50 protein-coding genes, 2 tRNA genes and 1 pseudogene (2 of these 53 only partly in view) are annotated in these 55,477 nt (G+C 70.8%); 43 read left to right on the top strand and 10 right to left on the bottom strand.

The features are described 5' to 3' along the window. Positions 1-222: the 5' portion of a type I pantothenate kinase gene (gene coaA / locus HNQ70_RS13225; protein WP_183968351.1), read on the bottom strand. It extends 732 nt beyond the left edge of the window; 222 of the gene's 954 nt are visible here — the first part of the coding sequence; the start codon lies at positions 220-222; its stop codon lies off the left edge, out of view. 152 nt (positions 223-374) lie between these two features. On the opposite strand from coaA, the gene HNQ70_RS13220 reads away from it, so the two are divergent. From HNQ70_RS13220 to HNQ70_RS13140, 17 genes are all read left to right on the top strand, one after another. Continuing rightward, positions 375-1,970, top strand: coding sequence for an acetolactate synthase large subunit (locus HNQ70_RS13220; RefSeq protein ID WP_183968349.1), 1,596 nt, complete (start codon positions 375-377; stop codon positions 1,968-1,970). After that, positions 1,967-2,713, top strand: coding sequence for a Rossmann-fold NAD(P)-binding domain-containing protein (locus HNQ70_RS13215; protein WP_183968347.1), 747 nt, complete (start codon positions 1,967-1,969; stop codon positions 2,711-2,713). The genes HNQ70_RS13220 and HNQ70_RS13215 overlap by 4 nt, the downstream gene beginning before the upstream one ends. Continuing rightward, positions 2,701-3,849 carry a uroporphyrinogen decarboxylase gene (hemE, locus tag HNQ70_RS13210; RefSeq protein WP_183968345.1) on the top strand — a complete coding sequence of 383 codons (1,149 nt, stop codon included), beginning with the start codon at positions 2,701-2,703 and terminating at the stop codon, positions 3,847-3,849. The genes HNQ70_RS13215 and hemE overlap by 13 nt, the downstream gene beginning before the upstream one ends. 325 nt (positions 3,850-4,174) lie before the next feature. After that, on the top strand, positions 4,175-6,355 hold the full coding sequence (locus HNQ70_RS13205) for a primosomal protein N' (protein WP_183968343.1): 2,181 nt from the start codon (positions 4,175-4,177) through the stop codon (positions 6,353-6,355). Positions 6,356-6,425: 70 nt separating this feature from the next. Further along, positions 6,426-8,477, top strand: coding sequence for a UvrD-helicase domain-containing protein (locus HNQ70_RS13200; protein WP_183968341.1), 2,052 nt, complete (start codon positions 6,426-6,428; stop codon positions 8,475-8,477). Between the two features lie 129 nt (positions 8,478-8,606). After that, positions 8,607-9,035 carry a type IV pilin protein gene (locus HNQ70_RS20415; protein ID WP_183968339.1) on the top strand — a complete coding sequence of 143 codons (429 nt, stop codon included), beginning with the start codon at positions 8,607-8,609 and terminating at the stop codon, positions 9,033-9,035. Between the two features lies 1 nt (position 9,036). Then, positions 9,037-9,591 carry a GspH/FimT family pseudopilin gene (locus HNQ70_RS13190; RefSeq protein ID WP_183968337.1) on the top strand — a complete coding sequence of 185 codons (555 nt, stop codon included), beginning with the start codon at positions 9,037-9,039 and terminating at the stop codon, positions 9,589-9,591. Further along, a complete protein-coding gene (locus HNQ70_RS13185; protein WP_183968335.1) occupies positions 9,576-10,292 on the top strand; it encodes a PilW family protein in 717 nt (238 codons plus the stop codon). The genes HNQ70_RS13190 and HNQ70_RS13185 overlap by 16 nt, the downstream gene beginning before the upstream one ends. 12 nt (positions 10,293-10,304) lie before the next feature. Further along, the gene (locus HNQ70_RS13180; RefSeq protein ID WP_183968333.1) at positions 10,305-11,633 is read left to right on the top strand and encodes a pilus assembly PilX family protein; all 1,329 of its coding nucleotides are present in this window, start codon (positions 10,305-10,307) and stop codon (positions 11,631-11,633) included. Beyond that, complete coding sequence (locus tag HNQ70_RS13175) at positions 11,630-12,757, top strand: prepilin-type N-terminal cleavage/methylation domain-containing protein (protein WP_183968331.1); 1,128 nt, start codon at positions 11,630-11,632, stop codon at positions 12,755-12,757. Before HNQ70_RS13180 ends, HNQ70_RS13175 begins: the two co-directional genes overlap by 4 nt. 139 nt (positions 12,758-12,896) lie before the next feature. Further along, a complete protein-coding gene (locus HNQ70_RS13170; protein WP_183968329.1) occupies positions 12,897-14,507 on the top strand; it encodes a sigma-54 interaction domain-containing protein in 1,611 nt (536 codons plus the stop codon). 227 nt (positions 14,508-14,734) lie between these two features. Beyond that, the gene (locus HNQ70_RS13165) at positions 14,735-15,946 is read left to right on the top strand and encodes a substrate-binding domain-containing protein (protein WP_183968328.1); all 1,212 of its coding nucleotides are present in this window, start codon (positions 14,735-14,737) and stop codon (positions 15,944-15,946) included. Between the two features lie 168 nt (positions 15,947-16,114). After that, complete coding sequence (locus HNQ70_RS13160) at positions 16,115-16,885, top strand: ABC transporter ATP-binding protein (RefSeq protein ID WP_183968326.1); 771 nt, start codon at positions 16,115-16,117, stop codon at positions 16,883-16,885. Beyond that, the gene (locus HNQ70_RS13155) at positions 16,882-17,628 is read left to right on the top strand and encodes an ABC transporter ATP-binding protein (protein ID WP_183968324.1); all 747 of its coding nucleotides are present in this window, start codon (positions 16,882-16,884) and stop codon (positions 17,626-17,628) included. Before HNQ70_RS13160 ends, HNQ70_RS13155 begins: the two co-directional genes overlap by 4 nt. After that, complete coding sequence (locus tag HNQ70_RS13150) at positions 17,625-18,710, top strand: branched-chain amino acid ABC transporter permease (RefSeq protein ID WP_183968322.1); 1,086 nt, start codon at positions 17,625-17,627, stop codon at positions 18,708-18,710. The genes HNQ70_RS13155 and HNQ70_RS13150 overlap by 4 nt, the downstream gene beginning before the upstream one ends. Then, positions 18,707-19,789 (top strand): branched-chain amino acid ABC transporter permease, encoded by a 1,083-nt coding sequence (locus HNQ70_RS13145; protein ID WP_183968320.1) that lies wholly within the window; start codon positions 18,707-18,709, stop codon positions 19,787-19,789. The genes HNQ70_RS13150 and HNQ70_RS13145 overlap by 4 nt, the downstream gene beginning before the upstream one ends. After that, the gene (locus HNQ70_RS13140) at positions 19,786-20,649 is read left to right on the top strand and encodes an enoyl-CoA hydratase-related protein (RefSeq protein WP_183968318.1); all 864 of its coding nucleotides are present in this window, start codon (positions 19,786-19,788) and stop codon (positions 20,647-20,649) included. Before HNQ70_RS13145 ends, HNQ70_RS13140 begins: the two co-directional genes overlap by 4 nt. Here the strand turns inward: HNQ70_RS13140 and HNQ70_RS13135 are convergent. Then, a complete protein-coding gene (locus HNQ70_RS13135; protein ID WP_183968316.1) occupies positions 20,622-22,553 on the bottom strand; it encodes an AfsR/SARP family transcriptional regulator in 1,932 nt (643 codons plus the stop codon). The two genes, HNQ70_RS13140 and HNQ70_RS13135, sit on opposite strands and share 28 nt — an antisense overlap. Before the next feature lie 107 nt (positions 22,554-22,660). Between HNQ70_RS13135 and HNQ70_RS13130 the strand changes: the two genes are divergently transcribed. Together HNQ70_RS13130 and HNQ70_RS13125 are read left to right on the top strand one after the other, a co-directional pair. After that, the gene (locus tag HNQ70_RS13130) at positions 22,661-23,095 is read left to right on the top strand and encodes an OsmC family protein (protein WP_183968314.1); all 435 of its coding nucleotides are present in this window, start codon (positions 22,661-22,663) and stop codon (positions 23,093-23,095) included. Positions 23,096-23,216: 121 nt separating this feature from the next. Next, complete coding sequence (locus tag HNQ70_RS13125) at positions 23,217-23,408, top strand: DUF1059 domain-containing protein (RefSeq protein ID WP_183968312.1); 192 nt, start codon at positions 23,217-23,219, stop codon at positions 23,406-23,408. Between the two features lie 95 nt (positions 23,409-23,503). Here the strand turns inward: HNQ70_RS13125 and HNQ70_RS13120 are convergent, their stop codons facing one another. After that, positions 23,504-24,640 carry a helix-turn-helix transcriptional regulator gene (locus tag HNQ70_RS13120; RefSeq protein WP_183968310.1) on the bottom strand — a complete coding sequence of 379 codons (1,137 nt, stop codon included), beginning with the start codon at positions 24,638-24,640 and terminating at the stop codon, positions 23,504-23,506. 180 nt (positions 24,641-24,820) lie between these two features. On the opposite strand from HNQ70_RS13120, the gene HNQ70_RS13115 reads away from it, so the two are divergent. Together HNQ70_RS13115 and recQ are read left to right on the top strand one after the other, a co-directional pair. Then, entirely contained in the window at positions 24,821-25,864 is a 1,044-nt protein-coding gene (locus HNQ70_RS13115) for an alpha/beta fold hydrolase (protein ID WP_183968308.1), read from the top strand. A 112-nt stretch (positions 25,865-25,976) separates the two neighbouring features. After that, complete coding sequence (gene recQ / locus HNQ70_RS13110; RefSeq protein WP_183968306.1) at positions 25,977-27,899, top strand: DNA helicase RecQ; 1,923 nt, start codon at positions 25,977-25,979, stop codon at positions 27,897-27,899. A 100-nt stretch (positions 27,900-27,999) separates the two neighbouring features. Here recQ and HNQ70_RS13105 read toward each other — a convergent pair whose 3' ends face one another. Further along, the gene (locus HNQ70_RS13105; protein WP_183968304.1) at positions 28,000-28,893 is read right to left on the bottom strand and encodes a c-type cytochrome; all 894 of its coding nucleotides are present in this window, start codon (positions 28,891-28,893) and stop codon (positions 28,000-28,002) included. A gap of 173 nt (positions 28,894-29,066) precedes the next feature. Here HNQ70_RS13105 and HNQ70_RS13100 point away from each other — a divergent pair. The 3 genes from HNQ70_RS13100 (at position 29,067) to HNQ70_RS13090 (ending at position 31,272) form a co-directional block, all read left to right on the top strand. Beyond that, positions 29,067-29,142: transfer RNA gene (locus HNQ70_RS13100), tRNA-Arg, on the top strand. Positions 29,143-29,698: 556 nt separating this feature from the next. Beyond that, positions 29,699-30,619, top strand: a complete 921-nt coding sequence (locus HNQ70_RS13095; RefSeq protein ID WP_183968303.1) for a hypothetical protein — start codon at positions 29,699-29,701, stop codon at positions 30,617-30,619. Between the two features lie 11 nt (positions 30,620-30,630). After that, complete coding sequence (locus tag HNQ70_RS13090; protein WP_183968300.1) at positions 30,631-31,272, top strand: N-acetyltransferase; 642 nt, start codon at positions 30,631-30,633, stop codon at positions 31,270-31,272. A 17-nt stretch (positions 31,273-31,289) separates the two neighbouring features. Here the strand turns inward: HNQ70_RS13090 and HNQ70_RS13085 are convergent, their stop codons facing one another. Continuing rightward, a complete protein-coding gene (locus HNQ70_RS13085; protein WP_246434958.1) occupies positions 31,290-32,195 on the bottom strand; it encodes a DUF3014 domain-containing protein in 906 nt (301 codons plus the stop codon). 203 nt (positions 32,196-32,398) lie between these two features. Here HNQ70_RS13085 and HNQ70_RS13080 point away from each other — a divergent pair, with 203 nt between their 5' ends. The 7 genes from HNQ70_RS13080 to HNQ70_RS13050 all read left to right on the top strand — a co-directional run bounded on the left by HNQ70_RS13080 (position 32,399) and on the right by HNQ70_RS13050 (position 39,556). Continuing rightward, a complete protein-coding gene (locus HNQ70_RS13080; protein ID WP_183968298.1) occupies positions 32,399-33,325 on the top strand; it encodes a CysB family HTH-type transcriptional regulator in 927 nt (308 codons plus the stop codon). A gap of 164 nt (positions 33,326-33,489) precedes the next feature. Then, the gene (locus HNQ70_RS13075; RefSeq protein WP_183968296.1) at positions 33,490-34,503 is read left to right on the top strand and encodes a sulfate ABC transporter substrate-binding protein; all 1,014 of its coding nucleotides are present in this window, start codon (positions 33,490-33,492) and stop codon (positions 34,501-34,503) included. 156 nt (positions 34,504-34,659) lie between these two features. Continuing rightward, the gene (locus HNQ70_RS13070; protein WP_183968294.1) at positions 34,660-35,658 is read left to right on the top strand and encodes a sulfate ABC transporter substrate-binding protein; all 999 of its coding nucleotides are present in this window, start codon (positions 34,660-34,662) and stop codon (positions 35,656-35,658) included. Positions 35,659-35,664: 6 nt separating this feature from the next. Continuing rightward, the gene (gene cysT / locus HNQ70_RS13065; protein ID WP_183968292.1) at positions 35,665-36,543 is read left to right on the top strand and encodes a sulfate ABC transporter permease subunit CysT; all 879 of its coding nucleotides are present in this window, start codon (positions 35,665-35,667) and stop codon (positions 36,541-36,543) included. Then, entirely contained in the window at positions 36,540-37,430 is an 891-nt protein-coding gene (cysW, locus tag HNQ70_RS13060; RefSeq protein ID WP_183968290.1) for a sulfate ABC transporter permease subunit CysW, read from the top strand. The genes cysT and cysW overlap by 4 nt, the downstream gene beginning before the upstream one ends. After that, positions 37,427-38,530, top strand: a complete 1,104-nt coding sequence (locus HNQ70_RS13055) for a sulfate/molybdate ABC transporter ATP-binding protein (protein ID WP_183968288.1) — start codon at positions 37,427-37,429, stop codon at positions 38,528-38,530. Before cysW ends, HNQ70_RS13055 begins: the two co-directional genes overlap by 4 nt. 120 nt (positions 38,531-38,650) lie before the next feature. Then, positions 38,651-39,556: an NAD-dependent epimerase/dehydratase family protein gene (locus tag HNQ70_RS13050; protein ID WP_183968286.1), complete on the top strand. Its 906-nt coding sequence runs from the start codon at positions 38,651-38,653 to the stop codon at positions 39,554-39,556. Here the strand turns inward: HNQ70_RS13050 and HNQ70_RS13045 are convergent. Next, positions 39,540-40,397, bottom strand: a complete 858-nt coding sequence (locus HNQ70_RS13045; RefSeq protein WP_183968284.1) for a glycosyltransferase — start codon at positions 40,395-40,397, stop codon at positions 39,540-39,542. The two genes, HNQ70_RS13050 and HNQ70_RS13045, sit on opposite strands and share 17 nt — an antisense overlap. Before the next feature lie 185 nt (positions 40,398-40,582). Between HNQ70_RS13045 and HNQ70_RS13040 the strand changes: the two genes are divergently transcribed. Then, positions 40,583-41,752 carry an MFS transporter gene (locus HNQ70_RS13040; RefSeq protein WP_183969101.1) on the top strand — a complete coding sequence of 390 codons (1,170 nt, stop codon included), beginning with the start codon at positions 40,583-40,585 and terminating at the stop codon, positions 41,750-41,752. Positions 41,753-41,864: 112 nt separating this feature from the next. Then, positions 41,865-42,839, top strand: a complete 975-nt coding sequence (locus HNQ70_RS13035) for a Bug family tripartite tricarboxylate transporter substrate binding protein (protein WP_183968282.1) — start codon at positions 41,865-41,867, stop codon at positions 42,837-42,839. A gap of 135 nt (positions 42,840-42,974) precedes the next feature. Here the strand turns inward: HNQ70_RS13035 and HNQ70_RS13030 are convergent, their stop codons facing one another. Next, positions 42,975-43,793: an NUDIX hydrolase gene (locus tag HNQ70_RS13030; RefSeq protein WP_183968280.1), complete on the bottom strand. Its 819-nt coding sequence runs from the start codon at positions 43,791-43,793 to the stop codon at positions 42,975-42,977. A gap of 199 nt (positions 43,794-43,992) precedes the next feature. On the opposite strand from HNQ70_RS13030, the gene selA reads away from it, so the two are divergent. The 5 genes and pseudogenes from selA to HNQ70_RS13005 all read left to right on the top strand — a co-directional run bounded on the left by selA (position 43,993) and on the right by HNQ70_RS13005 (position 47,361). Then, positions 43,993-45,483 carry an L-seryl-tRNA(Sec) selenium transferase gene (gene selA, locus HNQ70_RS13025; protein ID WP_246434957.1) on the top strand — a complete coding sequence of 497 codons (1,491 nt, stop codon included), beginning with the start codon at positions 43,993-43,995 and terminating at the stop codon, positions 45,481-45,483. Between the two features lie 42 nt (positions 45,484-45,525). After that, a pseudogene (locus HNQ70_RS20690) lies at positions 45,526-45,585 on the top strand (hypothetical protein); the annotation flags it as partial. Between the two features lie 109 nt (positions 45,586-45,694). Continuing rightward, a tRNA-Sec gene (locus tag HNQ70_RS13015) sits at positions 45,695-45,790 on the top strand. 15 nt (positions 45,791-45,805) lie between these two features. Then, a complete protein-coding gene (locus HNQ70_RS13010) occupies positions 45,806-46,492 on the top strand; it encodes a glutathione S-transferase family protein (protein WP_183968278.1) in 687 nt (228 codons plus the stop codon). Positions 46,493-46,527: 35 nt separating this feature from the next. Further along, positions 46,528-47,361 (top strand): thioesterase family protein, encoded by an 834-nt coding sequence (locus HNQ70_RS13005; protein WP_183968276.1) that lies wholly within the window; start codon positions 46,528-46,530, stop codon positions 47,359-47,361. Positions 47,362-47,376: 15 nt separating this feature from the next. On the opposite strand, the gene HNQ70_RS13000 is transcribed toward HNQ70_RS13005, so the two are convergent. Continuing rightward, positions 47,377-48,186, bottom strand: a complete 810-nt coding sequence (locus tag HNQ70_RS13000; protein WP_221302806.1) for an IclR family transcriptional regulator domain-containing protein — start codon at positions 48,184-48,186, stop codon at positions 47,377-47,379. Between the two features lie 126 nt (positions 48,187-48,312). Between HNQ70_RS13000 and HNQ70_RS12995 the strand changes: the two genes are divergently transcribed. Genes HNQ70_RS12995 through HNQ70_RS12985 form a run of 3 tightly spaced genes read left to right on the top strand, consistent with a single transcriptional unit; the run spans position 48,313 to position 51,932 of the window. After that, complete coding sequence (locus HNQ70_RS12995; protein WP_246434956.1) at positions 48,313-49,290, top strand: Bug family tripartite tricarboxylate transporter substrate binding protein; 978 nt, start codon at positions 48,313-48,315, stop codon at positions 49,288-49,290. Between the two features lie 4 nt (positions 49,291-49,294). Beyond that, the gene (locus HNQ70_RS12990; RefSeq protein ID WP_183968274.1) at positions 49,295-50,809 is read left to right on the top strand and encodes an acyl-CoA synthetase; all 1,515 of its coding nucleotides are present in this window, start codon (positions 49,295-49,297) and stop codon (positions 50,807-50,809) included. Then, a complete protein-coding gene (locus tag HNQ70_RS12985; RefSeq protein WP_183968273.1) occupies positions 50,796-51,932 on the top strand; it encodes an acyl-CoA dehydrogenase family protein in 1,137 nt (378 codons plus the stop codon). Before HNQ70_RS12990 ends, HNQ70_RS12985 begins: the two co-directional genes overlap by 14 nt. Before the next feature lie 40 nt (positions 51,933-51,972). Here HNQ70_RS12985 and HNQ70_RS12980 read toward each other — a convergent pair whose 3' ends face one another. Beyond that, entirely contained in the window at positions 51,973-53,157 is a 1,185-nt protein-coding gene (locus HNQ70_RS12980; RefSeq protein WP_183968271.1) for a CaiB/BaiF CoA transferase family protein, read from the bottom strand. A 119-nt stretch (positions 53,158-53,276) separates the two neighbouring features. Here HNQ70_RS12980 and HNQ70_RS12975 point away from each other — a divergent pair, with 119 nt between their 5' ends. Together HNQ70_RS12975 and HNQ70_RS12970 are read left to right on the top strand one after the other, a co-directional pair. After that, on the top strand, positions 53,277-53,939 hold the full coding sequence (locus tag HNQ70_RS12975) for a glutathione S-transferase family protein (RefSeq protein WP_183968269.1): 663 nt from the start codon (positions 53,277-53,279) through the stop codon (positions 53,937-53,939). 147 nt (positions 53,940-54,086) lie between these two features. Further along, a complete protein-coding gene (locus tag HNQ70_RS12970; protein WP_183968267.1) occupies positions 54,087-54,872 on the top strand; it encodes an SDR family oxidoreductase in 786 nt (261 codons plus the stop codon). Between the two features lie 38 nt (positions 54,873-54,910). Here HNQ70_RS12970 and HNQ70_RS12965 read toward each other — a convergent pair whose 3' ends face one another. Continuing rightward, positions 54,911-55,477, bottom strand: partial view of a S1 family peptidase gene (locus HNQ70_RS12965; protein WP_183968264.1) — the 3' portion only. The gene runs 162 nt beyond the window's last position; the window shows 567 of its 729 coding nt (coding positions 163-729); its start codon lies beyond the right edge, outside the window — the gene reads right to left on this strand; the stop codon is at positions 54,911-54,913.

Here is a 55,477-nt window from a genome sequence, read left to right as displayed (position 1 = left end):
GCCGTTGAGGCTGCGCGCCGAGCGGAAGTGCAGGTTCAGCAGGCGCGACAGCGGCAGGTAGATGTCGATGACGTCCTGCAGCGAGACCGCCTCGATCGCGCCCCGCATCGACGCCACGTCGTCCTCGGAGAGGGTCAGCGGCGTGTTCGAGCGCAGACGCGCCCAGTCGTCCCGCTGGAACTCGATGTAGGCCGAATAGCCGGCCGCTTGGGGCTTTTCCATGGGCCGCTAGTGTAAACCTCGCGCCCGACCGGGCAGGGCCGTATTTTCACAACCGGCACCTGTCGCCGAGGCTCGGGTACCATCGTCCGGACCCCGATCCCACCCGCCGCCGGCGCCCGCGCCCGGCGCGCCCCACGATGGAGCCTTCCCCCATGGATGCAGCCGCCAACGGCGCAGAAAGTCTGGTACACACGCTGCTCGACGGCGGCGTCGACGTCTGCTTCACCAACCCGGGCACCTCCGAGATGCACTTCGTCGCCGCCCTCGACCGCATCGAAGGGATGCGCTGCGTGCTCGGCCTGTTCGAAGGCGTGGTCACCGGCGCGGCCGACGGCTACTACCGGATGTCTGGCAAGCCGGCGTGCACGCTGCTGCACCTCGGGCCGGGCCTGGCCAACGGGCTCGCCAATCTGCATAACGCGCGCAAGGCGGGCTCGGGCATCGTCAACGTGGTCGGCGATCACGCCACCGCGCACGTGGCGCTGGACGCGCCGCTCACCTCCGACATCGAAGGCGTGGCTCGGCCGATGTCGCACTGGGTGCACACCAGCCGCAGCGCCGACGACATCGCGACGGACGGCGCGCGCGCAGTTCTCGAGGCCAACGCGCCGCCGGGCCGGATCGCCACGCTGATCCTGCCGGCCGACACCGCGTGGAATCCGGTCGGCCGGGCGCCCGAGGCCGGGTCGGCCGCGCGCATGGCCGCGCAGATCGCCGAGGCGCGCAGGCGCGCGCCGGCCGAGCCGGAGGCGGTGCGCGCTGCGGCGCAGGCGCTGCGCGGCGACGGGCCGACGCTGCTGCTGCTCGGCGGCGTCGCGCTGCAGCCGCACGCGCTGGAGCTCGCGGGGCGCATCGCCGCGAAGACCGGCTGCACCGTGATGTCCGAGTTCTATACCGCCCGCCTGGCGCGCGGTGCGGGCAGGGTGGCTGCGCCGCGGCTGCCCTACGTCATCGACGCAGCGCTCAAGGCGCTGGCCCCGTTTCGGCGCATCGTCCTGGTTGGAACGGTGCGCCCGGTGGGCTTCTTCGCCTATCCGGGCAAGCCCGGGCTGCTGGCGCCGCCGGGGGCGGAGCTAGTCACGCTTGCCAGCGTCGACCAGGACCTCGAGGGCGCGCTGGCGGCGCTGGCCGATGCCTGCGGCGCCACCTCGACGCCGCCGGCGGGCATTCCCGCCCGTGCGGCCGCTCCCGGGGCTGCACTGTCCGGTCCGCTGTCGCCGGAAGGCATTGCCGCGGTGGTCGCGGCGCGCCTGCCCGAGCAGGCCATCGTGATCGACGAGGCGGTGACCACCGGGCGCGGCTTCGGGCCGGCCACTGCCGGTGCGGCGCCGCACGACTGGCTCACCGGGATGGGCGGGGCGATCGGCTTCGGCTTGCCGGTGGCGGTCGGTGCGGCGATCGCCGCGCCGGACCGGAAAGTCCTCGCGCTGGAGGGGGATGGCAGCGCGATGTACACCCTGCAGGCGCTCTGGACCATCGCCCGCGAGGGGCTGGACGTCACCACAGTCATCTTCGCCAACCGCTCCTACAAGATCCTGCACGGCGAGCTGGCCGGCGTGGGCGCCGGCACGCCGGGGCCGCGGGCCACCGACATGCTGACCCTGGACCGGCCGGCGCTCGATTGGGTCGCGCTGGCCCGCGGCATGGGTGTGGAGGCGGTGCGGGTAGACGAGCTGGGCGCCTTCGACAAGGCGCTGCGCGACGCCCTTGGCCGCAAAGGGCCGGCGCTGATCGAAGTGGTGCTGTGAACCTCAACCACGCACTTGCCCAAGGCCTGCAGTCCGGGCGCACCGACAGCGTCCGGCCGCAGGCCGGGGTGCTGGTTGCCGGGGCGATCGGCCGGATCGGCGAGGCCCTGCTCAACCGGGTGCTCGCCGACGAGGCGGGCCGTGGCGGCGTGGGCGGCCGCCCGGTGATCGCGCTGGCGGCGTCGCCGATGGCGATGGGGATGCGCGGGCTGACGCTGGCCTCGATGGAGGCGCTGCCGCCGCTGGACGCGGCCTTCCTCATCCTCAACGACTCGGCCGACGCCGAGGCCCGCTCGTTCTACGGCCGCGACGCGCCCTTCGTCCAGGTCGACGAGCTCAACTGCGTCCACGTGGCGCGCCGCGCAGTCGAGAGCGGCGCGCGGCGCCTGGTGCTGATCGCGCCGATGGCGGCCTGGCGCCAGATCGGCAAGTTCCACACCGGTCTTGCCGACTCGGTCGAACTGGAGTTGGCCCGCCTGCCGCTGGACTCCCTGGTGGTGCTGCGGCCGGTGCGCAACTCCGGGCGCCGGGGTGCGAGCCTGGTGGAGCGCTTCGTGAGCGTCTACCTGAGCGTGCAGCTGCTGATGCTGCCGCGCACGCTGGAGGCGATCACCTCCGAGAAACTGGCGCGTTGCGCGGCGGCGGCGATGCGCAATGCCCGCCCCGGCGTCACGGTGTTTCCTGCCGACGCGATCCCCGGCCTGCTGGAGACCCCCGCCGCACCGGTACAATGCGCACCGTGAACGCACCGGCCAACGACACTTTCCTGCGCGCGCTCCGGCGCGAACCCACCGAATGGACGCCCGTCTGGCTGATGCGCCAGGCCGGCCGCTACCTGCCGGAGTACAACGCCACGCGCAAGCGCGCCGGCAGCTTCCTGGCGCTGTGCAAGACGCCCGAGCTGGCCTGCGAAGTGACGCTGCAGCCGCTGGAGCGCTTCCCGCTCGATGCAGCGATCCTCTTCTCGGACATCCTCACGGTGCCGGACGCCATGGGGCTGGGCCTGTATTTCGCCGACGGCGAGGGCCCGAAGTTCGAGCGCACCGTGCGCGACGAAGCGGCAGTGGCCGCGCTGGCGGTGCCCGATCCCACAGCCGAGCTGCGCTACGTGCTGGACGCGGTGCGCACCATCCGCGGCGCGCTGGGCGGGCGCGTCCCGCTGATCGGCTTCTCCGGCAGCCCCTGGACGCTTGCCTGCTACATGGTCGAGGGCGGCGGCAGCAGTGACTTCCGGCAGATCAAGTCGATGCTCTACCGGCGGCCGGACCTGCTGCACCGCATCCTCGAGGTGAACGCGCAGGCGGTCGCCCAGTACCTGAACGCGCAGATCGAGGCGGGCGCGCAGGCGGTGATGATCTTCGACTCCTGGGGCGGCGCGCTTGCCGACGGCGCCTTCCAGGCGTTCTCGCTCGACTACACCCGCCGTGTGCTGGCGCAACTGCGCACGGAGCGCGACGAGCCCGAAACGGACGCGGACGGCCGGGTCACCGGCACGCGCCGGGTCAAGGTGCCCTCCATCGTCTTCACCAAGGGCGGCGGGCTCTGGCTCGACGAGATCGCAGCCAGCGGGTGCGACGCAGTGGGCGTCGACTGGACCGTCAACCTGGCCCGCGCGCGCGCTGCGCTGGGCGGCCGTTGTGCATTGCAGGGCAACCTGGATCCGATGGCGCTGATGGCCTCGCCCGAGCAGGTGCAGGCCGAGGCGCGCAAGGTGCTGGACAGCTACGGCGCGCCTGCCGCCGGCGAGGGGCATGTCTTCAACCTCGGCCACGGCATCTCGCAGTTCACCCCTCCAGAGAGCGTTTCGGCGCTGGTCGAGGAAGTGCACCGGCACAGCCGCGCGATCCGTGCCCGGAGCACGCGCGACGCATCCGCCTGAGCTTCGGCGGCGCCTCGCGGGCGCATGCCGGGCGGTGCAATGCAGCATTTCCGGGCAATTTTCTCAGGACTTATGCACACTACGGTCGCGAGTCTGTCAAGCAGTCGCGTGCGCCGAGCTGCGTCTCGGGCGGTTTTGCAAGTCCTTGATTCATAACAGTTTTTTTGTGTGCAAAATCCGGGCAGCCGACCTCGGCGCGAGAGTTGGCGCGGTTTTCCGGGCGATCGGACAGAGTTGGCCACAGATTTATCCACAGGTTCTGTGAACACCTCGGAAAAGTGTCGTAGGCACTACGGCTTAGTTACCAAAGTTAAAGTGAATTGTGATGGTGACGCCGCCGGATCCAGTCCGCATCGCCCGCGTGGCGCTCGACGTTCCGGGCAGCGGCGGCTTCGACTACGCGCTCGCTGAGCCGCTCTCGGAGCGCGTGCGCCCGGGCGCCTGGGTGCTGGTGCCCTGGGGAAAGGCGCGGCGCATCGGCGTGGTGGTGTCGCTTTCCGACCACACGGAGGTGCCGCCGGAGCGGCTGCGCGAGGTGATTGCGCTGCTCGACGAGGCGCCGGCGCCCGACGAGCACTGGCTGGCGCTGGCAGCCTTCGCTGCGCGCTACTACCACCGCGGCATCGGCGAGGTGCTGCTGCCGGCCATCCCGAAGCTGCTGCGCACCGTGCCCGCCGCCCGGGCCCGCGGCTCCGTCTTCGCGCGGGCCCGGGCACGGGCGCCGGCGGTCGCGCGCGAAGTCGCGGCCGGCGTCATCGCCGAAGCGTCGGCGGACATCGGCGCCGATCCCGTGGCCGACCTCACGGTCGACCTTACGGCCGCCAGCCCGAACGTCAGCCCGAACGTCAGCCCGGCCACCGGCGCACCCGCCGTGCTCTCCCTCACCGGCTCCCAGCGCGCCGCACTCGCTGCGCTCACCGCCTGCACGGGGTTCGCCGTGCATCTGCTGCATGGCGTCACCGGCAGCGGCAAGACCGAGGTCTACCTGCGCTGGATCGCGCACCTGCTGGCGCAGCGGGCGGACGCGCAGGTGCTGCTGCTGGTGCCCGAGATCGCGCTCACGCCCCAGCTGTTCGGCCAGATCGCCCGCCGCTTCGCCAATGAGCCGGTGGCAGTGCTGCACAGCGGCCTGGCCGACGGCGACCGGGCGGCGCAGTGGCTGGCGGTGGCGCAGGGGCGGGTGCGGCTGGTGGTCGGCACGCGGCTGGCGGTGCTCACCCCGCTGCCGGGGCTGGCCGGCATCGTGGTCGACGAGGAACATGACGCCTCCTACCGCCAGCAGGAGGGCGTGCGTTACTCGGCACGCGACCTGGCGGTGGCGCTGGCCTCGCAGCGCGGCGTTCCGGTGGTGCTGGGCTCGGCGACGCCGTCGCTGGAGAGCTGGCTGGCGGCGCACCGGGGGCGCTACCGGCTGCTGCCGATGCCGGAGCGCGCCGGCGGCGGCGCGCTGCCCAGGCTGCGCATCGTGGACCCGCGCGGCCGCAAGCTGCAGCACAGCCTGGCGCCCGAGGTGGTCGAGGCGCTGGGCGAGGCGCTCGGCCGCGGCGAGCAGTCGCTGGTCTTCATCAACCGGCGCGGCTTCGCCCCGGTGCTCACCTGCGAGTCCTGCGGCTGGCTCAGCAGCTGCGACAACTGTTCGGCCTACCGGGTGCTGCACCGCCTGGACCAGCGGCCTGCGGCGGGCCCGTCGCGCTACCGGCTGGTCTGCCATCACTGCAGCGCGGAAACGGCGGTGCCGCGCGCCTGCCCGGACTGCGGCAACGTCGACCTCACCCCGCTGGGCCGCGGCACCCAGCGGCTCGAGGAGGGCCTCCAGCAGCTGTTCCCGGGCGCGCGCATCGCCCGGCTGGATCGCGACGTCGCCCGGCGCCGCAACGCGGCCCGGGACATCATCGACGCCGCGCATGCCGGCGACGTGGACATCCTGGTCGGCACGCAGATGCTCGCCAAGGGGCACGACTTCCGCCGGCTCACGCTGGTTGCCGCGATCGACCCCGACGGCGGGCTCTATTCGTCGGACTTCCGCGCGCCCGAGCGGCTGTTCGCGGTGCTGATGCAGGTGGCAGGCAGGGCAGGGCGCTCCGGGGCCGCCAGCCGGGTGATCGTTCAGTCGCGCTTTCCCGGTCATCCGCTGTTCGCGGCGCTGGCCCGGCACGACTACGCCGGCTTCGCCGACGCCCAGCTCGCCGAGCGCCGCGAGTCGCGGCTGCCGCCCTTCGTGTTCCAGGCGCTGCTGCGGGCCGAGGCGCGCACGCTGGACGCGGCGCTGGACTTCCTGGCGCAGGCGAAGGCGCTGGCCCAGCCCGACGAGACGCAGGGCCCAACGCTGTTCGATCCGGTGCCGATGCCGCTGATGCGCCTGGCCGGCAGCGAGCGCGCCCAGCTGCTGCTGGAGGCCGATTCCCGGGCGGCGCTGCACGCCTTCCTCGACCGGTGGCTCGCGCAGCTGGACGCCATCCGCACCCCGGTGCGCTGGCAGCTTGAAGTGGATCCGCTGGAGATATGAGCGCCCGTGATCGCATCCCGCCTGGCGCATCATTCACCTGCGCTGATCCCGCGCTAGAATCCGCCCCCCGATGACCGCCACCCCCCTGAACCCTGCCCAGCGCGAAGCGATCCGCTACCTCGACGGTCCGTGCCTGGTGATCGCCGGGGCGGGCAGCGGCAAGACGCGCGTGATCACGCAGAAGATCGCGCACCTGATCGGGGCCGGAATGCGCCCGTCGTCGATCGCCGCGATCACCTTCACCAACAAGGCGGCCACCGAGATGGGCGAGCGGCTGGGCAAGCTGATCAAGCTGCCCGATGGCGAGCGTCCGCTGGTCAGCACCTTCCATTCGCTGGGCGTGCAGATGCTGCGCCGCGACTGCAAGCGCCTCGGCCTGAAGACCAGCTTCTCCATCCTCGATTCCGACGACGCGCTGGCCATCATCCAGCAGGCGCTGGCCACCACCGACCGCAAGCTGCTGCGCGCCGCGCAGTCGACGATCTCGCTGTGGAAGAACGCGATGGCCGGCCCCGACGAGGCCGCTGCGCTGGCCACCGACGAGAACGAGCGGCAGTTCGCGCGCGCCTACCGCGACTACGCAGCCACCCTCGCCGCCTACCAGGCGGTGGACTTCGACGACCTGATCCTGCTGCCGGTGAAGCTGCTGCGCGAAGAGCCCGAGGTGGCGCAGCACTGGCGCGAGCGCCTGCGCTACCTGCTGGTCGACGAGTACCAGGACACCAACGCCTGCCAGTACGAGCTGCTCAAGCTGCTCACGGGTCCGCGCCAGGCCTTCACCGCGGTGGGCGACGACGACCAGTCCATCTACGGCTGGCGCGGCGCCACGCTCGAGAACCTCAAGCGGCTCGGCGAAGACTTCCCACGCCTGAAGGTGATCAAGCTCGAGCAGAACTACCGCTCCAGCGTGACCATCCTGCAGGCCGCCAACCGGCTGATCGCGCACAACCCCAAGCTGCACGAGAAGAAGCTCTGGTCCGAGCACGGCGTGGGCGACCCGATCACCGTGGTGGTCTGCGATACCGACGAAGACGAGGCCGAGTCGGTGGCGATGCGGCTGCAGGCGCACAAGTTCGAGCGGCGCGGCAAGTTCTCCGACTACGCCATCCTCTACCGCGGCAACCACCAGGCGCGGGTCATCGAGCAGGCGCTGCGCAAGGAGAAGATCCCCTACGTGCTCTCGGGCGGACAGTCCTTCTTCGACCGCGCCGAGATCCGCGACCTGATGGGCTGGCTGCGGCTGCTGGCCAACGACGACGACGACCCGGCCTTCATCCGCGCGGTCACCACGCCCAAGCGCGGCATCGGCAACGCCACGCTGGAGGCGTTGGGGCGCTATTCGGGCCAGCGGCACGTGTCGATGTTCGCGGCGCTGTTCGAGACCGGCTTCGAGTCCCATGTGGCCGCGCGCCAGCTCGAGCCGCTGCGCACCTTTGGCGAGTTCATCAACCGGATCGGCTGGCGTGCCGCGCGCGAGCCGGCGGCGCAGGTGCTCGACGACCTGGTCGCCGCGGTGGGCTATCGCGCGCATCTGTTCGACACCCTGGACGACAAGCAGGCGGCGACCCGCTGGCAGAACGTCTGCGACTTCATCGACTGGCTGAAGAAGCGCGCGGAGGAGGACGGCGCCACGCTGCTGCAGATGGCGCAGTCGGTGGCGATCCTCTCCCAGCTGGACCGCAAGGACTCGGACGTGGACGCGGTGCGGATGACCACCATCCATGCGTCCAAGGGACTGGAGTTCCCGCACGTGTTCATCGTCGGCTGCGAGGAAGGGCTGCTGCCGCATCATGGCGGCGTCCCTGCGGCGGACGCGGACGAAGGCGCCGCGGGCCGGGACGCCGCTCGCGAGGACGCCCTGGCGGCCGCCCGCATCGAGGAGGAGCGCAGGCTGATGTACGTGGCGGTGACGCGGGCGCAGCGCAGCCTCACGCTGAGCTGGTGCCAGTCGCGCAAGCGCGGCCGCGATTCCTCCAAGCAGCGGCCCTCGCGCTTCCTCGCAGAGATGGAACTGGTCGCCGCGCCGCCGGCGACCCGCAGCGTCAGCCAGGAATCGGCACGCGCGCGGCTGGGCGCGCTGAAGGACCTGCTCGCGGCCGGGGGGCCGAAAGCCGCGCGCTGACCTGCAGGCACCAGTCAGGCACCGGTCGCCCGTTTCCTGCCGCTCATCGGCGCCCGCGTGAGGGCGGCGAATCCTTCGTGCAGTGTTCGGCCATCCGCCGAGAAGTCTCGCGGGGAAGGATCGCCGGCAATGTCACCATCGTTTCGTCGTCGCAGCCATGGCTTCACCATGATCGAGGTGGTGATCGTGCTCGCCATCGTCGCGATCCTGGCGGCGGTCGCAGTGCCGGCCTACCAGGACCAGATGCGCGCCAGCCGGCGCACCGAGGCCCGGGAGGCGCTGATGCGGATCCAGGCGGCGCAGGAGCGCTGGCGCTCGAACAACGTCTCCTACACGACCGTGATGGGCAGCGCCGGGCTGAACGTGTCCGCCTCCACCGCCAACTACACCTACGCGGTGAGCGGCGCGAGCGCCACCGGCTACACGGCCACCGCCACCGCGAGGGCCAAGCAGGCTGGCGACACCGCGTGCGCCTCATTCGGCATCCGGGTCGCCGGAGCGGTCACGACGCTGCGGCGGAACTCGGGGGACGACGATGGCACGTGCTGGCCCAAGTAGCGTGCGCCGCGCATCTGTCGGCGCCGGATTCACCCTCGTCGAGTTCCTCGTCGCGATGGCGGTGCTCGCCATCGTGTCGGTGACCGCGCTGCCCAGCTTCGAGGATTTCCGCGCCCGCCAGCGGGTGCGCGCCGCGGCGGACAATCTCTACACCGACCTGCAGTACGCGCGCTCCGAGGCGGTCCAGCGCAACGCGGTGGTGTCGGTCGATTTCGGCACCGGCACCGCGTGGTGCTACGGAATTCATCTGGGCGCGGGCGGCTGCGACTGCGCCACGGCCAACAGCTGCAACATCAAGGTCGTCTCCGGCGCGGACTACCGTGGCGTGCAGGTGTCATCGGCCGCCTTCACCGGCAGCGACACCGAGACCGGCTACCAGATCGACCCGCGCCGCGGTCAGAGCGTGGACTCCGCGAACACGCCGGTGACCGGCACGGTGCTGCTTGCAAACCAGAACTCGCAGAGCGTGCGCGCCGACGTCAATGCCATCGGCCGTGTCCGGCTCTGCTCGCCCGACGGCACCGTCCCGGGATACCCGACATGCCCGGAAGAATGATCCGTCGCCGCCTCTCGCTCCCGGTCGGGCCTCGGCGCCGCCAGCGCGGCGTCACGCTGACCGAGCTGATGATCGGCATCACCGTGGGCCTGATCGTCACCGCCGGCACCCTGGGCCTGTTCGCCGGCCAGATGCGCAGCAACCGCGACCTGCTCACCTCGGCGCGCCTGAACACCGAGGTACGCGCGAGCATGGACACCATGGTGCGCGACCTGCGCCGGGCCTCGTACTGGGGGGCCTCCGAGAGCGGCACCTGGTTCCCCGGGAACACGCTGATCGCGGCCAACCCGTTCACCGAGGTGGATGTGGGCGAAGGGCAAGTCACCTACCGCTACGACGCCGACAATGACGGCGAGCTGGACGACGGTGAAGCGTTTCGGCTGGAGCGCAATGCGGACGACGGCACCGTCGAGCTGCACACGCTGACCGCGGGTGGGGCCGTGACCAACACGGTGCCGATCACTGATCCGGACGTCACCGAAGTCACCGAACTCGAGTTCGACCTGGTGGACCGCACAGGGACCACCACCTGCCTCAACGCTGGCGCAGGCCCGGTTGCGCCGACCCCGCCGGTGATCCACATCCGGCAGGTCACCGTCGTGCTCACCATGCGGCTGCGCGCCGAGCCCGCGGTCACCCGCACGATGACCGAGGCGGTGCGCCTTCGCAACGACTGGGTCGAGGGCTCCTGCCCCACCTGAGGACTGCAGCCGATGCCCACCCGACCCACCTCATCGCGCGCCGCCCGCCAGCGCGGCGCTGCCACGCTGTTCACCACCATCATCGTCCTCGTGCTGATGACGATGATCGCCTTCTTCGCCAACCGTGGCGTGATCTTCGAGAGCAAGACCGCTGCCAACCAGTACCGGTCGACGAAGGCGATCGAGGCGGCGGACGCCGGCCTCGAGTGGGCGCTGGCCAATCTGAACACCTTCAGGCGCATCACGACCGGCTGTGCGACCAGCACGGCCAGCGGCAGCCGCACCTTCCGCGACCGCTACCTGGACCCGGACGGCGACGGCAGTTTCGCCTCGCGCCTCGGCGTCGCCACGCCGGCCACCATGGAGCCCTTCGCAACGACCGCAGCGATGTGCACCCGCTCCGGCGCCGGATGGTCCTGCAGCTGTCCGGCGGAAGGCACTCCGCCAGCGGCGGATGCCTGCACCGACCCCCAGGGCTGCCCGACCTTCCGGGTGAGCTTCTCCTCGGTCCGCGACGATGACAATCCCGCCAACCCCCAGGTGGATCCCACCCTGGTGCGCGTGACTGCGGTGGGCTGCACCGACGCCCGAGAGCCATGCGTACCGGGCGCTGGCACCGCGGACGGCACCGCCGAGGTGAACCAGGTGTTCAAGCTCGCCAGCGCGCTGGCCACCCTCCCGGCCGCAGCGATCACCGCCAAGGGCTACGTGGACTTCGGCTCGAACGCGATCACCGCGACCAACACCGACCCCGGCACCAACGGCGTCACGATCAACGCAGGCCTGGACATCACCGGCTTCATCAACGACAGCACGATCGACACCCTACCGGGCACTCCAGTGGGCGCGAGCCTGATCGGCAACGACACCTCGCTGGCGTCTCTGACCGACGACCAGATGTTCCGCACCTTCTTCGGCTCGTCCAAGGAGCAGTTCCGCGATTCGCCCGCCACCACCATCGTCAACTGCAGCGGCGTGTGCAACACCACGCTGCTCAATGCAATCGCGGGCGGCGCGCGCACCATCTGGGTCGAGGGCGACATGGTGCTCAACGCCAATGACGTCTTCGGCAGCCTCGCGCGGCCGGTGATGCTGGTGGTCAACGGCAACATCGAGGTGCGCGGCAACATGACCTTCTACGGCGTGCTGTACTGCCAGGACTCCACCTGGGACAACACGGGCGGCGGCAACGCGCAGATCATCGGTGCAGCCATCTCCGAGGGCAACTTCACCGCCACCGGCACGCCCGATCCCACCTACGACCCCCGGGTGCTGCAGAACCTGCGCCAGACCACCGGGCAATACGCGAAGGTGCCGGGCGGCTGGAGGGACTACCGATGAACCGCCGTCGACTCGCCGCTGGCTTCACCCTGCTGGAGGCGCTGATCGCGCTGCTGATCGGCGGCTTCGGGCTGCTGGCGGTCGCCCGCCTGCAGATCGGCATGCAGGGCGAGTCCGACCTCGCCAAGCAGCTCAGCGAGGCCACCTTCCTCGGCCAGCGCCGCATCGAGATGCTGCGCGCCTACCAGCAGATTCCGGCGGCGGACGCAGCCGCACTTGTCGCGGGGAGCTGGGGCTACGACAACATCCTCACCGGCAGCGAGACGATTGCGGGCGGCAACGCCAGCTACGCGGTGCGCTGGACGATCACCCCCTTCGCGTCGGCGACGCCGGCCGCCAACGACCCGCGCTTCAAGACCGCTGCGGTGAACGTCGGCTGGACCGATCGCAACGGCAATGCGCAGACCGCGTCGCTGAGCACGGTGATCTCCAGCAGCGACCCCGCGGCTGCGCTCGGGTTGTCCGTCCCGCCGGCCGGCACGCCGATCCGCCGTCCAAAGAACCGGGACCTCAACGTTCCGGTCCCCGCGATCGACCTGGGCGACGGCAGGAGCGCCTTCACTCCGCCCGGCGCGTCGGCGACGTTCCGGCTGGTCTTCGACAATGCCACCGGCATCATCACCAAGCACTGCACCGGCACTGGCACCTCGATCTCGGGCTGGGTCTGCAGCGACCTGAACGCCTACCTGGTCAGCGGGTTCATCTACGAGAACTCGTCCAACCTGACCCTGACTTCGCCGCTCGACCTCACGATGACGTTGACGCAGGGGACGCTGTATTCCTGCTACGACGACAGCGACACCGCGAAGTCCTACGCCAACTACTTCTCGTACACCTGCGTGGTGATCGGCGTGGACCATGACAGCAACCCCGCAACTCGGCCGCGCTGGAGCGGCCGGCTCGACGTGACCGGCATCCCCATCGGTACCGCCGCGGCGCAGAACCGGGTCTGCCGCTACAGCGCCGACTACGACGGCAGCGGCGCCGTGGACAACTACGAGCATCCGGCGGCCTACACGAACGTGACCGAGAGCCTGGAGAACCAGAACTTCTACCTGGTGCGCGGCACCTCCTCCTGTCCGGTCGGCAGCGGCATCGAGCTGATGGTGCAGCACCAGCCGTGACAGCGCGGGACGGAGCCGTCCAGCACCAGCCCTGATGCGGTTGGCGGCCGCGCCATGCAGGCGGGCCGCACGCGCCCGGCCGCGCGCCGCTGCCTATAATCCCGGAGCCGTCCGGCGTCATGCCGAACGGCTCCCTCCCATGTCCGACCGCCTAGAAGCCTTCCACGACAGCGACCGCATCCTGCGCCAGGCTGCGTCGACCTTCTTCGACCATCTCTCGGAGATGTGCGAGGGCATCATGATGGTCGACCGGGCCGGGCGTCTGGTCTGGATCAGCGACCGCTACGAGCGCTACCTGACCGCGCTGGGCTTCTCGAGTCCGGCGGAGGTGCTCGGCCGGCCGGTCGAGGAGGTGGTGCCGAACACTCTGATGCGCGAGGTGGTCGAGACCGGCAAGCCGATCCTGCTGGACATCATCGAGAACCACTCGGGCACCTTCGTCGTCTCGCGCTTTCCGCTGCATGACGACGACGGCGAGGTGATCGGCGCGGTGGGCCTGATCCTCTACGACCGCATCGAGTCGCTCAAGCCGCTGATGTCGCGGCTCAACCGGCTGCAGAGCGAGCTCGCGGAGGCGCGCAAGGAGCTGGCGCAGCAGCGGCGCACGCGCTACACCTTCTCCAACTTCGTCGGCAACAGCGCGCCGGTGGTGGCGGTCAAGAGCCGTGCGCGGCGGGCCGCGGCGCTCAACACCACGGTGCTGCTGCTCGGCGAGACCGGCACCGGCAAGGAGCTGCTCGCGCAGGCCATCCATTCGGCCTCGGCGCGGGCCCACGGCCCCTTCGTGGCGGTGAACGTGGCGGCGGTGCCCGAGTCGCTGCTCGAGGCGGAGTTCTTCGGGGTGGCGCCGGGCGCCTACACCGGCGCCGACCGCCGCGGCCGGGACGGCAAGCTCGCCGCGGCCGACGGCGGCACGCTGTTCCTCGACGAGATCGGCGACATGCCGCTGCCCGTGCAGGCCAAGCTGCTGCGCGCGCTGCAGGAGCGGGAGGTTGAGCCGCTGGGCGCCAACCGGGTGCAGTCGGTGGACGTGCGGGTGATCGCCGCCACCAGCGTCGACCTCGAGGGGCATGTGGCGCAAGGGCGATTCCGCGCGGACCTCTACTACCGGCTCAACGTGCTGCCGATCCGGCTGCCGCCGCTGCGCGACCGGCGCGAGGATCTCGGCCTGCTATGCGAGCACCTGCTCGAGGAGATCGCGCTGGAGCACGGCACCCTGCCGAAGGAGATCGACCCGGAAGCGCTGGCGCTGCTCGCGGCCCGCGACTGGCCGGGCAACATCCGCGAGCTGCGCAACGCGCTCGAGCAGGCCTGCTCGGTCTGGGACGGGCTGCGGCTGACCGCCGAGGCGCTCGGCGTCTACGATGGGCTGGCGCAGCGGGAGACGGCGGCGGGCAGCGAGGAGTCCCCTGTCGCGGCCGGGGTGGGCGGGGTGCTCCGTCCAGCAGCGGCGGCGGGCCCTGCCGCCGTGGCCTCGGCGGCAGGGAGAGCCTCTCCGGCGCCGGAGGATGCGCCGGTCGATCCGGTCGAACCGGTCCTGTCGCTGCAGCCGACCGGCCCGGGTGCCGACGCGGAGTGGGCAGGAACCCTGCCCGAACGGATCGCCCGGATGGAACGCGAGGCGATCCGCGAGGCGCTCGTTGCCACCGGCGGAAACCGGCTGCAGGCCGCGCGGATGCTCGGCATCGCTCGCGCCACCCTCTATCAGAAGCTCGCCGAGCATCCCGATCTGACTGTTTCCTGGACATAGCGCTGTAGTTCAGCGCCGCGAATGTCCGGAAAACGGACGGTTGAAGTGTCCGTAATCCGGACACATCCATCGCCAAACCTCTGACGCGCAGTCCCGAGCTCTTAAGAACTGCGGTTCTGTCCGGTTCCAGGGCATGAACCTCCGGGTTATCCCGGAGCACTCCCTCCCCTGGCACGTCGCTTGCACCTTGAGGGCACCCGCAAGGAGCTTCGGAGGAGGAGCACGTCATGAAAAGTACGAACAACAAGCTGCGCCGCGGTCTGCTGGCCGCAGGGGCCCTGACCCTCGCTGCAACGGCGGCGCCCGCGCTCGCCCAGGGCAAGGGGGGCGACATCAAGGTGGCGCTGGTCTATTCCAAGACCGGTTTCCTGGAGTCTTACGGCAAGCAGACCCAGGTCGGCGTGCAGATGGGTCTCGAGTACGCGACCGGCGGCACGATGATGGTCAACGGCCGCAAGATCGTCCTCATCGAGAAGGACGACCAGGGCAAGCCCGACGTCGGCAAGTCGCAGCTCACCGCCGCGTTCGCCGACGACAAGGCCGACCTTGCGATCGGGCCGGTCTCGTCGGGCGTCGCGCTGGCCATGCTGCCGGTGGCCGAGGAGTACAAGAAGGTGCTGATCGTCGAGCCGGCAGTGGCCGATTCGATCACCGGCGACAAGTGGAACCGCTACGTGTTCCGCACCGGCCGCAACTCCTCGCATGACGCCGCCTCGAGCGCCGTCGCGCTGGACAAGGAGGGCGTCACGATCGCCACGCTGGCCCAGGACTATGCGTTCGGCCGCGACTTCGTGAAGGCCTTCAAGGACCAGCTGAAGAAGGCCAAGGTGGTCCACGAGGAGTACCTGCCGGTCAACACCACCGACTTCACCGCGGGCGCGCAGCGGCTGTTCGACGCGCTCAAGGACAAGCCGGGCCGCAAGGTCATCTTCGTGAACTGGGCCGGCGCGGGCAACCCGTTCAAGATCGCCGAACTCGACCCCAAGCGCTACGGCATCGAACTGGCCAGCGGCGGCAACGTCTTCGCCGGCCTCACCGCGTACAAGGTTGCGCCCGGCATGGAAGGGGCCGCCACCTACTACTACTCGATGCACAAGAACCCGGTGAACAACTGGCTGATCACCGAGCACTACAAGCGCTTCAAGTCGCCGCCGGACATGTTCACCGGCACGGGGATGGCGGCGGGAATCGCTGCGGTGGAGGCGCTGAAGAAGACCGGCGGCGACACCAGTTCCAACAAGCTGATCAAGGCCATGGAAGGCATGAGCTTCGAGACGCCGAAGGGCGCGATGACCTTCCGCCCGGAGGACCACCAGGCGATGCAGTCGATGTACCACTTCCGGATCAAGCTGGATCCGGCGTTCAGCTGGGGGGTGCCGGAGCTGGTGCGGGAGATCAAGGCGGATGAGATGAACATCCCGATCCGGAACAAGCGCTGAGTCTGGTTTGACGCTGCGGCCCCGCTGCTCGGGGCTTGCGCGTCCACCTCGGAAGTCCTCACCCGCTCCGCACGCGCTCCGACGCGGGCGGGACGGGCCCGAGGATTTCCATTCGTCAGCCCCGACACGCTGCACGGCAGCGCTAGCCGCGGACAGTTCATTCGAATCATGACCCAGCCAGCCCTCGAAACCCGCGACCTCACCATCCGCTTCGGCGGGCACGTGGCGGTCGACTCGGTGTCCTGCGCCTTCCATCCGGGCACGCTGACGGCGATCGTCGGGCCCAACGGGGCGGGGAAGACCACCTACTTCAACCTGATCTCGGGGCAGCTGCGGGCGAGCGCCGGCCGCGTGTTCGTGTACGGCGATGACGTCACCGCGCTGCCGGCGCCGGGCCGCACGCGCCGCGGGCTTGGGCGGGCCTTCCAGCTCACCAACCTGTTCCCCAACCTGACGGTGCTGGAGAACGTGCGGCTCGCGATCCAGGCGCGGCGCGGGCTGGGGCTGAACCTGTGGTCGGTGTGGTCCAGCCACCGCGAGCTGATCGGCGAGGCCGAGGCGGTGCTCGAGCGGATCGCGCTCACCGCAAAGCGCGATGCGCTTGCGAGCAGCCTGCCGCACGGCGACCAGCGCAAGCTCGAGGTCGGCATCCTGCTGGCGATCGAGCCGGAGGTGTTCATGTTCGACGAGCCCACCGCGGGAATGAGCGTGGACGAGGTGCCGGTCATCCTCGACCTGATCCGCGAGATCAAGCGCGACCGCAGCAAGACCATCCTGCTCGTCGAGCACAAGATGGACGTGGTGCGCGAGCTCTCGGACCGGATCATCGTGCTGCACAACGGGCGGCTGGCCGCCGACGGGCCGCCCGCCGAGGTGATCGCGTCGCCGGTGGTCCAGCAGGCCTATCTCGGCATCGAACCCGCAGAGGTTTCGCGATGAGTGCGGCAGGCGGCCACGCGCTGCGGCTCGCAGGCGTGCATACCCACATCGGCGCCTATCACATCCTGCACGGCGTCGACCTCGAAGTGCCTGCGGGCGGCACCACGCTGCTGCTGGGTCGCAACGGCGCGGGGAAGACCACCACGCTGCGCACGATCATGGGCCTGTGGAAGGCCTCGGCGGGCAGCATCTCGTTCGGCGCGGCAGACCTCGTCGGCCGCTCCACGCCGGAAATCGCGCGGCTGGGCCTGGCCTGCGTGCCCGAGAACATGGGCATTTTCGCGGACCTCACGGTGCGCGAGAACATGGTGCTGGCGGCGCGTTCCGCGCGCAGCGCGGACCACATCGATGCCGAGCGCCTGCGCTGGATCTTCGACCTCTTCCCGCCGATGAAGCGCTTCTGGAACCATCCTGCAGGCCTGCTGTCCGGCGGCCAGAAGCAGATGCTCGCGGTGTCGCGCGCCATCGTCGAGCCGCGGGCCCTCATCCTGGTCGACGAGCCGAGCAAGGGGCTCGCCCCGTCGATCATCCAGAACATGATTTCGGCCTTCCGGCAGCTGAAGGCGGCCGGCGTCACCATCCTGCTGGTCGAGCAGAACTTCGCCTTCGCCCGCCAGCTCGGCGACACCGTGGCCGTGATGGACGACGGCCGTGTCGTGCACCGTGGCTCGATGGCCGAGCTTGCCGGAGACGAGGCGCTGCAGCAGCGCCTGCTCGGCCTGTCCCTGGGAGCGCACCAATGACCCCTCCGGTCCAGATCGGTGCCGCAGCCGCCGCCGCCTCTGCAGCATCGTCGGGCGCATCGTCGGGCGCATCGACCGCGCCCGACGAGGCCGGCATCCCCAAGGCGCCGCCGCGCGACTACCTGCCCCTGCTGCTGGTGCCGCTGGTCGCGCTGCTGGCGCTGCCGCTGGTGGGTTCGCCCTCCACCTGGGTCACGCTCACGGTGGCCGGGCTGGCGATGGGGCTGATCGTGTTCATCATCGCCTCCGGCCTCACGCTGGTGTTCGGCCTGATGGACGTGCTGAACTTCGGCCACGGGGTCTTCATCGCGCTCGGCGCCTTCGTCGCGACCAGCGTGCTCGCGCCGATGGCGGGGCTGACCGAGAACCCGTCGATGGCGGTCAACCTGGTCGCGGTGTTCGCGGCGATGGTGGTTGCGATGGCCGTGGCCGGCGCGGTCGGCTACGCGTTCGAGCGGCTGATCGTCAAGCCGGTGTACGGCCAGCACCTGAAGCAGATCCTGATCACGATGGGCGGGATGATCATCGGCGAGGAGCTGATCAAGGCCGTCTGGGGGCCGGACCAGATTCCGCTGCCGCTGCCGCAGGGGCTCAAGGGCGCATGGTTCTTCGGTGACGCCGCGATCGAGAAGTACCGGGTGATCGCGGTGGTGGTGGGGCTGGTGGTGTTCGCCGCGATGCTCTGGGTGCTCGCGCGCACCAAGGTGGGACTGCTGATCCGGGCCGGCGTGCAGGACCGCGAGATGGTCGAGAGCCTGGGCTACCGGATCCACCGCCTGTTCATCGGCGTCTTCGTCGCGGGTTCCGCGCTGGCGGGCCTGGGCGGCGTGATGTGGGGCCTCTACCAGCAGGGCGTGGTTCCGCAGATGGGCGCGCAGGTGAACGTGCTGATCTTCATCGTGATCATCATCGGCGGCCTGGGCTCCACCACCGGCTGCTTCCTGGGCGCGCTCCTGGTGGGCCTGATGGCCAACTACACCGGCTTCCTGGCGCCCAAGGTGGCGCTCTTCTCCAACATCCTGCTGATGGTGATGGTGCTCCTGTGGCGCCCGCAGGGCCTCTATCCGGTGGCACGGCGATGATCGCGCGACTGCTTTCCTCCGACCTGCCGCGCAGCCGCTGGGTGGCGGCGATGCTGCTCGGCGTGCTGCTGGTGCTGGCGCTCGGGCCTTTCGTTCTGCCGGGCACCAAGGCGGTGAGCGTCGCCGCCAAGATCATGGTGTTCATCCTGCTGGTGGCCAGCTTCGACCTGCTGCTCGGCTACACCGGCATCGTGTCCTTCGCGCACACCATGTTCTTCGGCATCGGCGCCTACGGCGTGGCCATCGCCTGCACCCGCATCGGCGCGAGCTGGAGCGCGCTGGGCATCGGCATCCTGGCGGCGCTGGCGGTCTCGGCGCTGCTCGCGCTGGTGATCGGCCTGTTCAGCCTGAGGGTGAGGGCGATCTTCTTCGCGATGATCACCCTCGCGGTCGCCACCGCCTTCCAGACGCTGGCCTCGCAGCTGTCGGAGTTCACCGGCGGCGAGGACGGCCTGAGCTTCCGGCTGCCCGAGGCGCTGCAGCCGTCGTTCTCGCTTGCGGACGAGCCCTTCCTGGGCGTGGACCTGGACGGCCGCTTCCTCTCCTACTACCTGCTGTTCTTCTCGGTGCTGGTGCTGTTCCTGCTGCTGCTGCGGGTGGTCAACTCGCCCTTCGGACGCGTGCTGCAGGCGATCCGCGAGAACGACTTCCGCGCCGAAGCCCTCGGCTACCGCACGGTGGTCTATCGGACGCTGTCCAGCGTGATCTCCGCGCTGTTCGCGACGATGGCCGGCGCGCTGCTGGCGATCTGGCTGCGCTACAACGGGCCGGACACCTCGCTGTCCTTCGAGATCATGATCGACATCCTGCTGATCGTCGTGATCGGCGGCATGGGCACCATGTACGGCGCGGTGATCGGCGCTGCGCTCTTCGTCGTCGCCCAGAACTACCTGCAGGATCTGATGGCGCTGGCCTCCGGCGCCACCGAGGGCATTCCTGTGGTCTCGGTGCTGCTCTCGCCGGAGCGCTGGCTGCTGTGGCTGGGCGTGCTGTTCGTGCTGTCGGTCTATCACTTCCCCACCGGCATCGTGGGCCGCCTCAGGCTGGCCGCCTTCCAGCGCCGCACGGGGGCGAAGTGAGCGCGCCCATCCGCCGTCCGAACCGGGATCCCGCGCTGGAACGCGCGGTCCCGGCGGCTGGCGGGGCGCCCCTGGTGCGGCTCGCCGCAGCATCCGGCGTGGCCACGGTGACGCTGGCACGCGCGCCGATGCACAACGCGCTGGTGCCGGAGATGCTGCTCGATCTCTGCGTGGCGCTGGAGACCGCCGGCAGGCGCGAAGACGTGCGCTGCGTGCTGCTGCAGGCCGAGGGCGAAGACTTCTCCATCGGGCCCGACCTGCGGCGGCTGGCGCGCGAGATGCGCGGCCCCGGACTGCAGGCCTACGCGGCCGAGCTCGCGGGGCTGCTGAACCAGGCGATGCTCACGCTGATGCGGCTGACCCAGCCGGTGCTCGCGCGCGTGCACGGCCGGGTCGAGGGCCTTGCGCTCGGGCTGGTGCTCGCTGCCGACGTCGTGATCGCCACGGAAGATGCGCGCTTCACCGCCGGACAAGCGGGCGCAGGCCTTGCGCCCGGCGGCGGCTGGACCGCGCTGCTGCCCAGGCTTGCCGGCGCGCGCCGCGCCGGGGCCGGCCTGCTGCTCGAGCGGGAGATCGTCGCCGGCGAGGCCCGCGACTGGGGCATCGTCACCGAGCTGGCGCCGGCCGTCGACCTGCGGGTCCACGCGGCCGCCGCCGCCGCGCGCATCGCGCAGGCGTCGCCGGCCGCGATGCGCAAGGCCAAGCGCACGCTGCTCGGCGACCTCGCCGACGCCGAGGCGGCGCTCGAGGCCGAGCGGCTGCAGTTCATCGAGGCCACCTGCGAGGCCGAGACGCGCGAGCGGGTGGAGCGTTTCCTGCGGTCGAACCCGGCCTATCCGGACGACGGCACGCCGGCCTGAGCCTGGCCCGCATGGGCCAGGGCCAGCGGCGACTCGAACTGGCAGTACACCTTGCCCTCGGGCAGGGGCAGATGGCTGCGCACACAGTTGCCAGGGTCGCCGGGCGCGTGCGGCGGGGCCCGGCGCACGCGGCCCGGGTGGTCAAGCAGCGCCTGTACCGCGCCGGCCGCATCGACATCGCCGGTGAAATCGCACCACACGAGGGCTTCCCGAAGCGCAGCGATGCCTTCGGAGCGCTCGCCGCGCTCGAAGTGGATCGCCGCGAGCCCGACCAGGTCGTGCGGGAGCCCATGCGCGTAATTGATCGCGCGGTCGATCGCCACGGCCCGGCGCATGAAGCCGAGCGCGTCGTCCAGCGCGCCGTCTTCGAGGCACAGCCCGGCGAGCGCCTGCAGCGCGCGCGACTGCATGGTGCGCTCCTCGTGCCGCTCGCTGAGTTCGAGCGCCGTCTCGTAGCTGCGCCGGGCCTGGCGCGTCTCGCCCAGCTGCCGCAGGGCGGCGGCCTCGCCGAAGCGCGTGAGGATCTCGCCGATGTGGTTGCGCGCCGCCCAGTGCAGCGGCAGGGCCTCGCGGAAGAGGGTCAGCGCGTGTCGCGGGCTGCCGAGCGATCGATGGATTTCGCCCAGGTTGTGAAGTGCGCTGGCCTCGCCCGCGACGTCGCCCAGCGCCCGGTGCGCGGCGAGTGCCTCGCGTGCGTGATGCAGCGCATCCGCGTGCTCGCCGGCGCGCCAGGCGACGAAGCCGAGCTCGCGCAGCGCCTCCGCCTGCCCGGGGCGGTCGCCGATCGTCTGGAACAGCGCCAGCGCCTCTTCGGCCGCGCCCCGGGCCGAGGAGGTCGCCTCGTTCGCTCCGTCCGTCTCGTCCGTCCCGGGCGCGTCGTCCGCCAGCGCCAGCGCGCCCGCCTTGCGCAGCAGCAGCGCAGCGAGCAGTCCCCGGTCCGGCAGCGCCCGGGCGATGGCCTCGGCCCCGTCGATCGCCGCGCGCTGCTCGGCGCGCCGGCCCAGCCTCTCCAGCATCGCCTCCTGGCGCAGCATCAGCTCGCAGATCCGCTGCGGGTTGGCCGGCTGGCGCCCGCGCAGGCTCGCCAGAGCGCGCTGCAGCAGTTCCAGCGCGTGGCCGAACGCATTCACGCGCTCCGCGGCCTGGGCGGCAGAGACCAGCGAGTCGACAGCTGCCGCGTCGCCGGGGGCGCTCGGGGCACGGTGGGCGGGGCCGTGGGCGGAGGCGGAGGCGGAGGCGGAGGCGGAGGCGGAGGCGGAGGCGGAGGCGGAGGCGGATGCGGAGGCGTCGGGCTGGCCGGTCGCCGCGAGGATCCGCCTCAGGTGGCCGCTCGCCGCCTCGCTCTCCGGCTCGAACTCGCGCAGCCGCTCGGCGTAGTCGAGTGCCGCCGCCCAGTCGCGCGCCGTCATCCGGTCCAGCGCCAGCCGCTCCAGGTTCTGCATCGCCAGCGCGTGCAGCCGCGACCGCGTCGCGGCGAGCCACTCCTCGTACATCTTGCAGCCGGGGAGGGTGCGGCCGTCGAGCAGCGGCGCGCGGTAGACCTCGGCGGCGCTCCGCCAACACTGCGGGTCGGCGGAGCGCACTGCCGACGAGAACCGATGCAGGTCCACGTCGAGCGCCTGGCCGGCGTCGAAGCGGACGGTGTCGGCGTCCGCGATCAGGCATGGCCTCAGGCGGCCGTCGGCGCAGCTCCGCAGAGAGTGCAAGGCCTGTCGAAGGCTGTGCATCGCCGACGCCTCCGGGTATGGTTCCCAGGCCAGCGCAGCGAGGCGCGCGCGCAGGTTCGGCCGCCCTGGCTCGGCGCAGAGGAAGGCCAGCAGCGCCATCGCCCTCGCCGAGTGCAGGTGGACCGGCGTCCCGTCGAGTGCGAGCTCGCCGGGGCCGAAGAGGCGCAGGGTCAGCATGATCGGAGCGCGTGCACCGGGCCGTGACGATCATGTGACGGTGCCGTGAGATCACCGGCCTTGTCAACGAAGCGGCGCCGCAGCCGCGCATCGCGGGAGGAACCGAAATGAGCACGACCCTGGCCACAGCGTCCGCTGGAAGCCGGCTATCCAACGAGCCCGGCCGCGCGCTGCTTGCGATGCGCGGCCAGCACCTGGTGACCGATTCGCCGCCGCCGCTGGGCGGCCCCAACGAGGCGCCGAATCCGGTGGAGCTGCTGCTCGCCGCGCTGGCGGCCTGCGCCACCTTCGTCTGCGAGCGCGCCGCCGCCGAGATGGGCATCGCGCTCGCCGGAGTCTCGGTGACCGCGGCGGGCGACTTCGACCCGCGCGGCGTCTGCGGCGAGCCCTTCGACCCGCGCTTCCAGGCGATCCGCCTGCGGCTCGCGCTCGATGGTGTCGACGCGGCGCAGGCCGACGCGTTGCTGCACGCGCTGCGCACCCGCTGCCCCGTCTACACGACGCTCGCTCGGGCCACCGGGATCGAGGTGTCGCTGGCCTGATCCCGCGTCGTGACGCGGCCGTGACGCACCGCGCCTCCAATGGACCACCGGGACGCGTCCTTGTGCGCCGACGAGGCGCGGGCCGCGGATCCCGGCAATGCATGTGCAAGGGAGGCAGATCATGTACGAGCTCTGGTGCAGGGAAGTTGGCTTCGACTGCGGTGGCGTGGTCCGCGGCGCTACGGTGGAGGCGGTGCTCAAGCAGGCGGCGTCGCACGCCAGCGAGGTCCACGGTACGCAGGTCACGCCCGAACTGGCTGAAAAGGTGAGGAAGCTGATCCGCGAGCAGCAATCAGCGCCTGGAGGGGCGTGAAGTTCTTCGGCCCGGCCCGGCCCGGCCATGCCGCGCCGGGTCGGGTCGGGTCGAAGCCGCGATCCAGGGCTGCAATGGCCCAGGTCTGAAATGGATCAGGGCTGCAGCGGCTGCATCGACGCCAGCACGCGCACCAGTTGCGACTGCCGGTCGACCCCGGTCTTCACCAGGATCGACTTGATGTGCGTGCGCACCGTCTCCACCGAACGGCCGGTTTCGGCGGCGATCTCCGCGACGCCCTGGCCGCGGGCCAGCCGCACCGCCACCTTGGCCTCTGCCGGGGTGAGCCGGAACATCTCGCCGACCACCAGGGGGTCGAGCCGGTCGTGCTCGTCGGTGTCATGGAACACGAGCAGGGCCGCCGGCGGATGGGCGAACGCGTCGGTCACCGAGGGCGGGATCAGCGCCGACACGTAGACGCCGACCGGTCCGCCGCCCGCGCGGCGAAGCCGCAGGAAGCGCCGGCTCTGCGCGCCCTCGAGCGGCTTGCCGCCGGGCAGGTCGAGCGCCTGGACGGCGATCGTGAGCTCTGCGTCGTCGCGCGGGTGGACGCAGCCCAGCAAGCCCCAGCGGTCGACCACGTAGTCGCCCGACTGCAGCGCGCGCGCGGCGGCCCGGTTGCGGTACAGGATGCCGCGCATCGCATCGACCAGCACGACCGGATAGGCGATGCCGTCGAGCATCTGTGCCGCCACCGCCTGCTCGAGGCGGACGGCGCGCAGGTGGCGGTAGACGGCCATCGACTCGACGAGGTGGCCGCGCAGGCGCTCGAGCCAGTCGAACGCGCGCGGCTGCAGCGGCGCCTCGCCGTGGTGCACGCCGAACAGCACCACCAGATGCTCGTCGTCGGCGATCTTGGTGCCGCTGCGATAGCGGCCGCAGTTCGGGATCAGGTATTCCTGCCAGAAGGGATCGGCGGCGACGCGCGCATTGTCGAAGCGCTCGTGGAAGTGCATCCAGGCATTGCCGTCGGAGTTGGCCAGCAGCTGCAGGCCGGGATCGAGGCGGTGCCAGCGCCGGAGGTAGTCCAGGTGCGCCTCGGGCGCTGTGCCGCTGCCGCAGTGGCTGAACAGGATGCCGCCGGTGTGGCGGTCCAGGCCAAGCAGCTGCACCGAGCGCGCCTGCACGCTTCCGCCGAGCTCGTCGAGCGCGAGCTGCCAGGGCGAGCGCCCTGCAGCGGCGCTATAGATGCTCCGCACCGCTCGATCGAGTCTGGCCGCATCGTCCGTCATCGCATGAGTATCCTCGGGGGTCCGGCGTCCATCAATCGCCCGGAACAGGGGGGCGCATCCCCCATGTGGGTGATGCGCAGCGCTGGCGCGGCGTCCAGAATCGGAATGTCCACGCCCACGCCGCCGGCTGCGTGGCGTCCCGCGGGGCGGCGCTGTGCCGTGCCTCCCAGGAGAACCCAAATGCATGCCGCATCGATCCATCGCGTGGCCGACGCCGGCCCGGGCGTCGTGTGCCTGCACGCGAACCCCGGCACCGGCGCCCAATGGCAGACGCTCTCGGATCGGCTCCTTCCAGACTGGCGGGTCGTCATTCCCGCCGCCTACGGCCCTACTCGTGTCCCGTTCGCCTCGACGGCGCAGGCACCAACGCTCGCCCAGGAGATCGAGGCCCTGGCGCCGGTCTTCGACGCCGCCGGAGAACGTTTCCACCTCGTCGGGCATTCCTGGGGCGGGGCGCTTGCGCTGCGGGCGGCGCTTGCCTACCCGGACCGGGTCGAATCGGTGGCGGTGTACGAGCCGGCGCTCTTCGGGCTCGCGCGTGAGGCCGACCCCGACAGTCCCGACCTCGAGGCTCTCGCCGACCTCGTGCACGGCGGTGCACAGGCGGTGGCGCGAGGCGATCACGAGGGCGCCGCTCGAAGTTTCATCGATTTCTGGACGAACCCAGGCGCCTTCGACGCGATGCCGCCCCCACGGCGCGCGCAGATCCTTGGAACGATCGAATGCATCGGCTCGTGGTGGCGGGTGCTGAGCGAGGATCCCACGCCGCTGTCGGCGTTCGCGGGGCTGAGCGTGCCCGTTCTCGTCATGACCGGACGGGACACGCGGGCCGCCGCGCGCTGCGTCGCGGAGGCACTGGTCTCGGCAGTGCCCGGTGCACAGGTGGTCCGCTTCGACGGTCTTGGTCACATGGGGCCGCTCACCCATCCCGAGCGTGTGCTCGCGGTGATCGAGGGCTTCCTGTCGACCCGTCGAAGCACGGGGCAGGTTCCGAAGTCCACGCGCCGCGCGGCCGGCCAGGCGGAGCGCAGCGAGCTGTCCGACCCTGGCGAGCTGTCGCTGGTGGCGCGCTGGGCGCTCGATGCCGCGTCGGCAGACGACGGTCGCCTCTTGCGGCCTGGCGTGCGCGGCGCCGGGGGCGGCGTGCGGGCGCCCGCGCTGCTGCGGCCCTCGTCGGATCCTGAAGCTCGCGAGGGGCAGGTCTTCGACTGGCCTCCGGTCTGAGCGACTGCGACGGGGTCGATCGCAACCGATCGCATCCGATCGACCGATTGCAGCCGAGCGCATCCGACCGGTTGATCGGCGTCTGCCGCCGCCGCTGGTACCCTCCGGGGTCATGATCGACGAAACCCTCCTCGGCCCGGTGGCCGCGTCCCGCGCCGTCGGCGCGCAAGCCTCGGCGCCCGCCGGCGACACCGCTGCGTCGGCGCTGCTGCGCGAGGTCTTCGGCCATCCCGCATTCCGCGGGGCACAGGCCGAGATCGTCCGCCAGGTTGCCGAGGGCGGCGATGCGCTGGTGCTGATGCCCACGGGCGGGGGCAAGTCGCTGTGCTATCAGCTGCCGGCGCTGCTGCGCAGGCGGGCGGGGTCGGGCCCGGCCATCGTGGTCTCGCCGCTGATCGCGCTGATGCAGGACCAGGTCGCGGCGCTGCGCCAGCTCGGCGTGCGCGCCGCCTTCCTGAATTCCTCGCTGGACGCTCGCGCTGCGCGCGACACGGAGCGCGCGTTTCTCGACGGCGCGCTGGACCTGCTCTACGTGGCGCCGGAGCGTCTCGCCAGCGACGGCTTCCTGGCCCTGCTCGACCGCATGTGCGCCGAGCCCGCGGGCATCGCGCTGTTCGCCATCGACGAGGCGCATTGCGTGTCCCAATGGGGTCACGATTTCCGCCCCGAATACCTGCAGCTGTCGCTGCTGCACGAGCGCTACCCGCAGGTGCCGCGAATCGCGCTCACCGCCACCGCCGATCCCCAGACCCGCCAGGAGATCGTCGAGCGCCTGGCGCTGCAGGACGCCCGGGTGTTCGTGTCGAGTTTCGACCGCCCGAACATCCGCTACGTCATCGTCGACAAGACCGAACCGCGCCAGCAGCTGCTGCGATTCATCCGCGACGAGCATCCTGGCGACGCCGGCATCGTCTACTGCCTGTCGCGCCGCAAGGTCGACGAGACCGCGCAGTGGCTGGAAGCCCATGGGATCCAGGCGCTGCCCTACCATGCCGGCATGGATGCGGCCACGCGTTCGGCGCACCAGGCGCGCTTCCAGCGCGACGAGGGCATCGTCGTGGTGGCCACCATTGCCTTCGGCATGGGCATCGACAAGCCGGACGTGCGCTTCGTCGCCCACCTCGACCTGCCCAAGAGCGTCGAGGGCTATTACCAGGAGACCGGGCGGGCGGGCCGTGACGGCCAGCCCGCCGATGCCTGGATGACCTACGGCCTTGCGGACGTCGTCCAGCAGCGCCGGCTGATCGACCTCTCGGAAGCCGACGAAAGCTTCAAGCGGGTGGCCAGCGCCAAGCTCGACGCGCTGCTCGGCCTGGCCGAGACCGCCGGTTGCCGCCGTGTGCGCCTGCTTTCCTATTTCGGCGAGGCCAGCGGCCCGTGCGGCAACTGCGACAACTGCCTGGTGCCGCCGGAAACCTGGGACGCCACCGAGGCCGCGCGCAAGGCGCTTTCGGCCATCTACCGCACCGGCCAGCGTTTTGGCGCGGTGCACCTGGTGGACGTCCTTCGCGGCAAGGCTGGCGAGCGCATCGAGCGCTGGGGCCATGACCGGCTCTCGGTCTTCGGCATCGGCGGCGACCTCGACGACTTCGCGTGGCGGGGCGTGTTCCGCCAGCTCATCGCACTTGGACTGGTGCAGGTGGACCACGATGCCCACGGTGCGCTGCGCCTCACCGAGGCCAGCCGCCCGGTGCTACGCGGCGAGCAGACGGTCTGGATGCGCCGCAGCGTGAAGCGGCCCGCCGGCGGGCGCAAGACCTCTGGCCGCGGCAGGCGGGGGGCGGATGACGCCGATGGCGGCGCGCCGGTTGCGCCGGCCGATGCCGGGCTGCTGGGTCGGCTGAAGGCCTGGCGGCTGGCGCAGTCCCGCGAGCAGGCGGTGCCGGCCTACGTGATCCTGCACGACAGCACCCTGGCTGCGATCGCCGCGGCGCGCCCGGGCTCGATCGCTGCGCTCGGCGAGATCCCCGGGATCGGCGCGACGAAGCTCGAACGCTACGGCGATAGCCTGCTCCGACTGCTCGCCGAAGACTGAACCTGCGGCGCGCCGCCGCAGCGGCGCAACGGCGCAAGGGAAAAAGACAACGGCCCCGGGGCGTGCGCCGCGGGGCCGTCGGTGCTCGGGCGAAGTGGGCTTACTTCGCAGCCGCCACCATGTACTCGACCGCCGCCTTCAGCTCTTCGTCCGAGGCGGTGGAGGCGCCGCGCGGCGGCATCGCGCCCTTGCCCTTGAGGGTGGTGTTCATCATGGCCTCCATGCCAGTGGCGATCCGCGGCGCCCAGGCGGCCTTGTCGCCGAACTTCGGCGCGCCAGCTACGCCGGAGCTGTGGCAGGCCACGCAGGCCGTCTCGTACAGCTTCTTGCCGGCGTCGCCCGCAGAGGCGGCAGGCGCTGCTGCGGCAGCCGGTGCGGCGGCGGCAACGGCAGCCGCCGCCGCCGCGGGGGCAGCCGCAGCAGGCGCGGCTGCCGGGGCGGACTCGGCGGCCGGAGCCGCTGCAGCCGGGGCTGCGTCGGCGGCGGCTGCGGGCGCGTCGCCGGCGGGCGCCTTCGGCTCGTCGAAGCTGGCGCCGCCCTTGTTGGCGATGAAGACCACCGCGCGGCCGATCTCGAGGTCGTCGAACTGGCCACCGCCCTGGGGTGCCATCGCGCCCTTGCCTTTGAGCGCCGAAGTAAGCAGAGCGTCGTAGCCGGTCTTGATGCGCGCGGCCCAGGCGCCCGAATCGCCGAGCTTGGGGGCGCCGGCGGCGCCGCTGTCGTGGCACGCGGAACACTGCGCCTTGTAGACCGCATCCCCGGCGGCGAGCACCTTGGGCCCGCTGGCGCCCTTGAGCTCGAAGCGGGCGACCGGCTGGATGCGCGCCTCGATCGCCTCCGGCGTCATCGTCGACGCGCCCGCGCCCATGCGGGAGCCGGCGCTGACGAACTTGACCAGCAGCACGATGATGAGGATGGGCACGACGAACGCGAGGATCACGACCGTGATCAGCTGCTTCGGTGTCTTGATGAATGCCTGGTGCTCTTCGCTCATGCCGGTTTCCTGATGGGCTGGTGTCGATGGCCGCCACGACCGCGGAAGGCGCATCACGCCTGTCCGCCGGCCCCGGCCGAACGGTTCAAAGCTCACAATTGTATCGGCTTAGCGCCGATTCATCGAGCAATCGCGGCGCGATGGCCGCGCGACTGATAGAATCAGGCTTCTGCGCGCCCGTAGCTCAGTGGATAGAGTACTGGCCTCCGAAGCCAGGGGTCGCTGGTTCGATCCCAGCCGGGCGCGCCACCCCTTCGCGGGTGGTCCGGATTTCGCCGGGCTTCCCATTCTGCGGCCAGCGCCGAGGCGCGCCGCACTTCGCGGGCAGCTGCCCGCAACCGACGGTCTGGTACGCCAGGCCGTCGCGTTCGACGAGTCCGAGCCAGCCCCGATGCCCGCCGCCTTCACCGCCCGGTCCACGCCTACGCATGCTCCGCATGCGGCGGTGGCCTGCGCGCTCGTGAAGCGGGGCTCCCCATCGCGCTGCCCCGTGCCGGCAGCGCTCGAGACCTTCGGGTTCCCCGCCGTGCCCTCCCTGGCCGTGCGGGGGCCCCAGGACAGGCACACCCAGTCCTGATCTCCCCGCACGGCACCTTGCCCGGAGGCGCGCCTGCGCGCTTCCGATCAACGTGCATGCCGGGAGTCTCTCCGCCGCCGTCGGTCCCGCCAGGGATCGGCTGACGCGCAGCGCGCCTTCCGGGATTCCAGTACGGCTGCGATGCGCCGGCCCTGCCGACGCATCCCGAAGGGCGCTGCCCTTCGCCGCGACACCTGCGCGGCGGCCTGCGAGAAAAGGGGCATCCCAATGGATCTCACCAAGGACTTCGTCAGGGCCAAGCGGCCCTGCTCGAGCGGCTTCCGCTGGTTCGTCCGGAACCGGCCTGCCGGCGGCGACTACCAGGATCTTCTCGACGCGCTCGTGGCCGCCGGCCGCGTCTCCGATGCCTGCTGGCTGCTCGACCAGTTCGGTCCGGTCGACACCGTGCTCGAACTCGATTCGGTCGACGCCGAAGCCATCGTCTTCGCCGGCACGCTGCGGGTGCGCGGTGGCATCGACGTCGATACCCTGGCCCGCGCCGGCGGCTCGATCCACGCGGGCGGAGGCATCCGCGCGGGCGGCGCGGTCCAGGTGGGGGAGGATCTGCGCGCCGGCGGGCAGGTGCGCTGCGCGGGTCTGCTGCAGGTCGGCGGGCACCTGCGCGCGGACTGGGGCGTGGAGGCCGGCGGGGATCTGCGCTGCGCCGGCGACCTGAGGGTCGCATGGGGCGTGGCCTGCGAGGGGGCGCTGTCGGTTGCCGGGCGTGCCACGGTGGGCGCAGACCTGGTCGCAGGGGGCAGGATCGAATGCGCGCGCAGCCTTCGTGTGGGCGGGCGCATCGAGGCGGCCGAGGGGCTGCGCGCCGGCCAGGGAATCCTTGCCGGAGGCGACCTTCGCTGCGGCGATCACCTGGATGCCGGGTGGGGCATCCGTGCGGGGGGCGCGATCGTCGCGGGCGGCTCGGTGCGCGCCGGCGAAGGCGTGGAGTCGGCAGGGGAACTCAGCGCCGGGCGCGGCTACGGGATCCACGCCGGCCTGGCGGTGCGCCGCGACGCCTGGGATGCCAGCGCGCCGGTGCGGGCCTCCCGCCGGCCGGAAGGACTGGTCAGCGGCTGGTGGGCGGGCGAAGCGGCGGATCGCGCCGTCCCGCCTGGGATCGAGCCCGCGCTCGCCCTCGGTTTCCGTTGAGGGAGGCGGCCATGATGCATGCACTTCCCTGCCTGCCCGCATGGATGTTCGGGATTCCACGTCCGCTGCAGCTCAGGATCGACGTCCGGCGCGGCGAAGGTCATCCCGCGGATGACCTGGAACGGATTCGGCAGAGGCTGCGCCGCCCCGGCGCACCCCGGCTGAGCACGCTGTCGATCGATTCCGGCCATCCGGGCCTGGTCTTCCGTCACCGCGAGGCGGATGGCGAGCACTACGTCTACGTCGAGGACCAGGCGAGCGGCCGGCTCGTCGGCTACACGGTCTTCAACCGGCTGATCGAGGTGGGCCGCCGCGCCGATCCCTACCTGCGATCGCCGCACTCCAGCTTCGATCCCGCCTGGCAGCGCCGCGGCCTGGGCAGTGCAGTCCACCGGTGGGGGCTCGATTCCGGTTTCTGCCTGCTCAGCGGCGCCCGGCTGTCGACGGGCGCCCACGCGCTGTGGCATGGGCTCGGGCGGGACTACCCCCTTTCCTACGTGGAAGTGCGCGACAAGGCCCTGCGCCACCTCGGCGCCGAAGTGGCGCAGGAACTGCAGGACGACCTTTCGGTGCGAATGCTGCTGCTCGGAAGCGGGTGGGACCTGGCGCGCCTTGCGCAGGCGACCGGGATGCAGGTGCAGGAAATGGGATGAGCCGCGGCGGCGGCGCGTCAGCGCGCCGTTCCGAGCGCGCCGTCCGCAACCTGCCGCCGCAGCCCGGCCAGGACGGCCTCGAGCCTGCGCCGGTTCTCGGGACCGACCCGCAGCATGAGCTTCTGCCCCGCGGAAAGCCGTTCCAGCGTCGGGTCGGCGAACTCGTAGCGGACCCAGGGACGGGTGGTCGGCGTCTCGGAACGGACCTCCACCAGCCGGACCCTCAGCGGCAGCGCAGGCCGGGGCGTGGCCAGCAGATGGTCGATCACCTCCACCAGCCGGTCGTTGAAATGCCGGCCGGGGAAGCCGATCTCCGCGTAGGCATCCTGGAACAGCGGGTAGAAGCGCGCATACAGCGCAGCCAGCCTGGCCGGATCGACGGACTCGGCCATCGACACGAAGGGCGCATAACGGGCGTCGTTGTCGGCGGCCACGATGGTGGTGCCGTCCTCGCGCTCGCGCACCTGGAAGCGCCCCGGGGTCGGCGCCACCGGCCACATCCGGGCGGGGGCGTGCGAGCGGCCGAGGTTGTCGACGGTCGCCACCACGCGCAGCGCCAGCCGGTCCGGCAGCAGCGCTCGCATCGCCGGCCCCCCGAGCAGCCCGGACAGGGCCTGCTCCAGCCGCGCTGCGGCGTCCCCCGCCGCGTCCTGTTCCGCGGCCGGGGCGACCGGGTGGAGGGGCGCGTCCGGCGCCTGTCCGTCGCTGGCGGCCCCTGGCGCTGGCGCGCTCGCCGAGGGTTCCTGCGCGGGCGCGGAGGCGGTGGAAGCCGGTGGCGCGTCGGTCGCCTGCGGCGCCCAGAACCGCCAGGCAAGGAAACCCGCCAGCGCCAGCGCCAGCACGAGGAGCGCGCTGCGCATCGGACTTGCTGCGCGCGCCTGCGGCGGCATCCGGGGACGTTCGGGGCGGTTCGGTTCGGTCATCGGTCGATCTCCCTGAGCGGTCCGGCGGAGCCGGTCGGCGCCGGTCATCTTAACGGCAGCGCTGGCCAGGGCCGACGGCGCGATGGTCCCGTCCGGGCATATGCAATCCGGGCGCAAGCACATGAGAAATGAATCGAAGGCGGCGCGTGCGCAGGCCTGCACAATCCGCGGCTTCCGCGAATTGCGCCTCCTGTCCGTGCCCCATGAATTTCCAGCAGCTCCGATCGGTCCGTGAGACCGTCCACCAGGGCTTCAACCTCACCGCGGTCGCGCAGGCCCTCTACACCTCGCAGCCCGGAGTGAGCCGGCAGATCCGCGAGCTGGAGGACGAACTCGGCGTCGAGATCTTCGGTCGGGCAGGCAAGCGCCTGACCGGGCTCACAGCGCCCGGCGCCACCATTCTGCCGATCATCGAGCGCATCCTCCAGGAAGCGGAGAACCTCAAGCGCGCCGGCGACGACTTTGCTGCTCAGGAGCGCGGCACGCTCACGATCGCGGCGACGCACTCGCAGGCGCGCTATGCGCTGCCGCCCGCCGTGCGCGACTTCAGCGCCGGTCACCCGGACGTCGGCCTGCGCATGCATCAGGGCTCGCCGCGCCAGGTGGCCGAGATGCTGCTCAAGGGCGAAGCCGACATCGGCGTGGCCACGGAAGCGCTGGCCAGCTATCCCGACCTGGTGGCCTTGCCCTGCTACAGCTGGACGCACTCGGTGCTGGTACCGAGGGGGCATCCGCTCGAGCAGGACGCCGCGAGCGGTGTCGCCCTGGTGCTCGAGCGGCTGGTCCAGTTCCCGATCGTCACCTACGAGGCCGGCTACACGGGCCGCAGCCACATCGATTCTGCGCTGGAGCGCGCCAGCCTGCGCGCCAACGTCGTGCTGGTGGCGATGGACGCGGACGTGATCAAGACCTACGTCGAACTTGGCATGGGGGTCGGAATCGTCGCGTCGATCGCCTACGACGAGCAGCGCGACGCGGGCCTGAGCGCCATCGACGCCGGACACCTGTTCGAGCCGAACACCACGCGGCTCGCCTTCCGCCGGGGCGCCTTCCTGCGCGACTACGTCTACGACTTCATCCAGACCTTCGCGCCGCCACTGACGCGCGAAGTGGTGCAGCAGGCGCTCTAGCAGCGGCCCGCGGGCCGATCGACGTCGCGGGCCGCAGTTCGAGCTTCGCAGTCCGCAGTCCGCAGTGCGGGATTCGCATAAGCATCGACGTATTCATTCGTTCACCGCAGGTGGCCGCCCCCGGATCATCGGCTTCGGTCGAAACCCCACCTCGAAGGACAGTCATGAACCCGATCATCCGCGCCGCCAGGCGCGTCCTCGCAGTGACGCTGATCGCCGGCACATCCATTGCCAGCGCGCAGCAGGCCCCAGTCACGCTGCTCAACGTTTCCTACGACCCCACCCGCGAGCTCTATGCGGACTTCAACCAGGCGTTCGTGAAGCATTGGCGCGCCAAGACCGGCCAGGAGGTGAGCGTCAAGCAGTCCCACGGCGGCTCGGGCAAGCAGGCACGGTCGATCATCGACGGGCTCGAGGCCGACGTCGCCACGCTGGCGCTGGCGGGCGATACCGACGCCCTGCACGCCAACGGCGGCCTCATTCCCGCGAACTGGCAGTCGCGCCTGCCGTTGAACTCGTCGCCGTACACCTCGACGATCGTGCTCGTGGTGCGCAAGGGCAATCCGAAGGGCATCAGGGACTGGGACGACCTGGTCAAGCCAGGCATCAGCGTGATCACGCCGAATCCGAAGACTTCGGGCGGCGCGCGCTGGAACTACCTTGCCGCCTGGGAGTTCGCCAAGCGCAAGCTCGGCGGGGAGGCGCAGGCAAAGGACTTCGTCGGCCGCCTCTACCGAAACGTCGCCGTGCTCGACAGCGGCGCGCGCGGCTCGTCGACCACGTTCGCGCAGCGTGGCCAGGGCGACGTGTTCGTCTCCTGGGAGAACGAGGCGCATCTGCTGCAGCGGGAGTTCGATGGCCGCTTCGAGATCGTCTACCCCTCGCTGAGCATCCTTGCCGAGCCCGCGGTGACCGTGGTCGACAAGACGGTCGACCGCAAGGGCACGCGCGCCGTGGCCACCGCGTACCTGGAGCATCTCTATAGCGACGAGGGGCAGGACATCGCGGGCAAGCACTTCTACCGGCCAACTTCCGCCAAGGCGCAGGCGAAATACGCGCGGCAGTTCCCGAAGGTCGCGCTGTTCGGGATCGACGAGGCCTTCGGCGGCTGGGCCAAGGCAGGCAAGGTCCACTTTGCCGATGGCGGGATCTTCGATCAGATCTACACCAGGCAGTAGGCGCTCAAACGTGCGGCGGCCTGTGCGGCGACACGTGCAGTCCGCCGCACCGTGCATATTGCCGAAAGGCATATGGATAGCAGAAGAAACTCGTTCCAGCCCGCTTTGTTCGCCGGCATCATCGCGCCCTCCCAGCCTTCCTGCCGGATCCGACCCATGAAGAAGATCTTCCGTACCGCGCTCGCAGCAGTCGCGTTCGCGGCCGCCCTGCCGGCCGCCGCGCAGACCACGCTGCTGAACGTCTCCTACGACGTAGCCCGCGAGTTCTACAAGGACTACAACGTCGCCTTCGTCGCCCACTACAAGAAGACGACCGGCAAGGACATCAAGGTCGACCAGTCGCACGCGGGCTCGAGCGCACAGGCCCGCGCGGTGGCCGACGGCCTCGAGGCCGACGTCGTCACGATGAACACCACCACCGACGTCGATTTCCTCGCCGAGCGCGGTGTCGTCGCCAAGGACTGGTCCAGGCGCTTCCCCCACGGCGCGGCGCCGACCTCATCGACGATGCTGTTCCTGGTCAGGCAGGGAAATCCGAAGGGCATCAAGGACTGGGACGACCTGCTGAAGCCCGGCGTGCAGGTGATCGTCGTCAATCCCAAGACCGGCGGCAACGGCCGCATGGCCTACCTGGCCGCATGGGGCTACGTCCGCAGCAAGGGCGGCAGCGACGCCGACGCCGCGGAGTTCGTCCGCAAGCTCTACAAGAATGTTCCAGTGCTCGCGCGCGGCGGCCGGGACGCCACCGGCATCTTCCTGCAGCGGAACATCGGCGACGTGCTGGTCACCTTCGAGTCCGAGGTGGTGTCGGTGGATCGCGAGTTCGGCGCCGGCAAGGTCGACGCGATCCATCCGTCGGCCAGCATCGTTGCCGAGAACCCGGTCGCCGTCGTCGAGCGCACGGTCGCGCGCAAGGGTACGGCCGAGCAGGCGCGCGCCTACCTGGACTTCCTCTACAGCGACGAGGCCCAGGAAATCGCGGCCAGGCATGGCATCCGGCCGCGCTCCGAGGCCGTGCTCAAGCGCCATGCCGCCACCTTCAAACCGCTGAAGCTGTTCACGGTCGGCGAGTACTTCGGGTCGCTGGTCGAAGCGCAGAAGAAGCACTTCAACGACGGCGGCGAGTTCGACAAGATCTACACGGCGGGCAGGTAGCAGGCGATGGATTCCACGTCCGTCGCCGCGCCCTTGCCGGCCGCGCCGCATGGCCGGCGCGGCTCGGCGCGCGTGCTTCCGGGGTTCGGGCTGGCGCTCGGCTACACGCTGGTCTACCTCAGCCTCATCGTCCTGATTCCGCTGTCGGCGCTGCTGCTGAAAACCTTCTCCATGAGCTGGGCGCAGTTCTGGGAGGCGGTCACTGCGCCGCGGGTGCTGGCGTCGTATCGGCTCACCTTCGGCGCGTCGCTGATCGCCGCGCTGGTCAACGCGGTGTTCGGGCTGCTGGTGGCCTGGGTGCTGGTGCGGTACCGGTTTCCGGGCAAGAAGTTCGTCGATGCGCTGGTGGACCTTCCCTTCGCGCTTCCCACGGCGGTCGCTGGCATTGCGTTGAGCGCCCTGCTGGCGGGCAACGGCTGGATCGGGCAATACCTGGAGCCGCTGGGGATCAAGATCGCCTTCACCCCGGCGGGCGTGGTGGTGGCGCTGATCTTCATCGGGCTGCCCTTCGTGGTGCGTACCGTGCAGCCGGTGCTCGAGGAGGCCGAGAAGGAGCTGGAGGAGGCGGCGATGTGCCTGGGCGCCACCCGCCTGCAGACCTTCATGCGCGTGATCATGCCGACCATCGCGCCCGCGCTGGTCACCGGCTTCGCGCTGGCCTTCGCACGCGCGATCGGCGAATACGGTTCGGTGATCTTCATCGCCGGCAACATGCCGATGATTTCCGAGATCACGCCATTGATCATCATCGGCAAGCTCGAGCAGTACGACTACGCGGGCGCCACCGCCGTGGCCTCGGTCATGCTCGGCATCTCCTTCCTGCTCCTGCTCGTCATCAATGGCTTGCAGGCCTGGCAGCGCCGCCGTTCCGGAGGCCTGTCATGAGCGCCGCACGTCTGCCTCTCCATGGCGAGTCGCGCGCGGTGCGCTTTGCGCTGATCGCCATCGCGCTCGCGTTCATGCTGCTGTTCCTGGTGCTGCCGCTGCTGGCGGTGTTCGCCGAGGCGCTGCGCAAGGGCGTGGGAGCCTACCTCGAGGCTCTGCGCGAACCCGACGCATGGGCCGCGATCCGCCTGACGCTGATCACCGCCCTGATCGCGGTGCCGCTGAACCTGGTGTTCGGCGTGGCCGCGGCCTGGGCGATCGCCAAGTTCGAGTTCCGCGGCAAGTCCTTCCTCACGACATTGATCGACCTGCCGTTCTCGGTGTCGCCAGTGGTGGCCGGCCTGGTCTACGTGCTGGTCTTCGGTGCGCAGGGCTGGTTCGGGCCGTGGCTGGCCGAGCACGGCATCCGCATCGTGTTCGCGGTGCCGGGCATCGTGCTGGCCACCATCTTCGTGACCTTCCCCTTCATCGCCCGCGAGCTGATCCCGCTGATGCAGGCGCAGGGCAACGAGGAGGAACAGGCGGCGCAGGTGCTGGGCGCCACGGGCTGGCAGACCTTCTGGCGGGTCACCCTGCCCAACATCAAGTGGGGCCTGCTGTACGGCGTCATCCTCTGCAACGCGCGCGCGATGGGCGAGTTCGGCGCGGTTTCGGTGGTGTCCGGCCACATCCGCGGCCAGACCAACACCATGCCGCTGCACGTGGAAGTCCTCTACAACGAATACCAGTCGGCGGCGGCGTTCGCCGTGGCCTCGCTGCTCGCGCTGCTCGCGATCGTCACCCTGGTGATCAAGACCGTGATCGAGTGGCGCCACCAGCGCGAACTCGATGCGGTTGCCGCCTTGCCGCCCGAGCGCCCCGCAACGCTGCCGAAGGAATCCACATGAGCATCGAGATCCGCAAGGTTTCCAAGCGCTTCGGCGAGTTCCAGGCGCTGCGCGAGGTCGACCTGGACATCGCCTCCGGCGAACTGCTGGCCCTGCTTGGGCCTTCGGGCTGCGGCAAGACAACGCTGCTGCGCATCATCGCGGGGCTGGAATCCGCCGACCACGGAAGCATCCTGTTCAGCGGCGAGGACGCCACCGGCGTGCACGTGCGCGAGCGCCAGGTGGGCTTCGTGTTCCAGCACTACGCGCTGTTCCGGCACATGAGCGTGTTCGAGAACGTCGCCTTCGGCCTGCGCGTGAAGCCGCGCGCGCGCCGCCCTTCCGAGGCGCAGATCCGCGACAAGGTGCACGAGCTGCTGCAGCTGGTGCAGCTCGACTGGCTTGCCGACCGCTACCCGGCGCAGCTGTCGGGCGGACAGCGCCAGCGGATCGCGCTGGCGCGGGCGCTGGCGGTCGAGCCGAAGGTGCTGCTGCTCGACGAGCCCTTCGGCGCGCTCGACGCGAAGGTGCGCAAGGAGCTGCGCCGCTGGCTGCGCCGGCTGCATGACGATCTGCACGTCACCAGCATCTTCGTCACGCATGACCAGGAGGAGGCGCTGGAGGTGGCCGACCGGGTGGTGCTGATGAATCAGGGCCGCGTCGAGCAGGTCGGCACGCCGCAGGACGTCTGGGAGCACCCGGCCAGTCCCTTCGTCTATGGATTCCTGGGCGACGTGAACCTGTTCCACGGCCGGGCGAACGAGGGGCTCACGCACCTGGCCGGCCTGGCGATCGACACGCCCGAGCACGCCGGCGCGCGCGACGCGCAGGCCTTCGCCTACGTGCGGCCGCACGACCTTTCGGTGGAGCGCTACCGCCCCGGCGCCGTGGGCATCGTTGCCGAGCTGCAGCGTGCGATCGCGATCGGTCCGCTGGTGCGGCTCGAGCTGCTGCCGCGCGATGCCGGTGCGCCTGGCGGTCACGATCCGGTGATCGAAGCGCAGATGGCGGCGGAGCGGTTCCGCGAGCTCGGGCTGCGCGAGGGTGAGATCGTGGTCGTCTCGCCGAGGAAGGCGAGGGTGTTTCTGAAGCCGGAGCAGGGCGGAGCCGTCGCGGGCTGAAGTGGCCGCGCCTGCCTGGGCACGGCCGGTGCGGCCAGGGCCGCGAGGCTGGGGCGGTCGTTCTGCGACAATCCGATCCCCGCGGCAGCCGCACCGCCGCGTCCTCCATGGTTCCGTCGCATGTCCTTGCCAAACCCGCTGCCAATCCTCGTCACCGGCTCTCACGGCCTCATCGGAACGGCGTTGTCGAGCGCACTGCGCGCGGCAGGCCACGCGGTGAGCGGCCTCGATCTGCGCGCGCCGGACGAGTCGCGCGGCGACCTGCTCGACCCTTCCGCCGTGGGCCAGGCCCTGGAGGGCTGCTGCGGCGTGGTCCACCTCGCTGCGGTGTCCCGGGTGGTCGATGGCGAGCGCGATCCGCAAACCTGCCGCGAAGTGAACGTCGGCGGCACCCGGGTCCTGCTCGAGGCCGCCCTCTCGCGCCCCGAAGCCCCCTGGGTGATCTATGCGAGCAGCCGCGAGGTGTACGGCCAGCCGGCCCGCCTGCCCGCGGGCGAGGCCTCGCCGCGCGCCCCCGTCAATGCCTACGGCCGTTCCAAGGTGGAGGCGGAGGACCTGGTGTCGGGCTCCGGCCTGCGCAGCGCGATCCTGCGCTTTTCCAACGTCTATGGTTCGACCGACGACCATGCGGACCGCGTCGTGCCCGCCTTCGCCCGCAACGCGGTGCTCGGCCGCCCGCTGCGCGTGGACGGCCGCGACTGCACCTTCGACTTCACGCACGTCGCCGACACGGTGCGTGGAATTCTCGCAGTGGTCCGGAGCCTGGAGAGCGGCGAGTCGCTGGCACCGCTCCACCTGCTCACCGGCGTGCCGACGACCCTGGGCGAACTTGCCGCGCTCGCGGTCGAACTGGCCGGCAGCCGCTCGCCGATCGTCGAGGCGCCATCGCGCAGCTTCGACGTCCACAGTTTCCACGGCGATCCCGGCCGGGCCGCTGAACTGCTCGGCTGGCGGGCCGAGGTGGGCCTGCGCGAAGGCCTGGCGCGGCTGATCCGGGACTTTCGGGCGCTCAGCGCGCCGGCTTGACGTCGCGGCGCCGCTCGACCCGGATCGTGAACTGCACCTGCCTGCGCATCACGAAGGGCGGCGGCAGCCAGCCACCGCCGGCCATCGTGTATTTCAGCACCGGAAGCGGCTCGCTCTCGTCGCCGTTCCAGGCGGCCAGCTGCCTGCGGGTCTGCTCGATCAACCTGGCGCGCACCTCCAGCTCCAGCGGCTGGCCCGGCCCGCGGAAGGCCAGCAGCTGAGACTTCGCGGCCAGGTAGCAGTGGCTGACCACGTCCTGCAGCCGGCGGTCCTTGATCTCGTACCAGCGCGTGCGCTGGTCGTCGCCGTGGCGGATCACGTCGACCAGGCTGGCGGGGTAGTCGGTGTCGGCCAGGCCGATCTGCGATAGCCGGGTGTAGAGGTCGACGTCCTCGCCGCCCCAGCCCCGCATCGCATCGTCGTAGCCGCCGATCGTCTCGAACGCGCGGCGCGGACAGACCACCGAGCCGAAGGTCTCCAGGTCGCGCACGCCGGCCACCGCGCTGGCGCGATAGAAGCGTCCATCCTCCAGGTGCCCGCGCAGCCAGCCGATCCAGCCCGGCAGCAGCTTCACGTCGGCGTCGACGAATGCGAGCCATTCGGAGCTCGACGCCCGGGCGCCTGCGTTGCGCGCCCGCGGCAGGCAGAAGCCGGGGTCGTCGGTCAGCCGCACGACGCGCACGCCGGGGAACTCGTGCTCCACCCAGTCGCCCGCGCCGTCCGGGCAGCCGTAGTCGACCACGACCACCTCGTCAGCGCCCTGCGCGGCCATCAGCGGCAGGGTCTCGCGCAGGTGGTGCAGCCTTCCCTTGCAGGTGGTGATCAGGGCGATTGAGCTCACGGTTCTGTTCCAGGAACGGGGTGACCGGATTGTCGCGCATCGGCGCGCATCGGCCCGGCCGTGCAAAGCGCGCCGATTTCAGTCACGCTTGCGCGGGTGCGGCGCCGCCGCAGCCGGAGCCGCCCGTGAGAAACACCTACGACAGTCTTCGCCCCGCCGCGGGCATCCTCATCGCGGCCTCGGTGATGCTCACGCTGGCCCTCGGGCTGCGCCAGAGCCTCGGCATCTTCATGCAGCCGATGACCCGCGACATTGCGATCTCGGTGTCCGAGTTCACCTTCGCGATCGCGATCCAGAACATCGCCTGGGGCATCGCCCAGCCGATCACCGGGGCCCTGGTGGTGCGGATGGGTTTTCGCAGGATCATGGTCGCCGGCGGACTGTTCTACCTCGCCGGGCTGGCCTTCCTGGCAACCGCCCAGGGCGCGCTCGGCGTCACCATCGGCGCCGGCCTGCTGATCGGTCTGTCGCTGGCCTGCACCGCGTCGTCGATCGCGAACTCGGTGGCTTCGCGCGCGGTGCCTGTCGCGGTCCGCAGCACCGTGCTGGGCCTGGTCTCTGCTGCAGGTTCGCTGGGCGCGATGCTGGCCGCGCCGATCGGCCAGTACCTGCAGACCGGCTTCGGCTGGCGCGCCGGAGTGATCGGCTTCCTCGTGATGGCAGTCGCCATGCTGCCGGCCGCCTGGATCGCGGGCCGCATCGACAAGGTCGCGCTGCCGCCGTCCGCGCCGGGCCAGACCGACGAATCGACCGCGCGCTCGATGGCCCGCGCCGCGCTGCGCCACCCGCCCTTCCTGGTGATGACCGGCGCCTTCTTCGTCTGCGGCATGCAGCTGGTCTTCCTGACCACGCACCTGCCGTCCTACCTCGAGATCTGCGGCATGGACCCGATGCTCAGCGCGCAGGCGCTGGGAATGATCGGCGGCTTCAACGTGCTGGGCAGCCTGTTTTTCGGCTGGGCGGGCGGACGCTGGTCCAAGCAGGCCCTGCTCGGCCTGCTGTACGTCACGCGCTCGCTGGTGCTGGCCTGGTTCTTCTCGGCCGCGCCCACGCCGGAGAGCACGCTGCTCTTTGCGGGCCTGATGGGTTTCCTGTGGCTGGGCGTGTCGCCGCTGATCGCGGGGTCGGTGGCCGAGATGTTCGGGCTGCGCTGGCAGGCGATGATCCAGGGACTCGCCTTCATGAGCCACCAGGTCGGCAGCACGCTGGGCGCCTTCGGCGGCGGCCTGGCCTTCGATTTCTTCGGCTCCTACGAGTTCGCCTGGCGCTTCGGCGTCGGGCTGGGGCTGGCCGCCGGAACGCTCCAGTTCCTGTTCGCCTACCTGCGGCCGCCGCCGCCCGCGCTGGCAGGCTGAACCGGGTCGACCCTAGCTGGCGCGACGGACCGGCCCGAACCTATACTGGCTCGGGCATCGCCCCGGCGCGCACGGCGCGCGCCATCCGGGCCGCAATCAAAGGACGAAACCCATGCGCTTCAGCTTCAAATCCATCCTGTCGATCGCTGCGCTGGTCTGCGGCAGCATCGCGTACGCCCAGGACTATCCGAGCAGGCCGGTCACCCTTGTCGTGCCCGCCGGACCGGGCGGGGCCACCGACATCATCGCCCGCGTGATGGCCGAGGAGTTCAGCAAGCGCCTCAAGCAGCCCTTCGTGGTCGAGAACCGGACGGGCGCCTCGGGGATGATCGGCACGCAGGCGGTGGCCCGCGCCACGCCGGACGGCTACACGCTGCTGCTCGCATATTCCACGCCCATCTACTACGCGCGTCACATGTTCGCCAAGGTGCCCTACGACGTCACGCGCGATCTCGCGGTGCTGTCCGAGGTGGCCACCACCAGCCTGGTGCTGACCGTGAACAAGGACGTGCCCGCCCGGAACATGAAGGAATTCATGGCCTGGGCGCAGCAGGGCAAGGGCAAGCTGAGCTACGGCTCATACGGAACCGGTTCGGCGGGCCACCTGATGAGCGCGTACCTGAGCCAGTCGCGCAATCTCGAGATGTCGCACGTGCCTTACAAGAGCGAGGGCCCGTACGTGCAGGACCTTGCCGGGGGCGTCGTCCCCTGGGGCATCGGCACCCTCGGCCCGATCCTGCCCCACGTCAAGTCCGGCCGGGTGCGGCCGCTGGCAGTGATGGCGGCGAAACGCCTGCCCGAGCTGCCCGACGTGCCGACGATGGCCGAGGCCGGCTTCACCGACAAGGAGTTCCTGACCGTCGCGTGGTTCACGCTGTCGGCGCCGGCGGGCACCCCGAAGCCCATCCTCGACCTGCTCGAGAAGCAGGCGCGCGAGATCTCGCAGTCCACGCCGATGAAGGCGCGCTTCCAGGTGTTCGGCCTGGAGGGAGTGGGCGGCAGCGCCGAGCAGTTCAGGCGCAACTTCGAGGCCACCAGCCCGGTCATCGAAAAGCTGGTCAAGGTGTCGGGCGCGCGCACCGACTGAGTCGGGACGCATCCCCGGGCGGGCCGCGGGCCGCCCGGGGTCCGCCCGGCGGCGCTGCCGGGCGCCGCGCCGGCCGCAGGCGTCAGCGGCCCTCGGAGCAGGCGCCTGCGCGAACGGCCGGATCGAAGCGCCAGTTCAGGGGCGCCCTTCCATCGGCACTTCGTTCAGTTCGTAGCCGGCCTCGGGCGTGATGCGCAGCACCTTGCCCGCCTCGGTCTTGTGCACCGTGGGCAGCACCGTCACCAGCGGCTCGGTGCGCGCCCGATGGATGGCCTCTTCCACGCTGCTGCTGCGCGCGAGCTTCATCAGGTTGTTCAGCGTCGGGAAGATGATTGTGCGACGGCCGGCCTTCGCCTCGGCGATCGCGTCCGCGGGCTTGACCCAGACCGAGTCCACCGACTCTTCGCCGTCGTGCGCGGCCACCTGGTCCTCCGGGGCGGGCACCAGGTAGAACCAGGTGTCGAAGCGCTTGGGCATGAAGTCCGGCGTGATCCAGTGCGCGAAGGGCACCAGCACGTCGGTGGCGAGCTCCAGCCCGTGCTGTTCCACCAGGTCGCGCATCGTGTACCGGCCGGCGAGCAGGTCGGCGCGGTGCGCGGTCTCGAGCGGGCGCACCCGCGATTCCGGCAGCAGCGTCTGCTCTCCCCGGGCCCGCGCGACCAGCACGCCGCACTCCTCGAAGGTTTCGCGCACCGCTGACACGCGCAGTGCGAGCGCCTCGTCGTCCAGTCCTTCGCAGCCGGGGCAGTGCGGACGCAGCGCGGGTTCGCGGTCCGCGGGGTCGGTCTTGCCGCCGGGGAAGACCAGCGCGCCGGTGGCGAAGTCGATCTGGTGATGGCGCTGCACCATGAAGACCTCGAGCGCGCCGCGGTCGTCGCGCAGCAGCATGATGGTGGCCGCGAGGACCGGGTTTACCGGCGCCTTCGCGGGCGACGGCGGGCTGGTGTTTTCCATCTCGGTGTCCATGGGCGTGAGGGCGGAATCGGCAGTCTGCACCAGCGCGCGCGCCGTGCGCCATGCCGGCCGCGGCGGACGCGTTTCGCTTACGCGGAATCCGTCTTGCCGGCGAAGCGGCCCCGGTCGAGGTTAGGATGGCCAGGACGCGTCAGAAAGGCTGGCGCGCGCGGGCAGCGCCCGCGATGCCCGCCCGACCATGAGCGCCACGACCATGCACACCGACCCCGATCCCTTCGCCGAGCCATCGCCGGCCCGGCACGCCGAAGGAAGTTCCAGGGCCGGCCCGAAGGATCTGCCTTCAGTGGACGGACTGCTGCGCCTGCCCGGCGCGTCGGCGCTGCTGGCCGAGCATGGTCACACCCTGGTCGCGGGCGAGGCGCGCGGGCTGCTCGATGCGCTGCGCGCGAAAGCGCTGGCCGGCGTCCTGGATGCCGGCTCCCTCGGCGCAGAATCGCTGCAGCAGGCGCTGTCCAGGCGGGTGGAGCGCCGGCTTGCGCCGCGGATGCGGCAGGTCATCAACCTGACCGGCACCGTGCTGCACACCAACCTGGGCCGTGCCGTGCTGGCCGATGCGGCGGTCTCGCATCTGGTCGCGATGATGGCCGGTCCAAACAACCTCGAGTACGACCTCGATACCGGCCGGCGTGGCGACCGCGATGCCCTGGTCGAGGAGATGCTGTGCGCGCTGACCGGCGCGCAGGCGGCCACGGTGGTCAACAACAACGCCGCGGCGGTGCTGCTGACGATCGCCGCGCTGGCGCGGGGCCGCGAGGTGATCGTGTCGCGCGGCGAACTCGTCGAGATCGGCGGCGCCTTCCGGATGCCCGACGTCATGGAGGCGGCCGGCGCCACGCTGGTCGAGGTGGGCACGACCAACCGCACGCATCCTCACGACTACGAGCGTGCGATCGGCGACCGCACCGCGCTGCTGATGAAGGTGCACACAAGCAACTACGCGATCCAGGGCTTCACCTCGTCGGTGGACGAGGCCAGGCTGGCCGAGATCGCGCACGCCCGGGGTCTGCCGCTGGCCAGCGACCTGGGCGCGGGCTCGCTGGTCGACCTAGGCGCCTACGGACTGCCCAGGGAGCCCACGCCGCAGGAGAAGCTCGCCGCCGGCTGCGACGTCGTCAGCTTCAGCGGCGACAAGCTGCTGGGCGGACCGCAGGCCGGGCTGATCGTGGGCACCCGCGAGGCGATCGGCCGCATCCGCGCCTTTCCGATGAAGCGTGCGCTGCGCGTGAGCAAGCTGCCGCTGGCGGCGCTCGAGGCGACGCTTGCGCTCTACCTGCGCCCCGAGCGCCTGGCGCGCGATCTCCCCACGTTGCGGATGCTGGTGCGCCCGATCGATGAGATCCGGGCTCAGGCTCAAGCCTTGCGCCCGCTGCTCGCGAACGCGGTCGCGCCCCGCTTCTCGGTCGAGCCGGTGGAGTTGCAGGGGCAGATCGGCTCGGGCTCGCTGCCGGTCGACCGGCTCGCCTCCGCGGGGCTGGCGATTGCGCCGGTCGAGCGCAAGGGCGCCGGGCGGGCGCTCGATGCGCTGGCCGCTGCGCTGCGCGCGCTGCCGCGCCCGGTGATCGGCCGCATCGCCGACGACCGGCTGCTGCTCGATCTGCGCTGCCTGGAGGACGCCGGGCCGCTGCAGGCGCAGTGCGATGAGCTTGGGCGCATTCTGCGCGACAAATGATCGTCGGCGCCGCGTGCCGCATCGGCCACGGCCCGCGTCCGGGGTGCAAGCCGCCTGGGCCGAAAACGGGCCATCCAGAGCCTCGAATACTGCGACCGTGTTGGTATGCTGCGCAGCATCGCCTGCGTGCATGGCCTGCGTACATCGTGTGCCCATCGAAGGCGGGCTCTTCGCGGTGGGCCGGCAGTGCGCAGGTCGGGTCTTGTTCAACGGAGGGAAAACGATCCTGGTGGATCGGCCGGGCTTCAAACCCGGTGGGCGGCGCCAAGCGTTGCCGGGTGGGTTCGACTCCCATTTCCCTCCGCCACTTTTCCAGGATGCCATGAGCCTGATCCTCCACGAACTCGTCGGTGACCAGGGGCGCTGCTTCAGCCCCTTCTGCTGGCGCAGCGCAATGGCGCTGGCGCACAAGGGCCTGGAATGGGAATCCCGCCGCACCAGTTTCGCCGGCATCGCCGCGATCGGCGGCGGGCAGCGCATGGTGCCGGTGCTCGACCACGACGGCACCCTGGTCGGCGACAGCTGGGCGATTGCCGAGCACCTCGAGGCGCGCTTTCCCGAGCGCCCTTCACTGTTCGGCGGCCCGGCAGGCCGCGCCTATGCGGTGTTCATGCAGAACTGGACGGCCACGCAGCTGCATGCGCCGATCTTCCGGATGATCGCCGCCGACTTGTACGAGCGGATCGACCCTGTCGATCGCGACTACTTCCGCCAGTCCCGCGAGCAGCGCCTGGGCCGCCCGCTGGCGGAGGTGCAGGCCGAGCGCGACGCGATGCTGCCGGCCTTCCGCGCCGGCCTCGAGCCGATGCGGATGACGCTGAAGTCACAGCCCTTCCTCGGCGGCGCACAGCCGACGTACTCCGATTACCTGCCTTTCGGCGCCCTGCAGTGGGCGCGCATCATGAGCCCGTACCGCCTGCTGGCCGACGACGACCCGCTGCATGCCTGGTTCGGCCGCTGCCTGGAGCTGCACGGCAGCTTCGCGCGTAACGTGCCGGCGTACTGGTGAGCGGCGCCCCAGAACTTCCCTTACCGAGCCCACCGATGTCAGCCTCCCCGCCCCCCGGCCTCGTCGAAACCCAGCGCGGCACCGTCAACGCCTGGCAGTGCGACTACAACCACCACCTGAACGTGCAGTTCTACTGCCGCGAGTTCGACCAGGCGGCGCGTTTCCTCGCGCTGTCCTGCGGGGGCGACCCCGCAGGGCCGCTGCCGCAGACGCGGCACCTGCGCTTCCACGCCGAGCTGGTAGCGGGCGACATCTTCACGGTGCACTCGGCGCGCATCGTCGACGGGCCGCACGCCGGCTCGCTGGTGCACTGGATGAGCCACGGCGGCACCGGCGCGCTGGTGGCCACCGCGCTGGACGGCGGCGTGGGGTTCTTCGACTGCCCCGAGTTGCCGGAGTCGGCAGTGGCCTCGGCGCTGCCGCGCAGCGTCGATGCTGCCGAAGACGCACTGCCGATCGAGGCGATGGCGGGCGACGGATGGCAGACCACGACGCGCTGCTGGGTGACGATGGACCGCTGCACCGCGGCCGGCGAGATGACCGAGCAGCACCTCGTCGCGATGCTCGGCGACGCCGCCGGCCATGCCTGGGAGCAGGCCGGCGTCGGTGTGGTCACGGTGCGGGAGAAGGGTCTCGGCCGCATCGCCGTCGAGGCCAAGTTCACCCACTTCGCGCCGGCCCGCGTCGGCGACGCCCTCGTGCTGCATTCGCGCGTGGGCCCTGCGCAGGGCCGCAGCATCCGCCTTCAGCACCACCTCTACCGGATGCCGGGCGGCACGCCGATCGCGCGCGCCGACGTCACCGCGCTGCTGATCGACATGAAGACGCGCAAGACGGTGATGCTGTCGGACGTGATCGGAGCGGGCTGAGGCCCGCGCCGTCGCTCACTCCATGCGGATGCACTCGGCTGCGCGCCGCATCGGGGTCAGATAGGCGTCCACTGCGCGCTCCTCGGTCCAGCCCTCGGCGATCACGTTGACGCTCAGGGCCGCCACCACCTGCCGCTGGCGGTCGCGCAGCGGCACCGACAGTCCCGCCACCGCCGGGTCGAGCTCTCTGTCCACCCACGCATAGCCTTTCTCGCGCACCCGCGCCAGCGCCTCGCGCAGCTGCCCGGGGCTGGTCGGCGTGCGCTCGGTGTAGGGCTTGAGCGTGGTCGCCTCCAGGTAGCGTTCGAGCGCGGCCTCGTCCAGCTGCGACAGCAGCATCCGGCCCGGCGAGGTTGCGTATGCGGGCAGACGGCTGCCGACCACCAGGTTGGGCGAGAGCACCTTGCGGGAGGGGATCCGCAGGATGAAGACCGCCTCGTTGCCGTCCATCACCGCCATTGCGCAGGATTCGCCGATCTCCGCGGACAGCTCGCTCAGCGCCTGTTGCGCGTAGGCGAGATAGGGCAGCGAGGCGAGGTAGGACAGCCCGAGGGTGAGCACCTTCGGCGTCAGCTGGTACTCCCGGCCGTCGGTGTGCGCGTACTGCAGCTCGCACAGCGTCGACAGGATCCGGCGCACCACCGCGCGCGGCAGGCCCGTCGCCTCCGCCACAGTGGAAATGGTGCGCCGGCCGCGCAGCTTGCCCAGCGTCGAGATCACAGAGAGTCCCCGGGAGAAGGAGCGCAGGAATCCTTCGCCGCCGGCCTGTTTCCCGGGCTCGGACGCGGCATTGACAGTCTTCGACGCACTTTCTACCATGTTCATCAGTCGGACAGTTTGTTCGGCAGGCGAACGAATGAGTCGCAATGTGCCACCATCCCGGTGGCTTGCCAAGACCCCGTCACCCGCCCGAAGAGGCTGGGGGCGAGCACCGAAGACGAGGAGACATCGATGCGCGCAACCCGCATGGTCCGAATCGGACGCCGCCTGCTGGCGGCGTTCTGTCTGATGACGAGCGCAGGCGCGTTCGCCCAGTTCCCCTCCCGCCCGGTCACGATCATCGTGCCCGCGACGCCCGGCGGCATCCTCGACCAGTCTAGCCGGCTGGTGGCGCATGAACTCGCGCCGCTGATCGGCCAGCCTGTCGTCGTCGAGAACCGTGCAGGGGGCGGACAGATCATCGGCATGCAGGCGCTGCTGCGCGCGGAACCCGACGGGCACACGATGGTGATGGGCAGCGTCGGCCCCAACGCCGCCAACTACAGCCTGTACTCGAAGCTTCCCTACGGCCCGGCCGACTTCGCGCCGGTGGCGCACGTGGTGTCGATGTCCAACGTGCTGCTGGTGCACCCTGGTGTGCCGGCGCGCACCGTGCAGGAACTCGTGGCGCTGGCGAAGGCGAGTCCCGGCAAGCTCTCGGTCGCCTCGTCGGGCAACGGTACCTCCAGCCACCTGGCCGCGGAGATGCTCAAGTGGCGGGCCGGCATCGACCTGGTGCACGTGCCGTACAAGGGCGCCGCCCCCGCGATGGGCGACCTGCTCGGCGGCCAGGTGCAGGTGATGGTCGACAACCTGATCACCGCGCTGCCGCAGATCAAGGCCGGCAAGCTGCGCGCGCTGGCGGTCACGGCGGGGCAGCGTGTGCCGGAGCTGCCGGACGTGCCCACGGTTGCGGAGTCCGGCTATCCCGGCTTCGAGGTCACGGTCTGGGTGGGCCTGCTCACGCAGGCCAAGAGCCCTCCCGAAGCGGTGGCCTACCTGCACCAGAACATCGCCAAGGTGCTGGCGATGCCCCACGTCAGGCAGCGCCTGGCGGAGATGGGCGGGGCCAGCCTGCCGATGAGCGCGACTGAGTTCGGCGGCTTCATCCAGCGCGAGACCGAGAAATGGGGCACGGTGGTGCGGCAGGCGGGCATCAAGGTGGATTGAGCCGATGCCGATCCTGAGCAGACACGCGGCCCGCCGGCCGGACGCAACGGCCTGCGTGATGCACGAGACCGGCGAGCGCATCACCTGGCGCGAGCTCGAAGCCGGCTCGCGGCGCTGCGCGCAGCTGCTGCTGGCCAGCGGGCTGCGCGTCGGCGACGTGGTGGCGGTGTTCATGGAGAACCATCGGCGCTACCTCGAGATCCTCTGGGCGGCGCGCCGCATCGGCCTGTACTACACGACGATCAGCGCCCACCTGAAGCCGGACGAAGTCGGCTACATCCTGCGCGATTCCGGGGCCAGGGCACTGTTCACCTCGGCGGCAATGGCCGGGGTCGCCACCGCGCTCGATCTGCCGGAGCTTCGGCTGCGCGTCATGCTCGACGGCGCAGCCGCGGGCTTCGAGGACTACGACTCGGCGCTGTCGCGCGTCCGCGCGGATGGCCCGCTTCCCGATGCCCCGGAGGGCACCGATTTCCTCTATTCGTCCGGCACCACCGGGCGGCCCAAGGGCATCCGCCGTCCCCTCGCTCAGCTCGCGGCACACGACCTGCAGCGCAGCGACCTGTGGTGGAAGCGTTTCGACGAACACTCGGTCTACCTGTCGACCGCGCCGATGTACCATGCCGCGCCGGTGCGCTGGAACATGAACGTGCTGCGTGCCGGCGGCACCTGCGTGCTGCTCGCGCGCTTCGATCCGGAGCGCGCGCTCGAGGCGATCGAACAGCATCGGGTCACCCATGCGCAGTGGGTGCCGACGATGTTCATCCGCATGCTGCGCCTGCCGGAGCAGGTCCGCAGCCGCTCCGACCTAAGCTCGATGAAGGTCGCGATCCACGCTGCCGCTCCCTGCCCGGTCGAGGTGAAGCGGGCGATGATCGACTGGTGGGGCCCGATCCTTGTCGAGTACTACAGCGGCACGGAGGCCGTCGGCCGGACCTCGCTCGACTCGCAGGAGTGGCTCGCGCATCCGGGCTCGGTCGGGCGGCCGGAGCTGGGCGAGATCCACGTCGTGGGCGACGACGGGCGGGAACTTCCCTCTGGCGAGATCGGCACCGTGTACTTCTCCGGCGTGCCGCCCTTCGAATACCACAACGACCCGGAGCGCACCCGCGAGGCGTACGATCACCGGGGCTGGGCGACCATCGGCGACGTCGGCTATCTCGATGCCGAGGGCTATCTCTACCTGACCGACCGGCGCTCGCACATGATCATCTCCGGCGGCGTGAACATCTATCCGCAGGAAACCGAGAACGTGCTGGCCACGCACCCGAAGGTTGCCGACGTCGCGGTGATCGGCGTGCCCGACGAGGAGTACGGCGAGCAGGTGAAGGCGGTGGTGGTGCCGCTGGACGCCGCGGATGCGAGCGATGCGCTGGCCGGCGAGCTGATCGCCTGGTGCAGGGCGCGGATCTCGCCGGTGAAATGTCCCCGCAGCATCGACTTCGCCGACAGCCTTCCGCGCACCGAGACCGGCAAGCTCCTCAAGCGCCTCCTCAAGGACCGATATGCAGGGCGATAGCCTCTTTGCACACGAGCACGAGCTCTACCGCGACAGCTTTCGCCGCTTCGTCGCAGCCGAGATCGAGCCCTTCCACGACGCCTGGGAGGCGGCCGGCGTGGCGCCCCGGGAGGTCTGGCGCAAGGCCGGCGCGGCAGGCTTCCTGCTGCCCTCTGCGCCCGCGGAATACGGAGGCGGCGGAGGCGACTTCCTTCACACCGCAGTCATCCTCGAGGAGATCGCGCGCTCGGTGGTCACCGCCGTGATGGGATTCACCACGCACTCGGACATCGTCGGCCGCTACATCCTGAACCTGGGCACCGAGGAGCAGCGCCGCGCGTGGCTGCCGCCGATGGCCAGCGGCGAGGCGATCTGGTCGATCGCGATGACCGAGCCCTCGGCAGGCAGCGACCTGAAGGCGATCCGCACCGTCGCGCGGCGCGACGGCGACCACTACCTGCTCAGCGGCCAGAAGACCTTCATCACCAACGGCTGGAACGCGGACTTCGTGCTGGTGGCGGCGAAGACCGACCCGTCGGCCGGGGCGCGCGGCATCAGCCTGCTGCGGGTCGACACCCGGGCGCGGGGCTTCTCGCGCGGCAAGCTGCTCGACAAGATCGGGCTGCGCGGCCAGGACACCGCCGAGCTCTTCTTCGACGACATCCGCGTGCCGGTCGGCGACCGGCTGGGCGAGGAGAGCCGGGGCTTCCACTACCTGACCTCGGAGCTCGCGCACGAGCGCATCATGATCGCGATCCGCTGCGCAGCGCTCATCGAGGCCGCGCTCGGCTGGACCATCGAATACACGAAGGAGCGACAGGCCTTCGGCAAGCCGCTGTTCGACAACCAGGCGCTGCGCTTCCGGCTAGCGGAGATCAGGGCGCATGTCGACGCGACGCGCGCGCTGGTCGATCGCTGCACCGCGCTGCACCTGAAGGGCCGGCTGCGCGCCGAGGACGCGGCCGTGGCCAAGCTGTGGGCCACCGAGGCGACGAAGCTGCTGGACGACCTCGTGCAGATGCACGGCGGCTACGGCATGGTCCGCGAGTACCGCATCGCGCGCGCCTACACCGACGCGCGCCCGAACCGCATCTTCGGCGGCGCCTCCGAGGTGATGAAGGAGATCATCGCGCGGGCGCTCTGAAGGCGCCGCTGCCGGATCCCGTCGCTTCGGGAGGCCGCCGCTAGCCGCCGCCCACGACGCCGCGCGCCACCAGCGCAGTGATCTCGGCATCGTCGTAGCCGTGCTCGCGCAGCACTTCCCGGGTGTGCTGGCCGCAGGCCGGCGCGGTCGAGCGCGCCGTCCCGTTCGCGGCGGGCAGGGTCCCGGGCACCTGCGGCACCGGTACCGCCTGCGGCACGCCGGGCTGGTCCAGCCAGGCGACCGCGCTGGTTGCGCTCACCTGCGGTTCCCGCAGGAAATCCGCGTAGCCGTTCACGCGCTCGTGCAGGATCCTGGCGCTGGTGAAACGGCGCGACCATTCCGCGCAATCGCGCGTCGCGAGCAGCGGACGCAGCAGTTCGTTGAGCGCGGCCTCGTTGTCGTAGCGCGACTTCGGGCTCGAGAAGCGATCGTCCCCGGCCAGGTCGGGGTGCTCGAGCGCCGCGCACAGGTCCCGCCACTCGCGGTCGTGGATCGCGGTGATCGTCATCCAGCCGTCGGCCGTGCGGTAGACGCCGTAGGGCACGCCCCCCGGACGCACCGTCCCGCCCTCCAGGGTGGAGGCCATCATCCGGATCGCCTGCAGTCCCGCGGCCCCCTGCAGCAGGCTGACATCGATATGGCGGCCACGCGTCTCGTCGCGCCGCGCGTAGAGCGCCGACGAAAGCGCCTGGTACGCGTACAGCGCGGTGGCCATGTCGACCGGAATCACCGGCACGCGGTGCGGGATGCCGTCCTCGCCCTTGTTCTCCGCAGTGAGCCCCGTGAAGGCCTGCAGCACCGGGTCCATCGCGGGCCGCTCGGCCAGCGGCCCGGTCTGTCCGAAACCCGAGATCGAGACGTAAAGCAGGCGCGGCTCCCGGGCCGACACCGCATCGTAGCCGAAGCCCAGCCGCCCGATCACCCCCGGGCGGAAGCCTTCGAGGAACACGTCCGCGCCGCGCAGCAGGCGCCACAGCACGTTCTTGCCGTCCTCGGTCTTCAGGTCGATCGCCACGCTGCGCTTGCCCAGGTTGCCGATGATCGAGAACGCGGTGTGGTCGCCGTAGCGCGCACCCAGCACGCGACTCCAGTCGCCCTCTCCCGCGTTCTCGACCTTGATCACCTGCGCGCCGTGCTGCGCGAGCAGCATCGCGCAGTACGGGCCGGCGATGCCCTGGCTCAGGTCGACGACCTTGAGTCCTGCGAACGGCGCGTCATAGCTCATGGGCCGAGAATACCGCCTTCAAGCGGTGGTGACCGTTCCGGAAGCGGCGGCGGCACCATGGCGGACGGGCCGCGATGGCTTATCGTGCTGCGCACCCGTCCGAACCCCGCAGAGCCCCGATGATCACCCTCTATCACTGCAGCAGCGCCCGTTCCTTCCGCCCCCTGTGGACGCTGGAAGAGATGGGGCTGCCCTGCGATCTCAAGATGCTGCCGTTCCCGCCGCGCGCGCTGGCGAAGGAATACCTGGGCATCAACCCGCTGGGCACCATTCCCTTCATGATCGACGGCGACACGCGGATGAGCGAGTCGGCCGCCATCTGCCAGTACCTGGTGGAGCGGCACGGGCCGAGCCCGCTGGCGGTGGCCAAGGACGAACCGGCCTATGGGGCGTGGCTGAACTTCCTGCACTTCGGCGAGGCCACCCTGACGGTGCCGCAGACCATCGTGCTGCGCTACACGCACCTGGAACCGCCGGAGCGCCGGCTGCCGCAGGCGGTCGAGGACTACCGGATCGTCTTCCATGGGCGGCTGAAGAAGCTCGAGCCGCTGCTCGCACGCGAGGAGTTCCTGTGCGCCGGCCGCTTCACTGCCGCGGACATCGTGGTGGGCTACGCGATGCTGCTGGCCGAGCGTCTGTCTCTCGACGACGGCTTCACTCCGGCGGTGCGCGCCTACTGGGAGCGGCTGCAGCGCCGGGACGGTTTCCAGCGCGCCATGGCGCACCAGGAGCGCGCCGCCCGCGAGCAGGGCGTGGCGCCGACGCCGCATCGCAGGTCCTGACGCGGCCTGCACGGCAGCGCTCGGCGCCGCCCGGACCGTGCCGCATTCTGCGGGGGCAGAATCGCAGGACGTGAGCACGCAGGCATGCCGGCCTGCGTGCCCGGATCACCAGGCAGGGCCCCTCGGGCCATCAACAGGGAGAACGACATGCGCATGGATCTCGACTTCAGCGGGCGTCACGTGATGGTTTTCGGCGGCACCACCGGCATCAACCTCGGCATCGCCGACTGCTTCGCGCAGCGGCGCGGCCGTGTCGCGGTGGTCAGCCGCAAGCAGGAGAACGTGGACGCCGCGGTGGCGCAGCTGTCGCGCCATGGCGGCGAAGTGCTGGGCCTGGTGGCGGACGTGCGCGACCCGCAGGCGGTGCAGGCCGCGATCGAGGCCTCGGTGGCGCGCTTTGGCGCGATCGACGTGCTGGTTTCGGGCGCGGCGGGCAACTTTCTGGCCGATGCGAAGGATCTTTCGCCGAACGGCTTCGGGGTGGTGGTCGACATCGACCTCAAGGGCACTTTCCACGTCATGCGCATGGCCTGGCCGCATCTCGCGAAGCCCGGCGCCTCGGTGATCAACATCACCGCGCCGCAGGGGCAGCGGCCGGTGCGCAGGCAGGTGCATGCCTGCGCGGCCAAGGCCGGCGTCGACCAGCTCACGCGCGTGCTCGCGCAGGAATGGGGCGCTGAAGGCATCCGGGTCAATGCGATTTCGCCGGGGCCGATCGGCGACACCGAAGGCGTGCGCCGCCTGGTCGCCAACAGCCCCGAGTCGAAGAAGCGCGCCGAGGCCCGCATCCCGCTCGGGCGCTTCGGGGAACTGGACGACATCGGCAACCTGGCGATGTTTCTCGCCTCGCCGTTCGCCGGCTACCTGAGCGGCGCGATCATTCCCTGCGACGGCGGCGGAACGATCGAGGCGGATCGCTACCGGCCGGAGTAGGGGCCGTCCAGACGTGGCGTGATCAGGCCCGGCGCGCGTCAGGGCGCGGTCAGCGTCATCAGGATGTCGGCGTACCAGGCGCAGTTCAGGCCCAGCGCCTCGTCCAGCTTCAGGTCGCGGGTGCCCACGTCGAGCCGCGCCGAGTGCACGCCCAGCAGCTTCCAGGGCAGCCCGCCGAGCGCGGGGTGTTCGGGCGCCCGCATCACCACCGGCGCGCCGCTGGTGCCCCGGTGCGTGCGGGCATCGGTGAGGAAGTAACCCTGTCCCTCGAAGCGCAGCCCGAACGAGGATGCGAGCACCGCCTGGCGCACCACCGGCATGTGGTGCAGCGAGTCGTGGAATCCGAGGGGGAATCCGACCACCAGCAGCGCGCTGCCAACCTCCACCTGATCGGGTGACGCCTGCAGGTGGGCCGGCGTGAACGCGTGGAACACTGCCGTCGCGGGCAGTGCCGCGCGCTCGAGTTCGATCACCGCGACGTCGATCCCGCCGGCCGAGTCGGTGCCCTGGCGCCACAGGCTCTCGCGGTCACGGTACAGCGGAATCGAGAACCCGGTGGATTTCGCCATGTCCCCGGCGTCGGTGTGCATCTCGATCTCGATCCG

The organism is Quisquiliibacterium transsilvanicum, assembly GCF_014202215.1.
In the GTDB taxonomy this organism is placed as follows: Bacteria; Pseudomonadota; Gammaproteobacteria; order Burkholderiales; family Burkholderiaceae_E; genus Quisquiliibacterium; species Quisquiliibacterium transsilvanicum.
The sequence above is the reverse complement of the archived record's forward strand: the minus strand, read 5'-3'. Positions and strand labels throughout refer to the sequence as shown.

What these genes read in the sequence shown, in the direction of transcription:
- HNQ70_RS13135 (WP_183968316.1), bottom strand. Translation starts at nt 22,553, where the DNA reads ATGCTGACCCTGCGCCTCTTCGGCCCCGGCGAGCTCGCACTCGACGGG.
- HNQ70_RS12970 (WP_183968267.1), top strand. Translation starts at nt 54,087, where the DNA reads ATGCGCATGGATCTCGACTTCAGCGGGCGTCACGTGATGGTTTTCGGC.
- cysT (WP_183968292.1), top strand. Translation starts at nt 35,665, where the DNA reads ATGGATTCCACGTCCGTCGCCGCGCCCTTGCCGGCCGCGCCGCATGGC.
- HNQ70_RS12995 (WP_246434956.1), top strand. Translation starts at nt 48,313, where the DNA reads ATGCGCGCAACCCGCATGGTCCGAATCGGACGCCGCCTGCTGGCGGCG.
- HNQ70_RS13180 (WP_183968333.1), top strand. Translation starts at nt 10,305, where the DNA reads ATGCCCACCCGACCCACCTCATCGCGCGCCGCCCGCCAGCGCGGCGCT.
- HNQ70_RS13010 (WP_183968278.1), top strand. Translation starts at nt 45,806, where the DNA reads ATGAGCCTGATCCTCCACGAACTCGTCGGTGACCAGGGGCGCTGCTTC.
- HNQ70_RS13160 (WP_183968326.1), top strand. Translation starts at nt 16,115, where the DNA reads ATGACCCAGCCAGCCCTCGAAACCCGCGACCTCACCATCCGCTTCGGC.
- HNQ70_RS13170 (WP_183968329.1), top strand. Translation starts at nt 12,897, where the DNA reads ATGTCCGACCGCCTAGAAGCCTTCCACGACAGCGACCGCATCCTGCGC.
- HNQ70_RS13220 (WP_183968349.1), top strand. Translation starts at nt 375, where the DNA reads ATGGATGCAGCCGCCAACGGCGCAGAAAGTCTGGTACACACGCTGCTC.
- HNQ70_RS13035 (WP_183968282.1), top strand. Translation starts at nt 41,865, where the DNA reads ATGCGCTTCAGCTTCAAATCCATCCTGTCGATCGCTGCGCTGGTCTGC.
- HNQ70_RS13145 (WP_183968320.1), top strand. Translation starts at nt 18,707, where the DNA reads ATGATCGCGCGACTGCTTTCCTCCGACCTGCCGCGCAGCCGCTGGGTG.
- cysW (WP_183968290.1), top strand. Translation starts at nt 36,540, where the DNA reads ATGAGCGCCGCACGTCTGCCTCTCCATGGCGAGTCGCGCGCGGTGCGC.
- HNQ70_RS12980 (WP_183968271.1), bottom strand. Translation starts at nt 53,157, where the DNA reads ATGAGCTATGACGCGCCGTTCGCAGGACTCAAGGTCGTCGACCTGAGC.
- HNQ70_RS13090 (WP_183968300.1), top strand. Translation starts at nt 30,631, where the DNA reads ATGATGCATGCACTTCCCTGCCTGCCCGCATGGATGTTCGGGATTCCA.
- HNQ70_RS13205 (WP_183968343.1), top strand. Translation starts at nt 4,175, where the DNA reads ATGGTGACGCCGCCGGATCCAGTCCGCATCGCCCGCGTGGCGCTCGAC.
- selA (WP_246434957.1), top strand. Translation starts at nt 43,993, where the DNA reads ATGAGCGCCACGACCATGCACACCGACCCCGATCCCTTCGCCGAGCCA.
- HNQ70_RS13040 (WP_183969101.1), top strand. Translation starts at nt 40,583, where the DNA reads ATGCTCACGCTGGCCCTCGGGCTGCGCCAGAGCCTCGGCATCTTCATG.
- HNQ70_RS12985 (WP_183968273.1), top strand. Translation starts at nt 50,796, where the DNA reads ATGCAGGGCGATAGCCTCTTTGCACACGAGCACGAGCTCTACCGCGAC.
- HNQ70_RS13095 (WP_183968303.1), top strand. Translation starts at nt 29,699, where the DNA reads ATGGATCTCACCAAGGACTTCGTCAGGGCCAAGCGGCCCTGCTCGAGC.
- HNQ70_RS13050 (WP_183968286.1), top strand. Translation starts at nt 38,651, where the DNA reads ATGTCCTTGCCAAACCCGCTGCCAATCCTCGTCACCGGCTCTCACGGC.
- HNQ70_RS13080 (WP_183968298.1), top strand. Translation starts at nt 32,399, where the DNA reads ATGAATTTCCAGCAGCTCCGATCGGTCCGTGAGACCGTCCACCAGGGC.
- HNQ70_RS13185 (WP_183968335.1), top strand. Translation starts at nt 9,576, where the DNA reads ATGCCCGGAAGAATGATCCGTCGCCGCCTCTCGCTCCCGGTCGGGCCT.
- HNQ70_RS13125 (WP_183968312.1), top strand. Translation starts at nt 23,217, where the DNA reads ATGTACGAGCTCTGGTGCAGGGAAGTTGGCTTCGACTGCGGTGGCGTG.
- HNQ70_RS13085 (WP_246434958.1), bottom strand. Translation starts at nt 32,195, where the DNA reads ATGACCGAACCGAACCGCCCCGAACGTCCCCGGATGCCGCCGCAGGCG.
- HNQ70_RS13130 (WP_183968314.1), top strand. Translation starts at nt 22,661, where the DNA reads ATGAGCACGACCCTGGCCACAGCGTCCGCTGGAAGCCGGCTATCCAAC.
- HNQ70_RS13150 (WP_183968322.1), top strand. Translation starts at nt 17,625, where the DNA reads ATGACCCCTCCGGTCCAGATCGGTGCCGCAGCCGCCGCCGCCTCTGCA.
- HNQ70_RS13165 (WP_183968328.1), top strand. Translation starts at nt 14,735, where the DNA reads ATGAAAAGTACGAACAACAAGCTGCGCCGCGGTCTGCTGGCCGCAGGG.
- HNQ70_RS20415 (WP_183968339.1), top strand. Translation starts at nt 8,607, where the DNA reads ATGTCACCATCGTTTCGTCGTCGCAGCCATGGCTTCACCATGATCGAG.
- HNQ70_RS13075 (WP_183968296.1), top strand. Translation starts at nt 33,490, where the DNA reads ATGAACCCGATCATCCGCGCCGCCAGGCGCGTCCTCGCAGTGACGCTG.
- HNQ70_RS12990 (WP_183968274.1), top strand. Translation starts at nt 49,295, where the DNA reads ATGCCGATCCTGAGCAGACACGCGGCCCGCCGGCCGGACGCAACGGCC.
- HNQ70_RS13055 (WP_183968288.1), top strand. Translation starts at nt 37,427, where the DNA reads ATGAGCATCGAGATCCGCAAGGTTTCCAAGCGCTTCGGCGAGTTCCAG.
- HNQ70_RS13200 (WP_183968341.1), top strand. Translation starts at nt 6,426, where the DNA reads ATGACCGCCACCCCCCTGAACCCTGCCCAGCGCGAAGCGATCCGCTAC.
- HNQ70_RS13120 (WP_183968310.1), bottom strand. Translation starts at nt 24,640, where the DNA reads ATGACGGACGATGCGGCCAGACTCGATCGAGCGGTGCGGAGCATCTAT.
- HNQ70_RS13000 (WP_221302806.1), bottom strand. Translation starts at nt 48,186, where the DNA reads ATGAACATGGTAGAAAGTGCGTCGAAGACTGTCAATGCCGCGTCCGAG.
- hemE (WP_183968345.1), top strand. Translation starts at nt 2,701, where the DNA reads ATGCGCACCGTGAACGCACCGGCCAACGACACTTTCCTGCGCGCGCTC.
- HNQ70_RS13155 (WP_183968324.1), top strand. Translation starts at nt 16,882, where the DNA reads ATGAGTGCGGCAGGCGGCCACGCGCTGCGGCTCGCAGGCGTGCATACC.
- HNQ70_RS13175 (WP_183968331.1), top strand. Translation starts at nt 11,630, where the DNA reads ATGAACCGCCGTCGACTCGCCGCTGGCTTCACCCTGCTGGAGGCGCTG.
- HNQ70_RS13005 (WP_183968276.1), top strand. Translation starts at nt 46,528, where the DNA reads ATGTCAGCCTCCCCGCCCCCCGGCCTCGTCGAAACCCAGCGCGGCACC.
- HNQ70_RS13115 (WP_183968308.1), top strand. Translation starts at nt 24,821, where the DNA reads ATGCATGCCGCATCGATCCATCGCGTGGCCGACGCCGGCCCGGGCGTC.
- HNQ70_RS12975 (WP_183968269.1), top strand. Translation starts at nt 53,277, where the DNA reads ATGATCACCCTCTATCACTGCAGCAGCGCCCGTTCCTTCCGCCCCCTG.
- recQ (WP_183968306.1), top strand. Translation starts at nt 25,977, where the DNA reads ATGATCGACGAAACCCTCCTCGGCCCGGTGGCCGCGTCCCGCGCCGTC.
- HNQ70_RS13030 (WP_183968280.1), bottom strand. Translation starts at nt 43,793, where the DNA reads ATGGAAAACACCAGCCCGCCGTCGCCCGCGAAGGCGCCGGTAAACCCG.
- HNQ70_RS13070 (WP_183968294.1), top strand. Translation starts at nt 34,660, where the DNA reads ATGAAGAAGATCTTCCGTACCGCGCTCGCAGCAGTCGCGTTCGCGGCC.
- HNQ70_RS13105 (WP_183968304.1), bottom strand. Translation starts at nt 28,893, where the DNA reads ATGAGCGAAGAGCACCAGGCATTCATCAAGACACCGAAGCAGCTGATC.